Raw genomic sequence first — 56908 nt, 5'->3', positions numbered from 1 at the left:
GAGGCAAAGTTTTCTTGGATAAAAGATTGACCAGGGAGGGATGCCTCCCTGGTCCTTTCTTTGATGGATAATGGACTTCACCCTGCGGGATCGCGGCCGCGCCACGCCGGTCTGGTCTGATGGAGCATGGCGCGATGGAGACGGCCCGCGTCCGTCGACAGGTTTATGCGGGTTGGTTTTCAGGGGATGCTTGTTCGCTGGCATTTCCTTCTGTTCTTCTAAACGCGGATTCATTTCCGGCGCTGCATGCCGTCCAGTCTTCAAACCACGTCGTATCCCTGTTCCTCCACGGCTTCCTTCATTTGATCCACGCTCACCGTTTCCTCCTCATAGGTGACGGTGGCCGTCTTCGCTCCCAGATCCACCACGGCGCTTTTCACGCCGGGCAGTTTTTTCAGCGCTCCTTCCACCGTGCTTTTGCAATGGCCGCAGGACATACCTTCCACTTTGAGGGTTACCGTTGCCATTTCGATCATCCTCCCGTTGTTTTTTTCTTGGACGGAAAATTCGGCGCAATCGCTCTCGCCAAGTTCGGTTGTCGAGTGGCCGGAGGGGGTTGTGCCGCTCCGTTTCGTTGCAATGGCAAAGGCACTCGCGGCACAACCCCCTCAGCCATGTGCAGACGAATCGGAAGAGCCAGTTGTGATCCTTGTTCCGTCTAAGTTTTTTTCAGATTTTGGCGCGCTTCAGTCGCAGAGAATTGCTGACCACCGACACGGAACTGAAGGCCATGGCGGCGGCGGCCAGCCAAGGCGCCAAATAACCGGCCGCGGCGACGGGGATGCCGACGGCGTTGTAGAAGAAGGCCCAGAAGAGGTTTTGCTTGATGTTGCGCATGGTCAGGCGGCTCAGGCGGATCGCCGCGGGGATGGCCCGCAGGTCTCCGCGCATCAGGGTGACATCGGCGGTTTCGATGGCCACGTCCGTGCCGGTGCCGATGGCCATTCCGATGTCGGCGACGGCCAGGGCGGGGGCATCGTTGATTCCGTCCCCCACCATCGCCACCCTTCGTCCTTCCGCCTGGAGGCGCTTCACTTCCTCCGCCTTGTCTCCGGGCATCACCTCCGCCCGGATGTGCTCGATGCCCGCTTGGCGGGCGATCGCCCGGGCCGTCCGTTCGTTGTCTCCGGTCAGCATCCAGACCTGAAGGCCCATCTGCTTCAGCTCGCGGATCGCTTCCGCCGAGGTGGGTTTGACGGTGTCGGCGACGGCGATCCACCCCGCCGGCTTGCCGTCCGCGGCGACCAGCATCACCGTCTTGCCCTGCTCCTCGAAGGTTTCCATCACCGCCTCGGCGGGGGCGGTGTCCACGCCGTTTTCCTCCATCCACTTCCGGGTTCCGATGAGCACCTTCCGTCCGTCCACGGACGCCTCGATCCCCTTGCCGGGAACCGCCTGAAAACCTTCGGCGGCCGACGGTTCGATGCCCCGCGCCCGGGCGCCCCGGACGATCGCCTGGGCCAGGGGATGCTCCGACGGTTTTTCCGCCGATGCGGCCAGGCGCAAAAGCTCCTCTTCCGTCCGATCCCCGAAGGGGCGGACGTCGGTCACTTCCGGTTCACCCTTGGTGATCGTTCCGGTTTTGTCCAGGACGACGGTGTCGATCCGGTGCGCATTTTCCACGTACTGACCGCCCTTGAACAGGATCCCGCCCTCAGCCCCCTTGCCGGTTCCCACCATGATCGAAGTGGGGGTGGCAAGCCCCAGGGCACAGGGGCAGGCGATGACCAGGACGGCGGTCAGGTTGAGGATCGCCCGTTCGATGTTGCCCGGGTCCAGGGCAAGATACCACAGGAGGAAGGTTCCGATCGCGATCAGCACCACCACCGGAACAAACACTCCGGAGATGCGGTCGGCCAACCGCTGGATCGGCGCCTTGGCTCCCTGCGCTTCCTCCACGACGCGGATGATCTGGGCCAGGGCCGTCTCCTTGCCCACCTTGGTCGCCCGGAAGGTGAGGGTGCCGTGTTTGTTGATCGTCGCTCCGATCACCTCGTCCCCGGGCTGTTTGTCCACGGGGATGCTTTCCCCCGTCAGCATCGATTCATCGACGGCGGAGCGGCCTTCCACCACCACTCCGTCGACGGGGATCTTTTCCCCGGGGCGGACGCGGATCAGGTCGCCCTTCTCCACCTCCTCCACCGGGATCTCCCTTTCGCGCCCGTTCCGGATCACCACGGCCGTCTTGGCGCGCAGCCCCATCAGCTTTTGAATCGCCTCGGACGTCCTCCCCTTGGCGACGGCTTCCAGGAGCTTGCCCAGCAGGATCAGGGTGATGATGATCGCCGAGGTTTCGAAGTAAAAGGCGTCTCCGCCGGTCAGGAGGAGGTACAGGCTGTAAAAGTAGGCGGCGGAGGTGCCCAGGGCCACCAGGACGTCCATATTGGCCGATCCGTTTTTCAGGTTCTTGTAGGCGCCGCGGTAGAAGGGCCACCCCGCGTAAAACTGGACCGGCGTCGCCAGCAGCCACTGGACGTAGCCGTTCATCAGGAGATCGGGGACCAGGACGGAGAGGGGGCCCCCCATGTGAAGCATGCTCCAGAGAAGGGGCGCCGACAGGAAGGCGGCGATGAGAAAGCGCCGCTTCTGGACGCGGATTTCCGCCTCCCGAAGGTTTGCCCGGTCTTTCCGGGGGGAGGCGTCATAGCCGAGATCCTTCACCTTTTTCACGATTTCCGCCACGTCCAAGGCCGCCGGGTAGTATTCCACCGTACCCCGCTCCGTCGCCAGGTTGACGTCGGCGCGGATCACCCCCTCCAGCCGGGCCAGGCCCTTTTCGATGCGGCGGGCGCAGGCGGCGCAGGTCATGCCGCGGATGTCCAGTTCCGCCTTTTCCGTCACCACGTCGTATCCCAGGTCGCGGATCTTGTCGGCCACCTCGACCGGCGACAACCGATCGTCGTCGTAGACCACCGACGCCCTCTCCCGCGCCAGATTGACCTGGGCATCCACCATGCCCGCCATCCGTCGGAGCCCCTTTTCAATCCGGCTCGCGCAGGCGGCGCAGGTCATCCCCTTGATCTCCATCGTCAATCGCTTGTCGGCCACCTCATGTCCCCCCTATTTGACGAAGGAACGCAAGACCTCCATCATCTCGTTGATCGCCTGTTCGCCGTCCCCTGAGCGGATCGCATTGCTGACACAGCGCTTGGTGTGACCCTCCAGGATCGCCAGGCCGATGTTGTGGGTCGCCGACTTGATCGCGGCCAGCTGAACGAGAATGTCCATGCAGTACCGGTCTTCTTCGATCATCTTTTGAACGCCCCGCACCTGACCTTCGATCTTCTTGAGGCGCCGCAGCAAATCGCTTTTGTTTACCTGCATCGTTCATCTCTCCAGGAACGGTTCTTGATTATAAAACTTCCAAACGAGAGGATTCATTATCCCCAAATACCATACCCCTGTACCGTATCATCAACATAACATAAAAAGGGTGGGAAAGCAACAGGTGGGTGAGCCCCGTTCTGTCTGACGGCTTGGTGATCCTCGGCCTTTTGGGACCTTATGAGGCATCTTCCCGTGCAGTCCCCCGCCATTGGGACAACAGAAATGCACCGCATGGGATCCATATCTTCAAGGGCGCAAAGGCGAGTACGTCCGGCGGAGGGTTACCGTCTGCCGATACCCATCCCTCATCAAAAGCAATTTATCCGTATGTGCGGGTTTGCAAGTGGGTGAGGGGCGCGTAATCGCCTTGGGATGGGGATTTCGGGAATTTCGTCAGCCGCTTTCCGGGGGCGGATGAGGAGCGAGCCTGCCGACGGCAATATGCCCGCGGTGATGGATACCAATTCCCGCGCATTAGGGTAGAAACATGGCGTGGCTGTCCACCCCGAGCGTCAAGAGGGAGAGGACGAAGTGCCGCGGGGCGAAAGCAAGTATTGTGCCATCTGATGAGGAGAAAGACACATTCTCCAGCCACCAGGCCGGGATACTGAGGGTGGCTCCCGTGACAAATTGGGCATGCATGGAAGGTGGAACGGTGAGACACCGATTGGCCGAAGACGATTTGCACACTTTGGCCGAAACCACTCCTGCAATATAGTCCTTGACCCGCTTTTAAAACCGGCCAATCCCCTCTCCACACAACATCAACTTGTAAAATTGCTGATGTTGGGCGGCATGCTCGAACAGGTGAATCAAATAGGGCGGGGGGATGCTCCGCCGAGAATGCGCAGGGCGGCATATGCTCCTCTTCAGCCACCAGGGTGTCAAATATCTGTCGAATCCCTTGCTCAAGCAGGTCGTATTTATCCTGATAATGTTTATAAAACGTGGTGCGAGGACATGGCCCGCTCACAGATGCCTTTGACGGTAATCTCCTCAAAGGATCGTTCGGAAAGCTCCGCCATAAACGCTTCCCACAGCAGCTTGCGGGTGCGACGAACCCGTAAATCTTCTTGGTCAAAGGATTTTTTCATCGACACTCTCCCACTTTCAGTCGCTTATCCTACAGGGCCGCCGCTTTTGCTTCTTGACCGGTGACGTTTGCTCTAGCATACTCAAAATAAGAACAGAAGCAAAGTTCAAAATAGTAACATAAAAAGAAGAGGAGCGGTGTAGACGATTGCGTCGGGAATGACGACGGGATGAAAGGAGCAAGATCGATGCATTCCCATCACCACCACAGCGAATCGGGCGAGGATTCGGCCAAAGAGACGCAAGGGCTGGTCCTCAACAACGGGTGGCTCTACGACTTGAGGGTCTGGTTTCGACACCTTCATTTTCCGTGGCAAGGTGCGGGAGATTCGGCAAAGAACCATCGACCTGGCCCACGTTCAACCCGGAGATAAGGTGCTGGATGTGGGCTGCGGTACTGGAACGCTGGCGATTGAAGTCCAACAGCGCGTCGGCGAGACGGGCCGTGCCTACGGCATCGATCCGGGTACACAGCAGATCGCCCGTGCCCGCTCTAAAGCGGCTCGGCACAACTTGCCCGCCGTTTTTCAGATCGGGGTGATCGAGCACCTCGATTTCCCCGATCAGACGTTCGATGTTGTGCTCACTGCCTTTATGATGCATCATTTGCCTGATAACCTGAAGCGACTGGGGCTTTCTGAAGTCGCCCGTGTGCTCAAACCGGGGGGACGCCTGGTAATTGCCGATTTCAAACGCCCGGAGCGCGAAAATTCTCCTGGGCGCGCCATGGAGATCGGCTTTCAAGATCTGCCTGCCCTCGTAAAGGAGTCCGGTTTCTCACAGGTTGAAACGGAGGAGATGCGTCTCCCACGAACAGAAATCGGTTTTATCCGAGCACTCAAAAGCTGATGGGAATATGCGGTCAAATCGAGGCGATGCCTGCCCCCGTACTGGCTCGGATCCAAGATCCGGCTGATAGCGTGTCCTTCTTCCGATCCAACCTGGGAAATGATTCGCTTTATTTTTTCAAGGAGGAATTTTGTATCTTCGTGTCGTATCAAGGATTTCGTAAGGAACAAGAATTTCCAATGTTCGGGGAGGGGGATGGATGCGTCGACAGCTCCGGTTGTTGGTCGTCCTTTGTTTGTCGGTATTTATTGTATTTTCAGGGATGGTGTCACCTGCGCTCGCCCGGGTGAATCCGGCGGATGCCCCGGAAAAGGGGGACAGCGGCGGAGAGGACTACTATTATGTACAGCTGGAATCTCCCCCCGTGGCCTCCTATGAGGGGGGAATCAAGGGCTTGGAAGCGACCCAGCCCGAGGAAGGGGAAAAGCTGAACGTTCAGTCAGCGGCCACCCGTTCCTATGCGGAACATCTGGCGGAGGAGCGTCAGGATTACAAGGAGTGGATGAAGAAAAACGCTCCGAAGGCCAAGGTGGTGACGGAGTACCAGCTGACGCTGAACGGCCTGGCCGTCAAGGCGGACAAGGCGACGGCCAAGAAGCTGGCCGAGGGGCCCGGCGTTAAAAAAGTGGTGAAGAGCATCTCCTACCGGCCGGCGATGAACACCAGCCACGGCATCATCAACGACGCCCCCGCGTGGAAGGCGGGTTACAACGGTTCCGGGGTCAAGGTGGCGGTGATCGACACCGGAATCGATCCCAAGCATCCCTTCCTGACGGATCCGTCGCTGCCGGTTCCGGAAGGTTACCCGGAGGGGGACGAGCGGTTCACCAGCAATAAGGTGATCGTCGCACGGGTGTATTCTCCGGATGTGAAGGGAACGCCCGATGATCCCACCCCCGAGGATCTGAACGGTCACGGAACCCACGTGGCGGGGACCATCGCCGGCGTATCGGGATATGCCGATCCCCAGGGCCGTGCGAAGAGCCCCTTGAGCGGCGTGGCTCCCAAAGCGTATCTCGGGAACTACAACGTCTTCCCCTGCGAGGACTGCTCCGCGGAAAGCATCTACATCGCCCAGGCCGTGGAGGATGCCGTCCGGGACGGGATGGATGTGGCCAACATGAGCCTGGGCGGCACGGCGGAACCCGGCTTCGACCTGTTGGCGGAAGTGGTGAATGCGGCCAGTGACGCCGGAATGACGATGGTGATCGCCGCCGGCAACGAAGGTCCCGGACCTCAGACGGTGGCTTCTCCCGGTACGGCGGATGAGGCCATCACGGTGGCGGCCGTTTCCAACGGGCATTTCTTCGGTTTCCCGATCACCGTCAACCTGGACGGCGAGGAAAAGGTTCTGCCTGCGGGAACTTCCGATCCGGGCGGTCAGGTCACATCGCGGGTGGAGGCTCCTTTGGCCGTGGTGCCGGACGATGACGGAAAGGCCTGCAGCGGCATCGCCGGCGATCTTACCGGGAAGATTGCCGTGATCCATCGGGGAGACTGCACCTTTACCGAAAAGGCTCTGGCCGCTCAGCAAAGGGGAGCCGTCGGGATGATCCTCATCAACAACAGCCCCGGAGATCCGACGGCGATGCTGGTGGAAGAGATCGTCACCATCCCCGTGGTGATGGTGTCGATGGAGGACGGACAGGCGATCCTGGAGGCGCAGAACGCCTCGGCGGTGTTTGAACCCCGGGATATGGAGGAGTTTGAGACGGACAACGACCGGCTCATCGCCGATTTCTCCTCCCGGGGGCCGACGGTGAACATGACCCTGAAGCCCGACGTGGCGGCGGTGGGTGTCAACGTATACTCCAGCGTGCCGGGCGGAGATCTCGCCTCCTTCAACGGGACGTCCATGGCGACTCCCCACGTGACCGGCGCGGCGGCGCTGCTGAAGCAGGCGCATCCCGACTGGACGCCGCGGGAGATCAAGGCCGCGCTGATGGGTACCGCCAAGGATCCCGCCAGCGATCCGCTGCCCCTGGAAGTGGGTGCCGGGATTATCGACGTGGGAGCCGCTCTGAAGCCGGTGGCCATGGCGGAACCCGCCAGCCTCAGCTTCAAGGAGGTCCCTCTGAATTCCGCGAAGGGTAAAGGCAAGGGGAAAGGAAAGGACGCGGAGGTCGCCCTCCAGGTGACTCTGAAAAACACGACCGGTTCCAACCAGGTTTACCGGATTGCGGCCGACGACAGCAAGAACGTGCAGGTGAGCAAGAAGACCTTGCCGGTCCAACGCGGAAAAACCGCTCAATTCACCGTCACCCCGCTGACGAAGGGGAAAAATGCGGGTCAGGACGTCCAGGGTTATATCGTGATCCAGGCCAAAGATGGAAAATCGATCCGGATTCCGTATTATTTCCGCGTGCAGTAAGCCCTTGACCGGTCCGTATGCCACATTAAAAAAGGCGACAGCCGTTCCTGCGGCGTCGCCTTTTTTCTTGGAAACTTTATTTGCTTTCCTGGAGCAGAGGGGTTGTCTTTGTCGGTGTCGGTGCCTCCCCTTTGAAGGTCTGGTCGATGATCCCGCCGCCCAGGCAGACCTCCCCGTCGTAAAAAACCACCGACTGTCCCGGCGTGACCGCCCACTGGGGCTTGGCAAAGCGGACCAGCCAGCGGCGATCCGCCGACGGGAAGACGGTCACCTCCTGGTCCTTCTGACGGTAGCGGAATTTGGCCGTGCAGGTAAAGGGGGATTCCGGCGGCCGCTTTCCGATCCAATGGACGTCGGTGGCGATCAACCCGTCGGAATAGAGGGCGGGGTGATCGCGCCCCTGTTCCACGTACAGGATGTTCCTTTCCAGATCTTTTCCCACCACGAACCAGGGTTCCCCGGTGCCGGACCCGCCGATGCCCAGGCCGCGCCGCTGCCCCAGGGTGTAGTACATCAGCCCGTCATGGCGCCCCTTGTACTCGCCGGAGAGGGTCCGCATCTCTCCGGGCTGGGCGGGAAGGTATTGGCTCAGGAACTCCTTGAAATTGCGTTCCCCGATGAAGCAGATGCCCGTGCTGTCCTTTTTCTTGGCCGTCGGAAGACCCGCCTTTTCGGCGATTTCCCGCACTTCCCGCTTGCGCAGGTGCCCGATGGGAAAGATCGCCTTGGACAGTTGCTCCTGATTCAGGGCGTAGAGGAAATAGCTCTGATCCTTGTCGGGATCGGCGCCGCGAAGCAGTCGGTATTCCCCGCCCTCCTCCGCCAGGCGGGCGTAGTGTCCGGTGGCGATGCGGTCGGCCCCCAACTGGAGAGCCTTGTTCAGGAATTCGCCGAATTTGATCTCCCGGTTGCAGAGGATGTCCGGATTGGGCGTCCGCCCTCGCCGGTATTCCTCAAGGAAGTGGGAAAAGACGCGTTCGGAGTACTCCTTTTCGAAGTTGACCGAGTAGTAGGGAATGCCGAGGTGGGATGCGACCCTCCGGACGTCCTCGAAATCCTCGGCGGCGGTGCAGTGGCCGGTCTCATCGGAGTCATCCCAGTTTTTCATGAAAAGGCCGATCACTTCATATCCCTGTTCCTTGAGGAGCAGGGCGGCAACGGAGGAGTCCACGCCGCCGGACATCCCGACGACCACCCGTTCCTTTTTGCGGCTCATAATGGCGAATCCTCCCGTTTAAAGCCCACGAAGGCCGATTTCTTGTAATTTCCGCTCAATCCATAGTATAATCACACATATCCCGAATCACTTGAAATTTAATGTAAAATCAGCGGGCGTCGCGCCCTGAGACGGGGAAATTCCTTCGTTCTTCTTGATCGGTTTACCAAATCAGTATATCACAGGAACCCGGAAATGAGAAAGGAACTGGACTGATGGATTCGGCAAAAACCCGGAGTTACAATCCGTCGCAGATCCTGGTGTTCGGTTCGGCCCTCACCATCCTGATCGGCGCCCTCCTGTTGATGACGCCCTACGCCACGGAAAGCGGCGAGCCCCTTCCTCCGGTCGACGCCCTGTTCACCGCCACTTCCGCCGTCTGCGTCACGGGGCTGGTGGTGAGGGATACCGCCACCACCTTCAGCACCTTCGGCGAACTGGTGATCCTGGTCTTGATCCAGATCGGCGGGTTGGGATTGATGACCTTCACCACCCTGATCGCCGTCCTGCTGGGCAAAAGGATCAGCGTGAAGGAACGGCTCATCCTGCGGGAGGCGATGGACCAGCTGAACCTGGAGGGGATCGTCCGGCTGGTCTTGTATGTGCTCATCATCACGGCGGTGATCGAAGGAATCGGAAGCTTCCTCCTCGCTCTGCGGTGGGTTCCGGAATGGGGGTGGGGAAAGGGAATCTATTACAGCGTTTTTCATGCGGTATCCGCCTTCAACAACGCGGGATTCGACCTGTTCGGGGATGAGCGGAAGTTCGGCAGCCTGACCCTGTATGCGGCGGACCCGGTGGTCAATCTCGTCGTCCTTTCCCTGGTGCTTCTCGGAAGCCTCGGGTTTGTCGTGCTCCTCGAATTGATGCAATACCGCCGCTCCCGGCGGCTCAGCCTTCATTCCAAACTGGTGCTGACGGTGACGGGACTGTTGGTTCTGATCGGAACGGCGCTGTTTCTGCTGATCGAATGGGAGAACCCGGACACCTTGGGCCCTTTTCCTGCTCCCGTCAAGGTGCTGGCCGGGCTGTTTCTGGCGGCGGCCTCGAGAACGTCGGGATTTCTCACGCTGGATGCGTCTTCCCTGCATCCCCCGACGCAATTTTTGATGATTCTGCTCATGTTTGTCGGAGGGGCGCCCAATTCGACGGCGGGGGGGATCAAGGTCACCACCTTCGCCGTCATTCTGCTGGCGGTGTGGGGCATGATCCGGGGACGGGACGATGTGGTGGTTTTCCGCCGGAGGATTCCCCACCGGCAGGTGTACAAGGCGCTGACGGTCACCGTGATGTCGCTGACGCTGGTGGTGGTCGTGACGGTTTTGCTTTTGGTTTCGGGATACCATCATGCCCATTTTCTGGGGCTTTTGTACGAGGCTTCTTCCGCCTTTGCCATCAACGGATCTTCCCTCGGCCTGACAAGCCGTCTGACGACCTTGGAAAAAACTTTGTTGATTTTGACCATGTTCGCGGGGCGGTTGGGTCCGGTCACCCTGGTTTATGCGATCAGCCGTCGCACGACGAAACCGCCCTTCCGCTATCCGGAGGAACAGCCGCTGATCGGCTGACGGGGAGGGAAAGCGGTGAATTTGTTTGTTTACGGGAGTTTGCGCGCCGGTCGAAAGTATCATCACTTTCTCGAAGGTGCGCCGCTCGTGGCGGAGCAGGCGTGGACCCGGGGCCTGCTCTATGATACGGGATGGGGTTACCCGGCCATGATTCCGGGAAGGGGGATCGTCCATGGAGAAATTTATCGCGTTGACCGGGAGCGGCTGAAGCGCATCGATCATTTGGAAGATTTTCACGGGCCGGGAGATCCGAGGAACACGTACGAGCGCGTTGTCCGGACCGTATGGACTCCCGTCGGCACCGTCTCCTGTTTCCTATATCTATACGTCGACAGCAACCGGCTGCGGGTGCGGGGAAGGAGAATACGGAGCGGGGTCTGGAGTGAGTGAATTATTTAGAAATCCGCTAAATTTTTTTCCTGACCCTATATCTCCGCTTTTGTTATAATGGAATTGAATAAGTGCTCATTCATATAGGAGGGAAATTCCATCCAGATTGATTGGGGGATGGGGGCGTGAAAAGGAAGGTTCCTTTGTTTGACAGTCTCGGGCGTCCCATCTGGTTTGACCGGGAAGAGTTTCGGGATCACGTGATTCCGGAAAACCTGAAAGCCGAATGGGACAACCCTCAGGAGCTTTACGATTTTGTGGTTCAAATTTTTCGGGATGGATTCATCGAAGAGGCGGAAAGGGGGGCGGACCGTCTGCTGGAACTGTATCAGCGCGACGAGGGGACTCTCGTGTTGAAGGCGGCGGTTCTCCTTCGCAAGGGGGATGACGTGGGAGCGGAAAAGCTGTTGCTGGAATGCATCGGCAAATACCCTGACCGGGGAGTCGCTCACACGTTCCTCGCCCGGGTGTACTCCCGCCGCGGCGACCGGGAGGGAGCCCTTTCCGCGCTGATGCAGGGACTGCGGCTGGAGCCCAATCAAGAGATGGCCCTGCGCTGGCTGGTGGAGCTTCATCAGGAAAAAAAGGAGGATCCTGTGGCCGCCCTGAAACCCTTTGCGGAAATAGCGGGGGCCTTTTGGCCGCAATTGGAGCTGGGACGGCTCCATTTGGAGGCGGACCGAATTTCGGAGGCCATCCGGTGGTTTGAAGCGGCGGTGGAAGTTACCCGCGGCTTGCGCCGGGAACAGGAACCGCCGAGTTATGACGAAGAAGTGGCGGTGATGACGTCCACCGCCAAACTGCTCCAGCGGGGACTGCGCGACGAAGTGATCGAGTTCTGCCGGAAATTTTGGCTGCCCACCTTCGCCACCCCCTTCGCCGGACTGGATTATGTGCAAGCGCTGGAAGAGGCGGGCCGGGTGCAGGAGGGAATCGGCGTGTTGAAGGAGATGCTTCCTTATCTCCTGCCGGAATACCGTTCCTTCGTCGATAAACGGCTGCATCATCTCGAAAGCAAATCCCTGGTCCGGGGACGCTGACTGCCTGGATTCCTCCGTTTGCCAATCGCGGCCTTTTCCCTTATCATCGTCTTAGAAAACGTGTATTCGGAGGAAAAGACATGGCAGATTCAACCTACGAATGGCGTTTCGATCCCCGGCTCAACATCCGCCGCCTGATCCTCCGCGTCGATCCCGATCGATTGACTCCCGGGGAAAGGGCGGAATTGGCCGTTCGCTATCAGGAGATGGCGGCCCAGATTCCGGCGCAGGTCAAGGCCTTTGAAAAGCGGTACATGGCCTGTTACGAGGAGCTGAAACAGGCGGAGGACGATGAGTCCTTCTACGCCTTGATCGACGAGATGAACGACTTGTCCAGCCGGATCAGCGATTTGAACATTCTCTACCTGGAAATCGAGGGACGGTACTTGGCTGGAAAAGTTCACGGTTGACCCTTGGTCCGTCTGTCTGGAAAGCGATTACAAACCGGGGCGGTGCATGGGAATGTTTGTGCATTGGAACAGGAGGGTGCTGATAACTCTCTTGTTTTCTTTTTTGGCGGCGTGTTCCTCTCCCGAGGACAAGGGGGCGCAGCCGGACCCGAGGGAGGAAAGGGGGGAAGGCGGGGCGCCTTCCGCAGAAATCGTGGTCGACGGATTGTCGGCCCCCTGGGAGGTCGAATTTGCGGGCGAGGACATCTACATCGCCGAGAGGGAAGGAAAGATCGTCAAGGTCCGCGGCGGAAAAAAGGAACGCCAGCCCCTCTCGCTCTCGCGCCCGGTGGTCCAGGAGGGGGAGAGCGGATTTCTGGGATTGGCGCTGGCCCCGGATTTCGAAAAGACCCGGCGGGCCTATGCCTATCACACCTATCGCGAAGGAGACCGCTTGCTCAACCGCGTCATCCTGCTTGAGGAGACCGACCGGGGATGGGTGGAAGTCCGCCCCCTCCTCGAAGGAATTCCCGGGGGCGTCATTCACGACGGCGGCCGCCTTCGGGTGGGGCCGGATGAGCGCCTCTACATCACCACGGGGGATGCGGGGGACGAGGAGAATGCCCAAAATCGGCGCAGCCTTGCGGGGAAAATCCTGCGGCTCAAGCTGGACGGGACTGTTCCCGCCGACAACCCGATTCCCGGTTCGCCGGTCTATTCCTGGGGGCATCGCAATCCCCAGGGGCTGGATTGGTCCGATGAGGGCGAACTGTACGCCTCCGAGCACGGTCCGTCGGGGATGCCCTCGGGGCACGATGAGATCAACCGGATCGAGCCGGGGAAAAATTACGGGTGGCCGGAGATCATCGGGAACGAGACGCGGAAGGGGATGGAGAGCCCCCTGTTCCACTCCGGATCCGATACCTGGGCTCCCTCCGGATTGGCCGTCTCGGGGGAAAAGGTTTATGTGGCATGCCTGCGGGGGGAACAGGTCCGGGTCTTCGATTTGAAGCGGCGGACATCGGAGGCCTTTTTGGAAGACCTGGGTCGGATTCGTGACGTGGCGATCCGGGACGGGTATCTGTATCTTCTGACCAACAACACCGACGGCCGCGGCGATCCGAGGCAGGGGGACGACAAACTGCTCCGGGTGAAGTTGGGAGAGCGTTGAATCCGCCTGCATACCTGAGGATGGCGGGGTGCATCGGTTTCAAGAACATTTCCGGCCTTCCCGTCGGTTACCCTGACATTCTAACACTCATTTGATTATTAGAGTAAAATCGAAGGATGCTCTCTTTATTCAAAGAGAGGCTTCATTGAGGAGCGCGATCATGTCTTCTTCGAAGCGGGACGAGGTGTGCGAAGTTTTTTGTCATGACCCGGAAAAAGTGCGGCGGATCAAAGAGCATCTTCCGGATACGGAGACTTTGGTTTCCGTGTTCAAGGCCCTGGCGGATCCGACGCGCCTGAAAATCGCCTTTGCCTTGATGGAGGAAGGGGAACTGTGCGTCTGCGATTTGGCCCATGTGCTGGAGTCCACCGTTGCCACCGCTTCCCATCACCTTCGCCTGATGAAAAACCTGGGTCTGGCCAAAAGCAGGAAGGAAGGGAAGCTGGTGTTTTATTCCCTGAAGGATGAACACGTCCGTCAAATTCTCGCCATTGCGATGGAGCACCATGCGGAAGACAGGGGGAGGTGACCGGGTTGTCGCAACAGGAGAGGTACATTTACAAGTTGAGCGGACTCACCTGAGCGGATTGCGCTGCTCAGTTTGAGCAGAAGGTGAAAAAAGTTCCCGGGGTGGTGGATGCGCGGGTCAATTTCGGCGCCTCCAAAATCACCATCGTCGGGAAAAGGCTCTCTCCCGCCGAGATCAACCGGCTGGGCGCCTTTGACGACATCCGGGTGGTTCGGGAAGACGAGGAGCGGAATGCCCATTTCTGGCTCGGAAACCGGCAGGTTCGGCTGACCGCCCTTTCTTTGGGATTTTTGCTGCTGGCCCTCCTGTCGCAAGGGCTTGACGCCCCGTCTCCCCTGACGATCGGGCTGTTCCTCCTGGCGACGGTGGTCGGCGGATGGGAGACGGCCCGAAAGGGGTTTCCCGGTCTTCTCAAGCTCCAGTTTGACATGAACGGCCTGATGACCGTCGCCGTCACCGGCGCCGTCGCCATCGGCTACTGGGAGGAAGCGGCGGTTGTCGCCTTTCTGTTCGGCGTCAGCGAATCCCTGCAGGCCTATACCGTTGCCCAAGCGCGCCGTTCGCTGAAATCCCTGACGGAATGGGCCCCCAGGGAAGCTGCGGTCCTTCGCGACGGAAAGGAACGGGTTCTGCCCGTCGAGGAGGTGGCGATCGGGGACATCATGCGGGTGAAACCCGGGGAAAAGCTGGCCATGGACGGGGTGGTGGTGGCGGGTCGATCCACCGTCAACCAGGCCGCGGTCACGGGGGAGTCCGTCCCTGTGACCGTGGAGCCGGACAGCGAAGTCTTTGCCGGTTCGATCAACGGGGAAGGAGCATTGGAGGTCCGGGTCACCAAACGGGCGGAGGACACCACCCTGGCCCGGATCATCGCGCTGGTGGAGGAGGCCCAGGAGCAGCGGGCCCCGACCCAGGCCTTCGTGGATCGGTTTGCCAAGTATTATACGCCGGCGATCATCCTGTTGGCCCTCGGCATGGCGCTGATCCCGCCGCTGGTTTTTCGCGCTCCCTGGTTTTCCTCCATCTATGACGCCTTGGCCCTACTGATCGTCGCCTGTCCCTGCGCCCTGGTGGTCTCCACGCCGGTGGCCGTTGTCTCCGCCATCGGAAATGCGGCCCACCGCGGGGTGCTGATCAAGGGAGGGCTGCACCTGGAAAACCTGGGGTCCCTGAAGGCCATCGCTTTCGACAAAACCGGGACCTTGACCCGGGGAGAGCCCGTTGTCACGGAGATCATCCCCTGCGGAGAGGTGTCCGAACGGGAGGTGTTGGCGATCGCCGCGGCGATGGAGGCCCGCTCCGAACACCCGCTGGCCCGGGCGATCGTGGGGCATGCCCGGGAGAAAAACGCCTTGTTCAAGGAAGCCCGGGATTTCGAAGCCAATCCGGGCCTCGGGGCCCGGGCCGTCGTGGAGGGGAAAGCCTATTGGATCGGCAGCCCGCGCCTGTTCGAAGAGATGGGGACGCCGATGGAAGGAGTCCGACGGGCTTTGGAAGATCTGCAGGAGAGGGGGAGGACTGTCGTCCTGCTGGGCGACTCAAGGGAAGTGATCGCCCTCTTCGCCCTGGCGGATGCCGTTCGGGATTCCGCCAAACGGGCGCTTTCCCAACTGAAGCGAATCGGCGTGGATAAAACGGTGATGTTGACCGGGGACCATGCGGTCACCGCCCGGGCGGTGGCCGAGGCTGTCGGCGTCGACGAATACCGGGCCGAACTCCTGCCGGAGGGCAAAGTGGAAGCGGTCAAAGAATTGAGGAACACATACCGCCGCATCGGGATGGTGGGTGACGGCATCAACGACGCTCCCGCCATGGCCGTGGCCACCACGGGGATCGCCATGGGCGGGGCTGGAACCGATGCCGCCCTGGAGACGGCCGACATCGTGCTGATGGCCGACGATCTCTCCAAATTGCCCTTCACGGTGCGCCTGAGCCGCGCCGCCCTTCGGATCATCAAACAGAACATCGCCTTTTCCCTCATCACCAAATTTGCGGCCGTTTACCTGGTGTTTCCGGGATGGCTGACCCTGTGGCTGGCGATCTTCGCCGACATGGGGGCGACGTTGTTGGTCACGCTGAACAGCCTGCGCTTGATCCGCATTCGCCCCTGATCGAGAGGTAACGTTCTCACATACACGTGATCGGCCGGTGGTCCGGATTGAACCGGGCCCGGCGCCGGTCTCTTTCCATTGCCGGTTTCCGAACCGTAGGACCGGGTTGGATATCCCCTTCGTGCCGGAGGACCTGGATGTGACGGGCGTGGATCCGTCTCCGGCGATGTTGGAGCAGGCGAGGCTTGAAGCGAAAAACCTCCCTTCGATTCGCCTGCTTCGAATGAATGAAGACCTGGCACTTCCGGCAGGGATCTTTGTTGCGGTGTTTCTCCACCTCTTTCTCAGTGTGGTCGAACTCCCCCGCCAGGCCCTCGCCGAAGCGGGCCGGTGCCTCATCCTCGACAAATTTTCACCCGTCCATCGGCGGCCTTCGGGGGTTCGCCGGCTTTTGAACCGTGTGGCGACCCGGCTGGGAACCGATATTGAACAGGCCTGGGAACCGTGGGCGGAGGATCTTCCCGTGGTAAGGAGCGAAAGGGGCGGCTCTGCTCGGGGAGAGTTGCCGGATCATCTTGCCGAAAATGGAGTTAAGGAGAAAAGGCGAAAGCGGCCATGGCGGCCGCTTTCGCCTATTTACCCTCAGTCCCCTTTGATGACCCGGTCGATGATGCCGTATTCTTTGGCTTCCGCCGCGGAGAGGAAGAAGTCCCGGTCGGTGTCCCGCAGGACTTTTTCCAAGGGTTGCCCGGTCCTTTCGGAGATGATCCGGGTGATGCGCTCCCGGTCCTTGAGGATGCGGTCGGCCTGGATCTTGATGTCCGAAGCCTGCCCCTTGGCACCGCCCCAGGGCTGATGGAGCATCACTTCCGCGTTGGGAAGGGCGTACCGTTTCCCGGGGGCTCCGGCGAGCAGCAGAAAGGCGCCCATCGAAGCGGCCAGGCCGAGGCAGATGGTGGAGACGTCCGGCTTGATGTATTGCATGGTGTCGTAGATGGCCATGCCGGCGGTGATGGATCCTCCCGGGGAGTTGATGTAGAGGTGGATGTCCTTTTGACTGTCCTCGGCGGCCAGGAAAAGGAGCTGGGCGACGACGGTGTTGGCCACGGCGTCGTCGATGGCTGAGCCGATGAAGACGATCCGGTCCTTCAACAACCGCGAATAGATGTCGTAGGAGCGTTCGACGCGCCCGGACTGTTCGACGACGATCGGGGTGTGGTTCATGGAAACCATCCTTTCTTCCTTCAATTGACGAAAGCCTTTCACGCCGCCATGCAACGGTTTTGGGGATTCCTGCCCGCCGGGATGCCGAAACCCGAGGAGATGATGGTGATCTTGGCATCCTGCCCTTGCCGGGCGGGAATCATCCATTCCGTCACCGCCGCCTCCTCCCGTACGGAGCGGGGTCCGGAAAAAGAAACCACTTTCGGTGCGGGCTCGCCGTTCCGGGAGGAGTTCCCGCGGGGGGCGGGAAGGCTCCAGATGACGACCGGGCGGTTTTCCGGCGCCCGCCTTTGGGAGCGGTTTTTCCTTGTGCTCATTCCGGGCTTCCTCCTTTGGGGATCTCAGGGTAGATGACCGCCGTTACCATGAAGGCGTTTTCATCGCCGGCTTCGGCGGATCCGTATCGGTTGATCAATTCCTCCAGCATGGCGGCGTAGTCCCGAAGAAACGCGTGGCGCCGCTCTTCGGAATCCAGGTGCACTTTCATCTGCAGGGTGGCGCTGGGGATTTGCTGTTTTTTTTCTTCCGATCGTTCCATCAGGAGAAGCGCGTCCCGCCGGATCCGATCCGACAGGGTAATCAGGTGGGCGAGGGCCCCTTGTTCCTTGATCCGTTCGGAAGTTTCGGGATTCAGCCCGACGGCCTCCGACAGGAGAAAGGATCTGGCGATCGCCTGGTACAGGACTTCCACCAGGTTGCGCACCTGCCGCGTCCCCACGCGGCGGACGAGGCCGACCTTTTCCAGCGACTTCAGGTGATAGTTGATGCGCTGGGGCGTATCGCCGATCTTTCGCGCCACTTCTGCGGCGGAGGCGGGTTCCCTTACGATGGCCAATATTTCGGCGCGGAGAGGATTCAAGAGGGCGGCGGCCTGTTCCGGGGATCGTACAACATGGGTTTCCGGAAGTTCGTGATTCACCCGGGTCCACCTCCATGACAATCAGGATCATCGTAAAAACATTTTATTACGTTATACACTTTTTGTCAAATGGCTTCTCTGTCGATTGCCGGGGCGAACCATCTGGTATAATCGTCGGAGAAAGCATCCGGTGAGCGGATGGGAAAGAGCGGGAGGGGAAGGGTCGAGTGGTGAACGACAAGTGGACGGAGGATACCGTCGAGTCCTTGGAGGAGGAGCTGAGGCGCATAGAGGAATGGGAAGAGGACCAGCGGGATCTCTGGTTTTGGGAGAAGCTGGGCAGGCTTCCCTTTGCGCTGTTGGACCGGATGATGCCGAAGGTCGTTCATGACTGGATCGGCAAAGTGTTGGACGAGTTGGGGAACTACATACAGACCGGCGGACAGTACCTGATCGATGAGACGCCGGTGATGCAGCGATTGGCGGAAACGGCGGGGCGTCCGGGGGCGTTTCTGACCCCGGAAAAGGCCGCCGATCTTCCCCTGGCCTGCTTGAACCGGGCGTCGGAGGAGATCAAGGCTTCCCATGTGCGCTTCGCCCGGTACCAGGGGGCGGCCACCGGCCTTGGTGGGCTGTTTACCCTGGCGGCGGACATTCCGCTGCTGCTCGGCACCAGTCTCAAGGTGATCCAGGAGATGGCCCTGGTCTACGGTTATGATCCGCGCATCCCGTCGGAACGCGCCTTCGTCGTCCATTGCCTGCAGTTCGCTTCGTCGGACATCGTCGGAAAGCGGGCGATCCTGAATCGCCTCTCCTCCTGGGAGTCGGAGGAGGGGACGCAGGAGTCGGTCTCCCGGTTGGAGGGCTGGCGGGAAGTGATCATCAACTACGGGGATCAATGGGGCTGGAAGAAGCTGTTCCAACTGGTTCCCGTGGCAGGGGCGATTTTCGGCGCCTGGATCAATCAGTCCACGGTGGAGGAAGTGGCGGAGGCGGCCCAGATGCTGTACCGGAAGCGAAGGGTGCTGGCCAAACTGGAGAAAATGGAAGAGACTCGGACGGACGCACAATGAAAGGGGGCCGATTCGCTCGGCTCCCGAGTTTTTGGCCGGTTCTTCCACCGGCGGGCATCCAGTGGAGTGCCGCAGGATGCCCCCGGCAAGGGGCGATCGCGGCACTCTTTTGTTTCCGGCGCGGCCGCGGCTGATCGGTCCGGATCAGGGGCGGTCGGCTTCCCTCGGTTGAATCAGAAGATGGGATCCGCCGCCCGGTTGACCAGGGCCAGGTCGCAGTCCTTGCCGGTGTCGTAGGAGATGTTGCCGATCGCCCGGCGGAGCGTTTCGGGAAAATCTTCTTCGGGAGACGACCAATATTCGCGGGTCTGCCGCACGATGTCGGTGGCTTCCTCCAGGGCCCGTTCCCACAGGGTCCAGAAACTCTCCCGGTGCGTTTCCTCCGGGACGGCGGGATGGCGCCATTCGCTCTCCGATTCGTTCAGGTAGTCCCGGTGCGGAAAATAGGGGGTGTGGCGGAACGGGTCGATTTTCCCGAGGGTGAGCGCCCGCTTGATTCCCGAGGGATCGTAAAAGATCCGCAGGGCCTTGAGCATGTCCCGGTAGGCTTCGTTCAGCTCTTCCCGACGGATATGTTCGGTTTCCTCCGGGTAGTGTTTCCGCGCAAGGCGGTCAAGGGTGTCCGTCCACGGCTCCGGCAGGGTCGGTCCCACATCGATCCGGGGAGCCAGGGGAGTCCGCCAGGTTTCGATCCCGGCGAGCCGCCGGGCGACCAAGGTGTCGATGGTCACTTCCATCCGCTGATGGTTGTATCCCTCATATCCCGCCCGGTAGTGGATGTAGGGGTGGGTGGTTCGATCGAGGACGTGGTGGGTGATGAAACCGGTGACCGCGTCGCGGATCGACGCTTCCCCCTTCGCCGCCTCGATCAGATCCCGCAGAAACGGTCCGCATCGGCGCAGGTGCATGGCGCTGCCGAGGCGATTGACCCGATCATCCTTCACCCAGGGCCAGAATCGGTGGAAAAAGAGAAAATCAGGCCCCTGACAGCCGAGGTGAAAGATTTTCTCGTCACCGGGCGGGGGAAATCCCCCTTGTTCAAGGACGGTGTCGCCGAAGATCATGTGGGTCCATGCGTAGGGCAAGGGATGTTCCCTCCGTTTCAAACTTGCTTTCTTCCTCTTTCATTTCGCCCCGGCGGGTTCCATCCCCTTCCATGGGAAAACCGTTTCTTCACCAAATTGTCGTAGGTGGGAGCGCGCGGGACGATTTTTCTTTTTGATTTCTTTTCCGTATGATAGAAGATGAATTCAGCGAGGATGGATAGGAAAGAAGAAGGAGGGTTTCTGTTGTCCATCGAAACAGCGATCGAAGCGGCGAAGGAAGCGGGGCGGTTGATCCGGGAGCGGGTGGAGACGGCCAAACGGGTGGAGACCAAGTATTCGGACCACGATCTGGTCACCGAAGTGGATCGTCAGGCGGAGGAGATCGTCCGTCAGGTCCTGCTCAAGGCCCACCCGGACCATGCCATCCTCGGGGAAGAGGGGGTGGCGCCGGGGCCGGAAGCCTCCCGGGAGGCCCTGGAAGCGCATCGGGATTACGAAAACCTGTGGATTGTCGACCCGATTGACGGCACGACCAATTTCGTCCACGGCTTTCCCTATTTTTGCGTTTCCATCGCTTTGGCCCGGCGAGGAACGGTGGAGCTCGGCCTGATCTATGATCCGATGCGCGACGAGTGTTTCACCGCCGTGCGGGGGGAAGGGGCCCGGCTAAACGGGGAGCCGATCCGCGTCTCAGAGGAGGATACTCTGGGAATGAGCCTGGTGGCCACCGGCTTTCCCGCCGATTACAAGGGGGCTCGAAAGGCCAACACGGCGGGGCTGATTCGGCTGTCCTCCCGGTGCCGCAACATCCGCACGGCCGGTTCGGCGGCCCTGCACATGGCGTATGTGGCGGCGGGAAGGCTCACCGCGTTCTGGGAGCTGGAGCTGAACGCCTGGGACCTGGCGGCGGGTTCCCTGCTGGTGGAGGAAGCTGGCGGCCGCGTCACCGATACCCGGGGAACTCCTTACCACATCGGCGTTCGCCACGTATTGGCCACCAACGGCCGGATCCATGAGGCGATGCTGGAGGAGTTGAAGGCGGCGGAGGCTACGGGGTTTGAAAAGAGGGAGTGACGGGGGAGAGCAGAAGAGATCGGCCCTTCGAGGATATGAAGAGATTCGCTCTCGCAGGTGGCGTTTGGCTACGCTCTGCCCTTTTCCGACGGCAGTTGTGCTGCCGTAAGCCGGGGGAATCCGTGATGGGGAAGATGTGCAGCGAGGTGGCCAGCGCAGCCTCCGTTTCCTGGAAATGGAACAGGGGCGGCGGCAATATGGGAGCGCGGGGAGATTGCGTGAGGGAAACAGGGAGACGCAAGCGGTTGACGAAGTGTCAGGCGGCAGCCGTGCGGGTGACGGTGAACGAAAGGGAGCGGATGCTCGACATGGAGGTTGGGTGGCAGTTAAAGGGAAGGTGAAGGGGCCGAGACGACAGCACCGGCACGGGAGGTGGTCGAGGTGCAACCGGCCGAAAGGCGGCTTCACGCTTTGGTGGTTGGGGGCACGGGCATGCTGCGGGGGCTGAGCTTGGCGCTGGCGGAAGAAGGCCGCATGGTGTCCGTCGTTGCCCGGACGCCGTCGCGCCTACAGTCGTTGACCGACGCGGCCAAAGATTTCTCTGGGGGTATCAACCCTCTGCCGCTGGACTATCGGGACGGCGCCCGGCTTCAAAACGCTCTGCGACGCGCCGTCGAGCGGTTCGGCCCCTTTGGGTTGGCCGTCTGCTGGATTCACTCAACGGCTCCCGAAGCGCTGCGGCAAGTCGTCGAGGTCATTGCCGACACTTCGGAGTCGTGCCGCCTTTTTCACGTCCGAGGCAGCGCGGCGGCCAATCCGGTCACCGGGTCCCGGCGACCGCCCGAGTGGCTGGCGTTGTATTCGAACATACAGTATCGTCAAGTGATCTTGGGCTTCGTCATCGAGGACGGAGGTTCTCGCTGGCTAACCCACGCCGAGATCAGCGGCGGCGTGCTGGATGCGGTGCGGAAAGACAGGCCGTTCTCCATCGTGGGCACCGTGGAACCGTGGTCGTTTCGGCCGTAGGCTGGAAGCCAAATGCCAAGTGTGATAAGGCTGAAGAGCTCAGCATACCAAAGCGTGCCTTTTTCCTTCGGGTACGGTGCAACCTGCGACGTACCCGCGAAGGTTGCCGAGGCGCTTGAGGTTGGTGTGAACCATGCGGTATCGGTGCGGCCACATGCCGTGAGGATGCGCATGTCCGGAGCCCCTACGGCAAAGGGGTGGCGGAAGCGCTGGAATACCTGCCGGATCTCCCGGGCGAGCCCGGTGTGTCCCGTGACACCGGGCCTTCGTCTATGAATCGATGTAGATTACAGTCCCTCCAGGTATTCTTTTAAATACCAAGGCCCACTCATGTGGATTTTTTCTAGGGGCAATCTCTTCTCCAGGCGTTCCAAAAAACCTTTTAGTATAGGGCTGTTGATTTGGGCTGTTTTCTTGCTTCGATTTGTTTTCTCTATCAGGGGAGCGTAAATATCCGTGTCCAGATTAAGGGATAACCATAGTGGATCATTTACTGACTGATCAGATGAAGATTTCAACCTCCTCGTTTCATCCAACTCAATAAATAGATAGAGTGCTCCTCCTGGTTGAAACAAAATCTCCTGTGGTTTTTGATCTTTCTCGACTTCGTAGCAATGAAGAGTCAAAAGAAAGTTTATCTCGGTCACGTCATCAACGTTTTTTAGATACCGGACGAGTTTTTCTTGGTAATTTTCATCACTACCACTGATTACAAAAGCATCTTCTCCGTCACTTAGAGTTCCAACTTCAACTTCATATATGGTTGCAAAGGGTTGGAGGATGTCCAAAATCGTCAGAGCTACTTTTATAATCCAACGCCGTCGGTTTTCAGGTTGATTAAGCAAATTTATGTTATATCCTATGAACCGATAAATCCACGAGGATTCAGTATAACGCCATACCTTTGATTGGCTCATGAGTTTCACCTCTCGGGGATTGTACGAATAATTTTGTTGTCCGGTGTGCGGATCAATTCTAAAATTAATCGATGTTCTTTATAAACCGCAACTCTGTTCAAACTTCTTGAACGAAATTCGTGAAATTGTTCTCGTATAGCTTTTTCCAATTCGTGCAAGGACATATTTTCATAGGAATTTGCTCCGTCATGAATAAGTTGAATTTCAGCAGCTCCGACTTTCCGGATATTCTCCCAGCTCGATTGTTTTATTTGTCGATTGGCCTCTTTTATTTGGTTTTGAATTGTTTTTTTATCGTTAGATATTTCTACAGTGGTTTTAACTTCAGTTAATTCATTGTCAACCAGGTAGTCGGGGTTTTTTTTGTTTTTTAATGTTTGTTCTGATAACATTTCAACATATTTTTCTTCCTGGAAAACCTTTCTTTCAATGAATTCCAATTCACCATTGTATCCGCCACTTCCCAATGAAGATCGTTGTTCTTTCAATACATCTTCTTTCAACTTGGACAGTCGCTCCGGATCCGCCTTAAACCGTCCGGATTCGAGCAAACGGTCGATCCGTTCCTCAACGGGCAAAAGCCGCTGTTTGACCCAATCGATCCTTCCGGATTCGGTTCGAGGCGGATAGGAGTCATCAGGCTTTTGATCCGGTGACTTTTTGTCTTGGGGATCCTTTTGTTGGGAACCGTCCGAAGAACGCGCGGTTTTCCCGGTTCCTTTCTGTGAACTCCCGGGAGAATCTCCCGTTGAGTGCCGCAGGGAATCATCCGATGCAAAATCCATCCGCCGTCCGCCGGGGGTTTCGATGGCGTCCCGCCTCCATAGCTTTTTCGCGATGCGCTGGGCGGTGTCCTTCAGGCCGTCGGCAAGCCGGTTCAGCACCTTGACGGCGGGGATGCGCTCGATCACCTGTTCCGCGAGGAGCGCTGTCACTGCCACGGCGGCCTCCTGAGGAGGCCGTTTGCGAAGCTCCCGCCACCAGGAGCGGATGAAGCCGATCGGATTCCGCAGGAAGGAGGTGACGGGTCGGGGATTGGACAACACTTCCTGCAGGGTGAGGGCGGCGCTCAGCCCGGTGAAACCTGCGGCGATCCATCCGCCGCCGGTGGCCACGGTGAGCAGCGCTCCGGCCAGCAGGACGGTGAGCAGTACCGCCGCCTTTTCGTACCAGGCGAGCCCATCCCACCACTCTGCCAGATCATCGATCAGGCCGGCGAAGTAAGCGTTATCGGAGGAGAGGGCGTGGGCGTTCAAGAGGGCACCGATCGCCACAAGCAACAGGCAGCCGAGGGCGGCGAGAACGGCCCGGCGGCGGGCCAGGGTATCCAGCGGTTCCTTCGATGATATGGCTTCGTCCCCGTGAAGGAGCGAAAAGGCCATCTGCCGCCGCTCCCGCAGAAACAACAGAGCGTGTCCCCACTCTTGCCGCCCTTTGAGGAAAGCGCGGCACAGGGTGAGGAATTCGGTGACGGGTTCGATTAGCTCCTCCTTCGGCAGCCGGGGCAGGCGGTCACTTACTCGGTTAATCTCCCGGAAGTCCCAGAGGACAGCAACGATCAGCGGCTCCGGCCATATAAAAAGGGTGTAGATTTTTTATCAAAAAAACGTTTTCCGTTGGACAGAAATCTCAAGTATACTGACAATGTCTTCTGTCTAAGAACAGGCAGTTGTGCCGCCATCTTTTCCATGTGAAAAAGTCTTTTGACAGATTTCCCGTCGGCGTTTAACATCAACCTCAAAGGGATTGCGGATTGCAGGCGCATCGGCGGATCCGTTTTCTCGGAGCCGGCGCGGGTTTCTTTTTCTGAGTGGACCGATGCTTCCCGGTTCCGTGTTTCAGGTAACACTACATAGGCGAGAGAGCGAAAGCGAGGAGTGACGATGATGAGCATCGATTGGGAACGGGAGATGGAAAAGCGACGAGAGGAGCTGCTTGAGCGGACGAAGGAGTTTCTCGCCATCGAGAGCGTGCTGGACGAATCCACGGCCGGCTCCGGGGCCCCTTTCGGCAAAGGGGTGGCGGAGGCGCTGGAATATGTGCTGGATTTGGCCCGGCGGGACGGCTTTGTGACGAAAAATCTGGACGGGTACGCGGGTCACGTGGAATACGGCGAAGGAGAGGAATTGATCGGCATCCTCGGCCACGTGGATGTGGTCCCTCCCGGCGACGGATGGACGACGCCCCCCTTTTCCCCGGACATCCGCGACGGCAAATTGTACGCCCGGGGTGCCATTGACGACAAGGGGCCGACCATGGCCGCCTATTTCGCCCTCCGGCTGATCAAGGAGCTGGGGCTTCCCCTGTCCAAGCGGGTGCGCCTCATTCTGGGCACCGACGAGGAAAACCTGTGGCGGGACATGGCCTACTATTTTGAGCGGGAGGAAATGCCGACCATGGGCTTTGCTCCGGACGCCGATTTTCCCATCATTTACGCGGAGAAGGGGCTCCTCGACATCACCCTCGTCGGCGACGCCTCCGACTCGGAGGAGGAAGCCGATGAGGAGGTCTGGACGCTGGCCCGCTGGGAAGCGGGTCACCGGTTCAACATGGTTCCGGATCGATCCCGGGCGGTTCTGGAGGGGAGCGGCGATGTCTTCTCCCTGAAGGAGAAGTATCAGGATTTTCTGCTGAAAAACCGCATCCGGGGGTACGCTCAGGAGGCGGACGATCATCTGCTGCTGGTGCTGGAAGGGCGTTCCCATCACGGTTCCGAGCCGGACAAGGGGTTGAACGCCGGGCTGGAGATGGCCCGCTTCTTGAACACGATCACGCTGGACCCGGAAGGAAGCCGTTTCATCCGGATGATCCACGATGTTCTTGTGGACGACTTTTTCGGAAAAAGGCTGGGCATCGCCCAGGAAGATGACACGGTCGGTCCCCTGACCGTCAATGCCGGCGTTTTCCGGTATCGGAGAGGGGGAGAGCGGAAGCTGGGGCTGAATGTCCGCTATCCGATCCGTGGGAATGGCGAGGACATCGTGAAGGCGGTCGCCGAACGGGTACGTCCCTACGGCCTCAAGATCGGGGAAACGGACCACAAACCGCCGCACCATATCGATCCGAATCATCCGCTGGTCCGCACCCTGTCCCGGGTGTATGAGGAGCGGACGGGAGAAAAGGCGTCGCTCTTGGCCATCGGGGGAGGCACCTATGCCCGGGCCCTCAAAAACGGCGTCGCCTTCGGTCCTCTCTTTCCGGGCAAGGAGGAGACGGCCCACCAGACGGACGAAAACATCGAGGTGGAGGATCTCCTCAAAGCGGCGGCCATCTACGCCCAGGCGATTTACGAGTTGGCCCGGTGAAGCGGGGAAGAAGGGGGCTCGTGGGCAAAAGCCGCGGCGCCCCCCCTTCGCCACCCCGACAAGGGTGTTTTCACCGGCTTTTGAAGGAGGGAGGCGTTTTTCATGGCGCTGAAGATTCGCGTTTACTCGGACTACGTGTGACCCTTCTGTTTCATCGCGGAGGTTCCGCTGAAGGAAGCTGTCCGGGGAAAAGATGTGAACGTGGAGTGGATGCCCTTCGAACTGCGACCTGAGCCACAGCCGACGCTGCGGCCGGAGGGGGAATACCTGCAAAACGCCTGGAAAAAATCGGTCTACCCCCTTGCTGAACGCTTCGGCGTAAAAATGGTCCTTCCCCGGGTGTCACCCCAACCGCACACCCGTCTCGCCTTTGAGGGATTTCAATACGCCAAGGCGCACGGGAGGGGAGAGGCTTACAATCACCGGATGTTCACCGCCTTTTTCCAGGAGGAAAAGGATATCGGCGACATCAATGTCCTGACGGAGCTGGCAGAGGAGTTGGGTTTGGACGGGGAGGATTTCCGCAAAGCCTTGGAAACGGGGAGATATCGTGAAGAACATCGGAAAGCCCTCCGCCACGCCTACGAAGAATTGAAGATCCGGGCCGTGCCCACCTTCGTCATCGGCGACCGGGTGCTGACGGGCCTGTATGATGCGGACGTCCTGGAACGGGTGATCGAGGAGGAGCTGAGCAGGAGAAGCGGGGAAACTCTCGGAGGCTTCGCCTGTGATATGGACGGATGTGACTGAAACCCCTCAAACGAGGGGTTTTTTCTTTTCGTTTTTCTTTCACGGTGGAAAGACATGATGATGACGGGTTCCTCCACCCTGGAAGAGTTATGAGGGAGCCATTGTCGGGGCGGCCGGGGGGATGGACCGGGGGGCTTTGCATTCGCGCCCCTCCACCGACGTCATTTTTTGACCTGATATTCGGGACTGTTTGGTTGGTTTTGAAGTGAAGTGCGAATAGTGTTAATCTCGAATCAAATAGGGCGAATGACAGGAGGAAATTCGACCATGCAAAAACCGGCCTGCAACACTGTTTATGTCGACACCTTTACCAACGGTGTTCTCGACCCGGAACAGCCGATGCTGGGTCCGGTGCGCGACGGAGGAGTTATCGTGGCCAACACGACCCCGGGATGTTGGGGACCGATGATCACCCCCAGCCTTCGCGGTGGACACGAAGTGACACAACCCGTATACGTGGAAAACGCCGAACCGGGGGATGCCATTGCCATCCGTATCCGGTCCATTCGGGTGACGTCTGTCGCCACCGCTTCCGGTAACGACCAGACGGTCGAAGGGCGCTTTTTGGGGGATCCCTACGTGGCCGCCCGATGCCCGGAATGCGGGACCGATCGTCCGGAGACGCGAATCGAAGGGATTGGAATGACGGCGATCCGCTGCGTCAACTGCGGAGCCGATGTAACCCCGTTCACCTTCACCAACGGCTACACCATCGCTTTTGACGAAAACCGGGAGTTGGGCGTCACCCTTCACAGGGAAGCCGCCGAAGCAATCGCGCGGGACGGGCTGAAATACATGGCCATCCCGGAGAATTCCGTCCAAAATCCCATTGTCACCTTCGCCCCCCACGATATCGTCGGAGCCGTCGCCAGAATTCGGCCTTTTCTGGGCCAATTGGGGACAACACCCTCCCGTCCGTTTCCCGACTCCCACAACGCCGGCGACTTCGGTTCCTTTCTGATCGGGGCGCCCCACGAGTATGCCTTGACGAAGGAAGAGCTGGAGGAGCGGACCGACGGCCACATGGATATTAACCGGGTCCGGGAAAACGCCGTGGTCATTTGCCCGGTCAAGGTGCCCGGCGGCGGGGTGTACCTGGGGGACATGCACGCCATGCAGGGAGACGGGGAAATTGCCGGACACACGACCGATGTTTCCGGAATCGTCACCCTGCAGGTTCACGTCCTGAAAGGCCTGACTTTGGAAGGCCCCATCCTTCTTCCCGTGGAGGAAGATCTTCCTCACCTGGCTCGCCCCCTCACCCGGGAAGAAAAAGCAAAAGCCCTTCGGACGGCCTGCCGTTTCGGCCTTCACAGGCTGGAGGAAACGGCTCCTGTCTCCTTCGTGGGCACGGGATCCAACCTGAACGAAGCCACGGACAACGGTTTGAAGAGGGCCGCCAATTTGTTGGGGATGACCGTCCCCGAGGTGATGAACCGGGCGACCATTACCGGGTCGATTGAGATTGGTCGTCATCCGGGAGTGGTGACGGTCACCTTCTTGGCTCCTCTCGAACGGTTGGAGCGGATCGGCATCGCTGACTTGGTGAGGGAGCAATACCGCCTTGAGGAATAAAAAGGTTGCTTTTAACCGGGCGGAATGATCTGTCCGGATCAGACGAAAGACTTTGAATTCCAACCGTCGGATGCCCATGTTGCGGACACACCTTGCCAAAATAAGACCCGGGTTGGAAGGGAAAATCATCCCTGTGCCGGATCTGGAAATGGATTCCTCCCGATATGATCAAAATCAACCTCCCCGGAGTTGATAGGGGAGAACCAACGGATAAAGGGCGGGAGAGATCCATGAAAAAATCGGTACATGAAGTGTTGCTGTGGTTGTTTGTCATCAACCTGGGCATCGCGTTCGGAGCGGGGATTTACGAAGCGCGGATCGTGATTCCCGGATTTGCGGACGCCCCGCCGCACACATGGCCGAATACCGGGCTGCTGTTCTGGGTCTACGTCACCACGGGTCCCCTCACCCTGTTGACCCTGGCCAACACCTATGTGGCATTAAAATCCCGGGGGCCGCAGCGAAAGTGGCATTTGGCGGCCGTCGGCATTTTGATCGTCGAACGGTTGGCGACCTTCTCCTACTTTATTCCGACCATGGCCGGGCTGATGGGGGCCGAAGGGCTCAGTCAAGGGGAGATTGCCGCCGCGTTGTCCGAATGGCAACTGTACAACCACGGGCGCCATTTGCTCACCCTGTCCGGGTGGCTGGCCGCGTTGAAGGCCCTCACCCTCGCAAGCCGGCAGGGGGAGACAAAGGATTCATGAACGCATCGCGGGTGGAGCTGCACCGCTTCGGCGCAGCTCCTTTTATTTGTTTTCAAAGTTTTCTACAGGCGGATTTCCTCGCGGAAAGTCTCAAAGCCTTGGAGGAGCTTTCCGGTTTTGTGCGGTTGACCGCCGGAAGGGATACGTCGGAGAATGGAAGAGTCAGGCACAGTTTCGGACAAGGAGCGATTTACATGTCAGCGCCCTACATTCTCATTGTGGAAGATGACCGGGAAATCAGCCGGTTGATCGACACCTACCTGCGCAAGGAGGGGTATCGGACGGACCGGGCGGCGGACGGCCGTGATGCCTGCATGCGACTGGCCGCCCGCAGCTATCATTTAGTCATCCTGGATCTGATGATCCCCGAGATCGACGGTTGGGAGGTGCTCCGCCGCATCCGGGAAAAGGGGGCCGTGCCGGTGATCATTTTGTCGGCGAAGGGGGAAGAGGCGGACAAGGTGTTGGGATTGGGACTGGGAGCGGATGATTACCTGACCAAGCCCTTCTCCATGGCCGAGCTGATCGCCCGGGTGAAGGCGCAATTGCGCCGTTATCTCTACCTGAACGATTCGGCCGCCCAGGGACCGTCCGTCCTGGAGCACGGGGATCTGACGCTGGATCTGAACACCTCGAGGCCCGGGTGGGCAAGCGGCGGGTGACGCTGACGGCGAAGGAGTTTGAGATTCTCAAATTGTTTCTTTCCCACCCGGGCCGGGTCTTTACCAAGGCCCAAATCTTCGAGTCGGTCTGGGGGGAAACCTTTGCCGCCGACGAAAATACGGTGATGGTGCACATTCGGCGCCTGCGCACCAAGATCGAGCCGGATCCCTCCAACCCGGCATACATACGGACCGTGTGGGGCATCGGTTACCGGCTGGGGGGCGAGGATGGATGACGGTCGCGATGATGGGCGTCCTGTTCGGGCTGGTCCTTCTCCTTTTGCTGGTGCATCTCCGGCGGAGCCGCCAGATTCGCCGGATGGCCGACACGCTGGAGGCGTTCGCCGAAAACAACCGCAACCTCCGGATCCGCCTGTTTACGAAGGATCCGTCCCTGACCCGCCTGGCCCTGATGATCAACCGGCTGGCAGAGCAGTTTCAAGGGATGGAAGAGCGGACCGCCTATCTGGAGGCGGAGCGGAAGCGCCTTTTGACCCACGTTTCCCACGACCTGCGCACTCCTCTCACCTCCCTCCTCGGATATGCGGAGGCCCTTCGGCGGGATGCCGATTTGACGGACCGGGAAAGGGAGGAATATCTCGAGGTGATCGAGGAGAAGGCCCGGAGATTGACTGTTCTGATCAACGATTTCTTCGATCTGGCCAAGCTGGAGGCCGGGGATGCCGAGATTCGCCTGCGGCCGATGGATGTGTGCGAGCGGGTCCGCGGGTCGGTTCTCACCTTTTATCGGGAGATCACGGAGGCGGGGTTGACGCCGGAGATCCGGATTCCCGACCGGGAGATCCGCGTCCAGGGAGATCCTTATGCCACGGAGCGGATTTTGAACAACCTGATCGGCAACGCCCTGCGGTACGGCCGGGAGGGAGGCGTGATCGGCGTGGGCGTCCGCGAGGAGGAGAAATGCGTCTGGGTGGAGGTGTGGGACAGGGGACCCGGGATTCCCGAGGAGGAATTGCCCCGGATCTTTGACCGCCTCCACACCGGTGACCGATCGCGCAATCCCCATTTGCGCGGAAGCGGCCTCGGCTTGACCATCGTCAAGCAGTTGGTGGAAAAGCAGAAGGGAGAGATCCGGGTGGCAAGCGATCCCCATCGCAAGACGGTGTTTTCCTTCTCCCTGATGAGAGCGGAGGGGGGCAAGGGCGTTCCGGACGATTCGCCCCCTTTGTAAGGGTTTTTTAAGAGTTGTTTTCAAAAGATGTAAGATTGGCCCGATATACTCCGGAATGAAAGGAGGCAAGCGGAGTGGACATCGTGCTGAGGACCCATCAACTCACCAAGCGATACGGGAAAAAGACCGCCGTGGACGGCGTGAACATGACGGTGAAAAGGGGAGAGATCTACGGTTTTCTCGGGCAGAACGGAGCGGGGAAAACCACCACCCTGCGCATGATCACCGGCATGGTGAAACCGACCGCCGGCAAGATCGAGCTGTTCGGCAGGGCGGAGGAAAAGGGGAGGCATCAGATGTTCCGGCGGATGGGAACGATCATCGAGACGCCGGGAGCCTACCGCAACCTGACGGCCTGGGAGAACCTGGACATGCATCGACGGCTGATGGGCGTGCCGGAGAAGGAACGGGTGGAGGAGATTCTGGAACTGGTCGGTCTGACGGAGGCCTGCAACGTGAAATACAAGAAGTTTTCCCTGGGGATGAAACAGCGCCTGGGCATCGGCCGGGCCCTGTTGCACCAGCCGGAGTTTCTGGTGCTGGATGAACCCACCAATGGGCTGGATCCCCAGGGGATCAAGGAGATTCGCCAACTCCTCCGGGATTTGGCCGAAAAGCGGCGGATCACCATCCTCATCTCCAGCCACATCCTGAGCGAAATCCAGCAGCTGGCCACTAAGATCGGCATCATTCACCAGGGGAAATTGCTGGAGGAGATCGATTACGAGACGCTGCAGCGAAAGAACCGCCATTATCTCCAGCTCAGGGTGAGCGACGACCGCCGTGCTTCCTTTTTGCTGGAGAATCGGTTGCAAATTGCCGATTACCAGATAGCGGAACCGGGGGTCCTCCGGGTCTACGAGCGGCTCAATGAGTCGGCTCGGATCAATCGCCTGCTGATCGAAAACGGGGTGGACATCGCGGAAGCGGTGCTGATGCGGGACACCCTGGAGGATTACTTTATCCGGCTGACGGGGGTGAGGGTGAATGGGACGCATTCTGAGCGCCGAGGCGCGTAAGTTTAAACGGTCCGCCATCCTGTGGGTGATCGCCGCGGTGGTTCTGTTCCCCGTCGCGGTGAGCCTGTTGATGGCGATGGGGATGGAGGCGAACGGGCGCAAAGTTCCTTTTTTCATATTTTTTAGCAACCATTTTCTGTTCGTCCATTTGCTCATCGGGGCTCCCCTGTTTACGCTGATCGCCGGCTATGTCTTTTCCCGGGAGCACCAGGAGCGGACGATCAACCACCTGCTCACCTACCCGTATTCCCGCTGGCAGTGGTATGTGGGAAAGCTGCTGATCGTGGCTCCCATCGTGGCCCTTGTGCTGGCGGTCCAGTTTCTTCTGCAATGGGGGGCCGGCGCCCTGTATACCGGTGAATTCCTGCCGAAGGATGCGTTTATGGATGTGCCGGCAAGTGAGATGTTGATGCGGATCATCAAGGCGGCCCTGCTGGGCATTTTGTTCCAGATCCTGCTCATCCCGGCAGGAGCGGCGGCGGGGATCCTCGGGAAAAACGTGATCGCTCCCGTCGTTTTGGGCGTCTGCGCCGCCGGGATAAACGGGGTGATCCTGATCGCCGGGATCTCCATGAAGCATGCCGCCTTCAATCCCTGGTTCATTCCCATCCTCCATTCGGGGATGATGGCCGAGACGCCCTCCGATGACGTTTTTCTCCGGGCATACGTGTCCCTGGCCGCCGTCTGCATCGTCTCGCTGGCGTTGGGCCTGCACCGCTTTGTGAAGGCGGATGTTCACAGCGGTTCGTGAGTCGATCGCCGATCTTCGCAAAGGCGCAGTCCGCGGAAAAAGGATCTTCGCGCCGGCGAAGGGCCGAGGCGGGCGCGTCGAAAGCCGCCGCGGCCCTTCATCCGGCGCCCGTTGGTCTGCGGCTTTCCTTCCCAATTTGCGCGACAGGATCCGAAAAAAAGCCGTCACCCGATGGAGGGTGGACGGCTTTGCCATTATTCGCCCTGCGGCGATGCGGTTTGGATCCCGCGACCGGTGGTCGAGAAGGAGGGATTTATTAAAGAAATAACCATTACCGTTTAACAGCTACCGATTTGTGGACGTAGGCGGTTTTCCCGCTGGAAAGGCGGATTCGGTACCAGTCCTTGCTCTCGCCGGTCAAGTTCAGCTTTTTCCCCTTGGCCAGCCGCTGGAGGACGGAGGCCTTCAGGGACGGAGCGGACCGGACATTGGCCAGCCAGACATTGATGGTCACCTTGCCGGATGCCTTGCGGAACTGGCCCGAGTTCTTTTTGTCCTTCGATCCACTGGATACGAGGGTTACCACGGAATCGTGGACGTAGGCCTTTTTCCCGTTGGAAAGGCGGATTTGATGCCAATCGTTGATATCTCCGGTGCGGGTCAGCACCGTTCCCCGTTTTGCCTGCTTGATGACGGAGGCGCTGAGGGAGGGTCCGCTCCGGATGTTGGCCACGTTGACCGTCACCTTCAGCTTTCCGGAAGCGGGCTTCACTTTCGGGGAGGAGGTGCTTCCCTTTTTCCCGCTGTGGATGTGGACGAGTGTGCCCTTGGGAACCAGATTGTACAGTTCGATGACGTCCTTGTTGTACATGCGGATGCAGCCGTTGGAGGCATAAGTTCCGATGCTTTTGGGCTGATTGGTGCCGTGAATGCCGTAGGTTCTCCCGTTGTCCCCCTTGACGCTGATGCCCAGCCAGCGCTCCCCCAGGGGATTGTTCGGATGTCCTCCGGGGATGCCCTTCCAGCCGGGTTTGACGAACTTCACCACGATGGGAAATGTCCCTTCCGGTGTAAGGGACGGGGTGCGCCCGGTGGCCACGGGATACTGTTTGTATACCCGGCCGTTTTTGTACAGGGTCAGCTTGTTGGTCGACTTGTTCACTTCAATCTTGTAGGCAGAAGCGGCATCCGCGTCGGCGGTTCCCAGCCCGAAGATCACCGCGAAGATGAACAGAGCGGCAAGACTCCATTTCCAGACCTTTCTCGTGATCGATCCCTCCCGATTTCTCCTCTCCTCTCTCTGCCGGTGCGGGATGCGGACAGGGTCCGCCATGTGCTTCTATTTCAACTATATCGGAATTTATTGTAAACGGGAAGCCCCAATTATCGGGAAAAACTCGGAAAAAAACTGTTTTCAATTTAATATGATCATGATATCATATTGATTGTAGATGGTCGGGGGAGCACCTGTCACCGGTGCGGCCCCGAGGGAGTGGCGACCGCGGGGGAAAAAGGCGGGTATTCGGCAGACACGGCGAACGACGGAAAGAGGGTGCCGCCGATGAAGAAACATCTGCGCCTGATTCTGTTTTTGACGGCGATGGGCTTTATCGGGGGAGTGACGGTCCTCCCATACCAGATGAGCGTGGTGAGTGAGGCGCCTCCGCTTCCCCTTCCGCTACTGTATGTCGCATCGGGCGTCCAAACCGCCCTTCTGGCCTTTCTCTTCGGTTCCCTGGGGTTCATCATGGCCGAAAAGGTGAATCTCGGCATGCCCGTTTTGCGAAGCTGGCTGTATCCACAACCCCGGCGTTCCTTGGATTCAAAGGGGCTCATCTTGGCCGTCGCCGGTGGCGTGTTGCTTTCCGCGGCGGTGGTTTGGCTGGATCAATGGGTGTTTTCCCGCCATATCCCCGGGCTGAACCAAGGGCCGGCCGTGGAATGGTGGAAGGGACTTTTGACGGTGTTTTACGGCGGGGTGGTTGAGGAGATCCTCATGCGATTGTTCTTCATGACCCTCCTGGTGTGGCTTTTGGCAAAGCTTTTCGCCAAGGAAAAAGTTCCCGACACCCTTTATTGGATCGGGATCCTGCTCTCCGCTTTCCTGTTTGGAATCGGCCATCTTCCCCTGGCCGGTGAGGTCTTTGGCGTGCTCACGCCCCCGGTCATCCTTCGCACGTTGCTCGCAAACGGTCTGCTCGCGGTCCTGTTCGGATATTTGTATTGGAAGAAGGGGCTGGAGTACGCCATGATCTCCCACATGACGGCGGATGTGATGCTGCATGTCGTGTTGGTCCGCCTGGTCTAGGGAAAATTGCGGGATGAAAACCTAGGAAGAAGGATTTATACTTAAAGGGAATCCAAAGATGGGAGGAATTTCATGAAAACGGAGTCTTCATCCAATTTGTCGTCCAACAAGGGACCCACCCTGTGGGGGATACTGTTTGCTCCCACCGAGCAGTTTGAGCGAATGATCGATCGCCCCCGCTTCGGGTGGGCTTTGGCGGCGATGATGCTGGTCGGAGCGATCGCGGCGGCGCTGGTGGCCTATTCGGTGGCCCTGGAGACGCCCGCCCCGGAAGAGGCGCAGATGTTTGATTCCGCCCAACTAGCAATGGTCTACGCCTCTTTGGGCTTTGTCGGTGCTCTGATCGGCATACCCGTCTCGTTGCTGCTGATCTCCCTGATTCAGAAACTGCTGTTGATGTTGTTCCAGGGAGAGGCGACTTATCGCCAGCTCTTCTGTCTCAACACCCACCTGTACCTGTTTACTCTCTTGGCCAGTTTGATCATGGCCGTCATGATGCTCCTTCTCGGCCCCTCGGAGAACCCGGAAATTTATCCCACCAGCCTGGCGGCGTTGGTGCCGGCGGAGGGAGCGGTCCTCAGGGGGGTTCTGAACGGGATCGAGCTGTTCGCCCTCTGGAAGCTGTTCCTCGCGGCCAAGGGACTGTCCGTCATCGCCCGACTGTCTTCGGGGAAAGCCTGGACGATCGCCCTGATCCTGTTTGCGGGGGGACTTTTGTTTGCCGCGCTGAGCGGCTGGTTCTCCGAGTTGGCGGAGAGCTTCCAACCTCCCCAGGGCTGATGCGTTGAAAGGCGGTGGCGGGGGAGTGTAACACTTGACCGCCGGGGTGCATCAAGTGGGGATTTTTCGCCGGAAAAGACCAACGCGGAAGGTCGAGGCGGGAGATCCCTCTTCCCCCTCTTTTTCAGCACTTTTATGGGATTATTGAAAAGACGGAGGCGGATGAATGAAATACCGCAAAATTTGGATCGGCTCTGGTCTGGTCCTTCTGATCGCCGCGATGATCACGGTTTATGTGATCCGAAACACCCAGGCGCAGGAGGAAGTCAAAACGGTGAAACCAACCCGGGAGGAGATCAGCGAAGAGATCGTCACCTCCGGCGTGTTGGAAGCCGGCGGGAAGCAGGAAGTGTATCTCGATCCGGAGCGCGGACAGCTGTCGGAGATTCCCGTGAAACCGGGCAAGAAGGTGAAAAAGGGAACGACCCTCGTCCGCTATCGCAACGACCTTCTTGACTCCGAAAGGCAGCAGGCGGAAATGCAGATCGAGGCGGCCCGGGTGAAGCGCTCCGGACTCCTGCGGCAGCTGAACGAGGTGAAAAAGGCCGGTCAATCCACCCCGGGCGTCCCCGGCGGCGGAGCGATGTCCGAAGAACAGATCCGGCAGGAGATCCGCCTGGCCGAATTGGAGTTGAAACAGGCCCAGAAGCAGTTGGAAACGGTTTTGAAACGGTTGGAGCGGCTGAACGTGAAAAGCACTCTGTCCGGAACGGTGGTCCAGGTGAATCCGGCCGGGGGAAGGGGAGCCTCGGCGGAACCCCTCGTGATCGTGGCCGATTTGGACGACCTGAAGGTGAGGGCGGATGTGTCCGAACTGGATGTGATGAAGGTGAAAAAGGGGCAATCGGTTACCGTTCGCTCCGACGCCCTTCCGGACGAGGAGTGGAGGGGCGAGGTGATCCGGGTGGGGGAACTTCCCAAAGCGGATGAGAAGATGGCGGCCGCACCCGGCGGGGGTTCCGGCCAGGTCGTCTATCCCGTGGAAGTGAGGCTGAAGACACCGATTCCCCTCAAGCTGGGATCCAACCTGATCGTGGAGATCGCCACGGAGAAAAGGAAAGCCCTCACCCTTCCCCAGGAGGCGGTGAGGGAGGAGCAGGGCAAATCCTATGTATTCGCCGTGGAGAAGGGGAAGGCGGTCCGCCGGGAAGTGAAGGTGGGCGTCAGCTCCGGAGACCGGGTGGAAATCCTGTCGGGGGTGAAGCCCGGTGAATCGGTGGTCCTCGACCCGCCGGAGGATCTGAGAAGCGGCACGGAAGTGAAGGCCCGATGATCCGGCTGGAGCAAGTGGAGAAGAGTTACCGAACGGGTTCCATGTCGGTCCCCGTCTTGAAGGGGTTGGACCTCACCGTCGAGGAAGGGGAGTTTGTGGCCATCATGGGGCCGTCCGGGTCGGGCAAATCCACCCTGATGCACATCATCGGTTGCCTGGATCGCCCGACAAAGGGGCGCTATGTGTTGAACGGGCGGGATGTGTCGAAGGCGGATGAGGAGGAGCTCGCCCACATCCGGAACCGGTGGATCGGTTTCGTCTTTCAGCAGTTTCACCTGCTGCCGCGCATGACCGCCAAGCGAAACGTGGAGCTCCCTTTGATTTATGCGGGCGTTCCAAAAAAGGAGCGGGAACGTCGGGCGGAATATGCGCTGCGCCGAGTGGGCCTGGGGGACCGGATGGACCATCGCCCCAGTGAGTTGTCCGGCGGACAGCAACAGCGGGTGGCGATTGCCCGGGCGCTGGTGAACCAGCCGGTTCTCCTGTTGGCGGACGAACCGACCGGAGCCCTGGATACCGCCTCGGGTGGGCTCATCATGGATCTGTTCGCCGAGCTGCACCGGGAAGGGCGAACCGTCGTCCTCATCACCCACGATCCGGATGTGGCCGCCCGGGCGGAGCGCCGGGTGCTGCTGCGGGACGGCCTCATCGTCGGCGAAGCCCGCGGGGGAGGGGGAGCGGCGGGATGAGCGTATGGGAAAGCGTCAAAATGGCCTTTGACTCCATCTTCGCCCACAAATTGCGCTCCTTTCTCACCATGTTGGGGATCGTCATCGGCGTGGCATCGGTGATCATCATCGTCTCCATCGGCCAGGGGGGAGAGGCCCAGCTGACCGAAGCCTTCGCCGGAACGGGCAATACCATCACGGTGATGCCCAGCTCGGAGATGCAGTTGAACGAAGGGGGAGCGCTTCCTCCCGACCTGTTTACCGAAGAGGATATCCGGGCCCTGGAGGGGTTGCCGGAGGTGAAGCGGGTCTTGGCGCTCAGTTACAGCACCGCCGATATCCGCTATCGGGGTGAGCAGTTGGAGGGAGCGATCGTCTTCGGCATCAACAACAACGGAATCCTGGAGATGGATCAGCGGAAGCTGAGCGAGGGGAGCGGTTTTCGCACCTCCGACTTCCTGAGCGGGAGCGCCGGAGCGCTCGTCAGCGCCGACATCCGGGACGAGTTGTTCGACGGGAAGAATCCGGTGGGAAGCATTATCCGGATCGGCGACCGGCCGGTGGTGGTGAAGGGCGTGCTGGAACCGGTGGAGGGGCTGTTTTCCGGCTTCCAGCAGACGGAAATCTATCTGCCGTACCGGACCTGGCAAAGGGTGTTCGGCCAGGGAAGGATCAGCCAGCTGACCCTTCAGGCGGAAAGCCCCGATCAAATCCAGGCGGCCGGCGAGAAGGCGGTCGACCTTCTCAATCGGCGGCATAACACGGACGACGGATACCAGGTGCTCAATCTGGAGCAGATCACCGAGGGGATTTCCCGCGTCGCCCGGATCATGACCATCGTGATCGGCAGCATCGGCGGCATCTCCCTGCTGGTGGGAGGAATCGGCGTGATGAATATCATGCTGGTTTCCGTGACCGAGCGGACGAGGGAGATCGGAATCCGCATGGCCGTGGGGGCCACGCGCACCCAGATCCTCCTGCAATTTCTGATCGAGTCGATCACCCTCTCCGTCATCGGCGGAGCGATCGGCATCCTGATCGGTTATGGCGTCTCTGCGCTGATCTCCCTCCTCTCCCCGTGGCCGGCGACGGTATCCCTGCCCGTCGCGCTGGGAGGGCTCCTCTTCTCCGTCCTCTTCGGCGTCGTCTTCGGCCTCCTTCCGGCCAACAAGGCGGCCCGTCTCCATCCCATCGAGTGTCTGCGGTACGAGTGAGAAGCGCCGCGAACGGGACTCGCGCGGCGCCGCATCCGCCCGCCAGCTGGAGAAAATTTCTCATCTCCGGAGGAAAAGAATGTAAATCCGGCGAATCCCGAGTGAGACAGAACCTTTTCGCGAAACTACCTGTTGAAAGAGGTGCCGAAACATGCTGGTGCGAGTCCTTCGCGGTTGTTTGGTGGTGGCGTTGCTGGGGATGCTGTCGGTCCTCGGGGCCGAGGCGGGAGATGCCGCCCCGGCCAAGGAGCGCGTGGTCAAGGTTCTCACCTATAACATCGCCCACGGCGTCGGGCACGACGGCCGGCTGGACCTGGACCGCGTCGCCGGGGTGATCCGCATGAGCGGCGCGGATGTGGTCGCCCTCCAGGAGGTGGACAAACACTGGGATACCCGAAGCGACTTCGTCGACCAGGCGGCGGCTTTGGGGAAAAAGCTGAACATGCGGGTGAGGTTTGCCCCCATCTATTCGCTGGACCCTCCGGAGCCCGGCAAGCCGCGACGGGAATACGGGTTGGCGATATTGAGCCGATATCCGATCACCCACTTCAAGAACCACGAACTCTTCCGCATCAGTTCCCTGGAGCCGGAAAAGGGCGTGCAAAAAATGCCCGGTTTTCCGGAGGCGGTGATCAACCTTCACGGCCGGAAGATCCATCTCTTTAACACCCACCTGTCCTGGCTGGAACCGGAGGTGCGGCTGCTGGAGGCGGAGGAAATGCTGGAGATCATGGGTCCGGCCCGTCATCCCGTCGTCCTGGCCGGGGACATGAATGCCCTGCCTGACGCCCCCGAGATCGATCGGTTGAGGGAGGTCCTGACGGATACCTTCGAGGCGGCGGGAACGGGGGATGGGTACACCTTCCCCGCTCCCGATCCGGTTCGGCGGATCGACTACATCTTCGCTTCGCCGGACATTCGCGTACTGGACAGTCGGGTCATCGAAAGGGAGGGCTCGGACCACTACGGTGTGCTTTCCACCTTGTGGGTTAAATGATTGCCGGGGAACAGGAAGCCCGTCATCCCGGCCTGGCCCGGCGTGAAGCCTTTGGACGGACTGCGGAACGCTTCTAGGGTCGCTCAAGTCCCATGCAGTCATTTCGCCTTAACAAAAACGGGGAGCGATGCAGCATGCGACCGGGTTTGAAACGGGCGCTTGGGATCGCCTTCAAGGCGTTGATCGTTTTGGTGCTCCTGCTCGTTGTCGCCTTCGGCACCTATGTGTTCAACAATTTGACCTATCACGACCGGGCCATGGCCGGAGTGAAACGGGCCGGGTTTGTCGAGAAGGATGTGACCGTAGGCGGTTCCCGCATCCATTACGCCGAAGGGCCCGATAACGGTCCGGCGCTGTTGTTGATCCACGGCCAGCTCATGGACTGGACCGGTTATGCGCGGGTATTGCCGGACCTGGCGGAGGAGTACCACGTGTTCGTGGTCGACTGCTACGGCCACGGGAAATCGGAGAAGGATCCGCAAAAGTACAGCGCAAAGGCCATGGGCCGGGATTTGGTCCAATTTATCCGGCAGGTGATCGGAGAACCGGTCGTGGTTTCCGGCCACTCCTCCGGCGGGCTCCTTGCGGTATGGCTCACGGCCCACTCCCCCGAATGGGTCCGGGGGGCGGTGTTTGAAGACCCGCCCCTCTTCACCACCCTTTTTCCCCGGGCCGAGAAAACCTTCAATTATGTGGATCTGAGCACCATCTGCCACCGCTTTGTCCAACAGAGGGAGGAGAGCGACTTTACCCTCTACTACGTGAGAAACAGCTACCTTCTGAAGTTTTTTCAGGACGCTCGGCCGGGAATGATCCGGTATGCCGAAAACTACCGGAAAAAGCACAGGGACCGACCCCTTCGGTACTGGTTTATGCCACCGGTGATGAACGAGGGATTCCGGACCCTGCCCGAGTACGATCCCCGCTTCGGGGTCACCTTCTACGACGGTTCCTGGAATGAGGGCTTTGATCACGCCGCGGCGCTGAAAAAGATCGAGAAGCCCACCGTCCTCATCCTGGCCAACTGGTCCTACGACGAGAACGGCATCCTGCTGGCCGCCATGGATGAAAAGGACGCCCGAAGGGCCCACACTCTTCTCAAGAACAACCGGCTCATCAAGGTGGATTCCGGCCACAATTTCCACTTTGAAAAGCCGCGGGAATTTGTGAGGATTTTGCTCGACTTCAAAAAGCGGATCGGTTAGGTCCGGGACCCGGATCGCCCTTCTCGGGGAAAGGGTTCTTTCGCATACAAGCCGGCCCCCAAAAGAGGCGGCTTTGGGGTAATGACAAAGTGCTGGGAGGGACCGATTTTTCGCGGGTGCCTTCAGCTGCATTGGAGCGGAGGCGAAAAATCGAGCCCCTATCTTTTTGAAGGGTTGTGAACCATCACCCTCAGCTGCCGATGGGGGTGTACCGCTTCGTTTCGTTGCGATAGCAAAGGCACTCAGCGGTACACCCCCATCTCCCGACATCATTTTTACAGAGCCCTTAGCGGGGAATTTGTCTGTCGCGGCTCAAGCCGGCCCCAAAAGAGGCGGCTTTGGGGTAATGACAAAGTGCTGGGAGGGACCGATTTTTCGCGGGCGCCTTCAGCTGCATTGGAGCGGAGGCGAAAAATCGCGCCCCTATCTTTTTGAAGGGTTGTGAACCATCACCATCAACTGCCGAAGGGGGTGTACCGCTTCGTTTCGTTGCGATAGCAAAGGCACTCAGCGGTACACCCCCATCTCCCGACATCATTTTTACAGAGCCCTTAGCGGGGAGTTTGTCTGTCGCGGCTCAAGCCGGCCCCAAAAGGAGCCGGCTTGTTCTTTTGGAAGGGGAGGGGCTCTCCCGCTCCGTTTTCATCCGAACAGTGCGGTGGCGATGAGGAGCATGACCAGCGCAACCAGCCAGGCGAGGGTGGTCGGCACCGACCAGGTGAGAATCTGCTCCTTGGTGTTGCGAATCCCCAACATCCGGTTGGCGACCCAGAACATGCTGTCGTTGAAGTAGGAGAAGACCATGGAGCCGATCGTCGCCCCCTGTGCCGCCAGCACCATGTTGACATCCAGGCCGCTCAGGATCGGGGCGGAAATGGAGGCGGCGGTGATCATCGCCACCGTGCCGCTTCCCTGGATCAGTCGAACCAGGCTGGCGATGACGAAGGGAAGCAGGACGGCCGGCAGGGAGGTATCGGCGATCCACTTGGCGATCGCCTCGCCGGTCCCGCTTTCCCGCAGGACGTTTCCCAGGGCTCCGCCGGCGCCGGTGACGAGCAGGATGATCCCGGCGGAACGGATTCCCTCTTCCATCCGGTCCAGGGCTTCCGAACGGCGGAGGTGGTGGACCAAACCGTAAATGGCGATCAGGAGCCCCAGGCCGACGGCGATGACGGGGGATCCGACGAACATCAGGTAATCGTAGATGCCGCCCTTAAGTTCCAAGGCGCTGATGGTCGTATTGACGAAGATCAGCAAGATCGGAACCACGATGGGGGCCAGCGAACGGGTCAGGGACGGAAGGTCCTTTTTCTCTTCCAATTCGATCAATTCCTGATAGGTTTTCGGCTGGTCGGGGCGCACCCATCCGAGCCCCGTTTCATCGGGCAATTGATAAATTCTTTTTCCGAGCCATTTCGAATAGTAGATGCCGGTGATGAAGACGGGAATCCCGAAGAGCAAGCCGGTTAAAATCATCACGCCGATGTCCACGCCGAAGATTCCCGCCACTCCCAGGGGGCCTGGGGTGGGAGGAACCAGGTGATGGGTCGCCGTCAAGCCGATCCCCAGGGCGACTCCCAAGCCGACGACCGATTTCCCCGTCTTGGTTGAGAGCGCTTTCGCCAGCGGGGTTAAAATGACGAAGGCGGAATCCACAAAGATCGGTATGGAGACGACGTAACCGGTCAGGGCCAGTGCCCATTCCTCTTTCCGCTTCCCCAGCCATTTGAGAAAGCTGTAGGCCATCCGCTCCGAGGCGCCGGACACCTCCAGAATACGTCCCATCATCACACCGAAACCGATGACCAGTCCGATGGAGCCGAGGGTGTTTCCGAAACCGGCCGTGATCGCATCCACCACGTCGGGAGGCGTCATGCCTCCGATGAGCCCCGTCAAGGAGGCCGCGATGATCAGTGCCGGAAAGGCGTGGACCTTGGTGCGGAGGACCAGAAAGATTAACGCGAACATTCCGACAAGAAGCCCGAGAATCATTTGACCTCCGGTTGCTTCCATTTGTGATCCCTCCCTGAAAAAACGGTTTTGCATCCGGAAAATCTGTGACCTCCTGCCCGGTTCCTCACCTCCTTTTCCGGAACCGCTTCCATCCCGAGGTGAAGATGGGGGACCCCCGGAAAGCTCCATCAGGGTCCCGGTTTTTTGGACGAATAGGTGATGGCCGCCCGAATCGCCTCCATCATGGATACCGGGGAAGCGATTCCCTTCCCGGCGATGTCGAAGGCGGTGCCGTGATCGACGCTGGTCCGGAGAAACGGCAGTCCCAGGGTGATGGAGACGGTTTTCTCGAAGTCGATCATCTTCGCCGCGATGTGCCCCTGGTCGTGGTACAGGGAAAGGACGGCGTCATAGGCTCCCTTGCGGGCAAAGTGGAACACCGAGTCGGCGGGAACGGGGCCCACGACGTCCATGCCCTCCTGCTGTGCCCGCTTAACTGCCGGGAGGATTCCTTCGATCTCCTCCGTTCCCAGAAGCCCCCCTTCACCGGCGTGGGGATTGAGGGCGGCCACCGCCAGGGTCGGCATTTTCCCCGTGAGGGATGAGAGGGCCGAATAAGCGCGACGGATTCCGCCGTAGACGAAGTCGGCATCCCTCATTTTGCGGCAGGCTTCCACCAGGGGGAGATGCCGGGTGAGGAAAAAGATCTTCACGTTTTGGATCTGAAACATGGTCATCTCTTCCCGGCTTCCCGCCATGGCGGCCAGCATTTCCGTGTGTCCGATGTAGGGAACGCCGGCGGCCTTCAGCGATTCCTTGTTGATCGGGGCGGTGACGATGGCGTCGATGGCGCCCTCCTTGGCCCATTCGGCCGCCCGCTGGATGTATTCGAAGGCGGCTCGGCCGCAATTTTCCTGCACGACACCCATCCGAAGGGAAGGGACGTCGATGTTGTCCATATCGAGGACGTCCACCGTTCCAGCGGTGTACCGTCCCTCGGAGGGTTCTTTAACGCGGTGAATCTCCAGGGAAAGCCCGAGCTGCTCCCGGGTGCGCTCGAGCACCCGGGCGGAACCGATGGCGAGGGGGCGGGATGTCCGGTAAAATTCCTCCTCCTTCAGCGCCTTCAAAGTGATCTCGGGACCGATGCCCGCCGGGTCGCCGATGGTGATGCCCAACAGGGGTCTGTTTGTTGTCATCTCCACTCCTCCTGTACGGGATATTTGTTGTTTCGCGGGGGATGGGGGGCTTCCAACAGGGAACGGACACAGGCGACGATGGCCTCCCGGCCTCCCGCCGCTCCCCCTTTGGTGGCGATGTTCATGCCTTCGAAGGGACCGCCGACGATCCGGGACATTACCGCCAGAGGAAGGATTTCCTCCAGCAGTTCCACGGCTTCCGCACCCAATTCCCTCAAGACGGCGGCAGCCACTTCACCGCCGGATAAAAACAGTCCGTCAAAGGGACGGGAGGCGATCCATCTTCGAACGGCCCGGGCGAGGGCGAAGGAGGGATTCGGGCCGGAGTAGGGGATGCGGTCCGTCCGCAGCAAGAGAAGGAAATGATCCCGCAGCAGACGGTCCATCCGGGTGCCGATTTCATCGACGGTCCGGCGGAAATTCCCCTCCTGCACCAGCCGGTTCAAGTCCACATCGATGATGCCCGGGGAAAAGGTGCTTTGGACCACCTCCAATTGTTCGCGGGTGGTGGGCGCCGGGGTGCCTGCGATCAGCAGCAGGCGTTTTTTCATCGAGGCTTTGGCGGTGGCGTATGCCGCCGTAAAGGGTCCCGGATCGACGGGAAGAAGGGGGATGTCCAGGGCGGCCCAGGCCTCGGCGAGGGCCTCAATGTCCCGTTCCGACTCGGCGTCGCAGACCACGATTTTGGCTCCCTGCGCCACTGCTTTGGACAGAGCTTCCGTTAGGTGAGGGGCTTTTCCCGTTTCCACCCATTCCACCGGCAGGGAGGTCTGGGACCGGATCAATTCGACGACATCGGAGGTGCGAACCGGGGAGTAGAGGTCCCTCCCGACCTCCGTCTGGTGGACGGGGACGCCGTGGACGAACAGCGTCTTCCCCCTTGTGATCCTCCCGGAAGCCGGGAAAGAGGGCACGACCGCCGCCACCGCATCCCCGGGGCAAGCCTGCAGAATCGCTTCGGTTTCGGCGCCGATGGCTCCCCGCAGGGTGCTGTCGATCCGCTTGGCCAGTTGCAGGGTCTCGCCGGAGGGCAAATCCCGGAGCCGGCGGGCCATCCCTCGGACCCGCTTTCCCGCTTCCCCGGCGGGGAGAAGGCGGGAGTTGGCGTTCCACACGATGCCGTCCCAGGAGGACAGGTGTTCAGGGGATGCGCGGTGGTCCAACAGCGCCGCCACCCTCCATCCCTTTTTGCGGAGGAGGACGCCGGTCGCGTTGGCACCGGTGATGTCGTCGGCGATCACCGCCAGCCGGGTCATGTTTCGCTTTCCTCCTTCGAAGCGATGATCACTTCGATGCCCGCCTTTTGGCAGGCTTCGGCGCTCTCCGGGGGGATGCCGTCATCGGTGATGATGGTGTGGAAATCGGTCAGATCCGCAAAGGAGAGGAGCGCCCGCTGTTCGAATTTGCTGGAATCGGCCAGCAGTACCCTTCGCTTGGCGCTTTTCATCATCGCCTGTTTCATGGAGATCTTGGTCATGCTGTTGGTCATGGCGCCGCGTTCCAGATCGAAGGCATCGCAACCGATGAACGCCGTGTCCACGTTGAATCCGGACAGCATCGCCACGCCGTGGTGCCCCTCGAGGCTGTACACCTTGGGTTTCAGCTGCCCTCCGGTCAACACCACGTGAAGGCCCTCGATGTCGCCCAATTCCAAGGCGATTTTCAGATCGTTCGTGATCAGCATGATGTCTTGGAGGGAGGCCGTCTGCCGCGCCAGCCGCAAGTTGGTCGAACCGGCATCGAGGATGACGCTCTGCCCCGATCCGATCAGAGCGACGGCCCGGCGGGCGATCGCTTCCTTGGCCGGCTGGTTCCTCTCATCTTTCCACCGGTGGGGAAACTCGCGGCGGGGATCCTCCCGCAGCATGGCCCCACCGCGGGTACGGACGATTCTTCGTTCCGCCTCCAACACATCCAGATCCCGGCGGATGGTCATCGCGGACACGCCGAACCGTTCGGCCAATTGATTGATCTGGGCGGAACCCTCCGTCTCAATCTGTTTCAGGATCAATCGTCTGCGCTCGGCGGGCAACATGGACCGGTTTCGCTCCTTTGATTACAAACAGAAATGAACAAAAGATGTGTTATATATTGTTTTAAAATGATTGTATTTGTGATATTTACTATATCCCTTTGAAAAAATTTCGTCAACGGTTTTTATGCAACCATTTTTTGGGGAGTTGGGGGTGCGCACCTGCCGGCCCTCTATGATTTTCCCCGCCGATCTGGTAAAGTATAAGAAATGTTCAGGGAAAGGTTGAGCTTTGACGGGGGGAACGGCACTTGTACAGGATGATCTTGTTTGACGTGGACGGGGTGTTTCTCAGCGAGGAGCGCTGTTTTGACGCATCGGCCCTGACCGTGTGGGAGATGTTGCACCACCCGGAATATTTGGGATTGTCCGGGGAAGACTTTACACCGGAACCCGATGAGGAGACCATCCGCCGGATTCGACGGGAGGTGTTCGTCCAGGACCGGGTGCTGGACTGGCTGAAGGCCCGCGGCATCAACTCCAACTGGGACATGGTGTTTCTCACCTTTTCCTGCCAGCTTTTATCCCTTCTCCGCCGGCTGGAGGAGATCCGGCCAGGCTGGAGCCGGAATTGGCTCGAGGAGCCGATCGACGCCGAACGGTTGAAGGGACTGGGCCGGGCGGCACGGGATGCCGGGATCGATTTCCGACCTTCCTACGATGCCTTTATTCCCGCTTTTTCCACGTCCCGGGCGGAAAAGCACGAACTTCTCCTCCATCTCAACCGGCTCGCGGAGGATTGGCTGGACGTTCAAAAGCCGGCTTTTTCCCGAAACAGCGCCCTGTGGGAACTGGGGAGATCGGCGTTTCAGGAGTGGTATCTCGGCGAGGATTTGTATCGGAGGGTCGAGGGAAGTAAGCCCCGGACGCCGGGAAAGCCGGGGTTTCTTCACCAGGAGATTCCCCTGGCCCCGAAGGAGGCGATCCAAAGGACATTGCGCCGCCTGCGCGACCGGGGCATCGTCCTGGGGATCGGGACGGGACGCCCCCGCCTGGAGACGGAGGTGCCCCTCCGGTCGCTGGGTTTGCTGGATGCCTTCGAACCGGAACGGATCGTCACCGCCAGCGAGGTGGTTCGGGCGGAGGAGTCCCATCCCGACCGCGCCCCGCTGGGCAAGCCGCATCCCTTCACCTATGTGAAGGGCTATTTGGGCCTGAAGGCGCCGGATGAAGCGTGTCTTGACGCCGATTTTCCGCTTCCGGGGGCCGAAGAGGTGCTGATCGTCGGCGATTCCGTCGCCGATCTGTTGGCGGCGCGCCGGATGGGGTGCCGTTTCGCCGCCACCTTGACGGGGTTGACCGGGGAAAAGGCGCGGGCGAAATTTGAGGAATTGGGTGCCGATTACATTGTGGAGGATGTGACCGGACTGCCGGAAGCGATCTTCTGAAACTTTTCGCGAAAAAAAATTGACCATATCCGGGATTTTGGGTCATAATAATAGGGGAAGCCGATGATGGGCTGATGATTGGGCATGCTAAGCAGGCCATCCTGTTCAAACAAAACTTACATATGGAGGGATCACGTGTATGGCGAAGTTTGAATTGCCCGCGCTGCCTTATCCCGCCAACGCGCTGGAACCGCACATCGATGCGCAGACGATGGAGATTCACCACGGTCGTCACCACGCCACCTACGTGAACAACCTGAACGCTGCGTTGGAAGGCCATGCCGCCCTGGCCGAAAAATCGCTGGAAGATCTGATCCGCAATATTAACGAGGTGCCCGAGTCGATCCGCACCGCGGTTCGCAACAACGGGGGCGGTCACTACAACCATACCCTCTTCTGGGAAAGCATGAGCCCCAACGGCGGCGGCCAACCGACCGGGGAGCTGGCCGACGCGATCAACCAAACCTTCGGCAGCTTTGAAAAGTTCCAGGAGGAATTCACCAAGGCGGCCCTCACCCGTTTCGGCAGCGGATGGGCCTGGCTGGTTGTGAAATCCGACGGGAAACTGGCCGTAACCAGCACCCCGAACCAGGACAATCCCCTGATGGACGGCGACAAACCGCTCCTGGGCATCGACGTTTGGGAGCATGCCTATTACCTGAAATACCAAAACAAGCGTCCGGATTATGTGAAGGCCTGGTGGAATGTGGTGAACTGGGAAGAAGTGAACAAACGCTATCTGAACGCCCGCGGATGAGGAAAATTTCCCGGGCTATCCCTCCGGTTTCGACCGGAGGGTTTTTTGTGTCGGTGCAAGAGAGACGGGCGGCTGGACACACTAAGACCAGGGGGTGGAAGAGATGGCGCGCAGGCGTCGCCGCAACCGGCTGCTGGTGCCCCAGGCCCGCGGAGAAATGGATCGGCTGAAGGCACAGGTGATGAGCCGGGAGTTGGGAACGGGCCCGATGAATCCCGGAGAGGTCAAGTTCGAAGTGGCCCGCCGTTTGGGCGTTCCGCTGAAGCCGGAGGACAACGGCGATCTGAAAGCCGCCGAGGCGGGAAAGATCGGCGGTGCCATCGGCGGCCACATGGTGAAGGAAATGGTGAGAAGGGCGGAAGAAGCGCTGGCCCGCCAGATGCGCCCCTGAGGTGAAACGGCCCGGCGACCGGGCCGTTTTCATGTGCAATCTCCGAGCCGAGGAGGCGGAACCGTTCAAATAGAAAAAATCGTTTTGGACAAAAAAAAGATTTGACAAAGGGGGTCCGCTGTAAGATAATAAGGACTAATTAAATTGCATAGCTTGACCCGACTCGTTATCCAGAGAGGTGGAGGGACTGGCCCGATGAAGCCCGGCAACCTTGCCTTGGCACCCACGGGGTGCTTTCCAGGGGCAAAGGTGCCAATTCCTGCAGTGCCGGGGGCGCTGAGAGATAAGGAGCGGGGTATGGATGTTGCGTTTACATACCCTCTTCTTATTCGAAGAGGGTTTTCATTTTATCCAATGCACAGGGAGGGAAGCGGAGTGGACCGGATCGATGTGGCCCTGTTGGGGCTGGGGACCGTGGGAACCGGCGTGTACAAAATGCTCCAAAGCAATCAGGATGTGATCGCACGCCGAACCGGACTCCTGTTCGAAGTCAAGCACATCCTGGTGCGCGATCCGAACAAGAAGCGGAAAGTGGACGGAGTGAAAAACCTGCTCACTACCCGGTTCGAGGAGATCATGGCGACAGGGGTCGATGTGGTCATGGAAGCGATGGGCGGGGTGGAGCCTGCCCGAACTTACATCGAACGGGCCATCCGCTCCCGATGCCACGTGGTGACGGCCAACAAGGAACTGATCGCCAAACATGGAGCGGAATTGGAAAAGCTGGCCCAGGAGCACGGGGTTCAGCTCCTGTATGAAGCCAGTGTCGGCGGCGGGATTCCGGTGCTGGGCACCCTGCAGCATTTCCTGAAGGCGAACCGGATTCTGCGCGTTTCCGGGATCTTGAACGGCACCACCAATTTCATTTTGACGCAGATGGGGGAACATCAGCGCTCCTTTGAGGAAGTGCTGGCAGAGGCCCAGCGGCTGGGTTACGCGGAGGCCGATCCCACCGCCGATGTGGAGGGATTTGATGCCGCCCACAAGCTGACGATTCTCAGCCGTCTCGCCTTCGGAGCCGTGGTGCCCGTCGACGAGATCGCACGGCGGGGCATCACCGATATTTCGCCCGCGGAGCTGGAATTGGCCCACCGGTTGGGGTATAGGATCAAACTGCTGGCCAAGGCGGAGCAGTTCGGGGAGGAAGGTCCCGTTGCCCTGCAGGTGGGGCCCACCCTGGTTCCCCTTTCCCATCCCCTGTCCGGCATCAACGGTGTCTACAACGCCATCCATATCGAAGCGGACACGGTTCAGGACGTGACGCTGGTCGGCCAGGGAGCGGGGGAACAGCCCACCGCCAGCGCCATGGTGGAGGACCTTTGCAACCTTTTCCGTCTCCCCCTTCCCCGGCCGCTGTCCTACCGGCGTCCGCTGGTTCTCCCCGTCTGGGAAGAGGGGGGAGCGCGCTTCGCCTTCATCGAGACGAAGGATCGCCTCGGCTCCGATATCTCCCAACAAGTGAAGGAGCGATTGAAACGGTTCGGAACTTCGGCCGTGGATGTCGCCTGGTTGCCGGGGGACGAGCGAAGCGCGCTGGCGTTGATTTTGCGCCGCTGGGATCCGTCCCTTCAGGAGAAATTGACGGAGGAACTGGAGCTGGAGGCGGAGAGGGTCGTCTTTCGCCCCCTGCTGGGTACGCCGGAGCCCGTCGGCGCCGAACGGGAGGCGAAGATCAGTTCGGCTCAGTGAAGTGGGAAAAGGGACTGCCTGTGTGGTATGATGGCCGCACAGGCATTTTTCTTTTCGCCGGCAACCGGCAGGGAAAGGAACGGAAAAAGATGAACAAAACCGAACAATCTGTGCGCCTAGCCGAAGGGCAGGTGATCCGGCTTCCGGTACGCCGGATGGGGATCAATGGAGAAGGGATCGGATACTTTCGAAAAAAGGTGGTGTTCGTCGAGCGGGCGATTCCCGGGGAGACGGTGTTGGCCAGGGTGTTTGAGGAGGGGCGGGGGTTTGTCCGGGCTCGCCTCCTTCGCGTCCTCAAACCCTCAACGCACCGGAGAGAACCTCCGTGCCCCGTCTACGAGGAATGCGGCGGTTGTCAACTGCAGCACATTGATTACCCCTTTCAGCTCCGCTTGAAAAGGGAGCTTCTGAAGGAGGCCTTTTCCCGTTACACAGGCCTGAAGAATTTGCCCATCGCCCCCGCGGTGGGAATGGACGATCCCTGGCGATACCGGAACAAGGCGCAATTGCCGCTGAAGCGGATCGGCGGGCGCGTGAAAATGGGAATGTATTCCGTCAGGTCCCACCGGCTGATCGAAATGGGGGATTGCGCCGTACAGCATCCGGAAGTGAATCGGACCCTGGAGGAGGCCCGCAGGGTGGTGGAGGAGCTGGAAATTCCGATATATGATGAGCGTAAGCACACCGGTTCCCTCCGCCATCTCGTGGCGCGGATCGGCCTTCAAACGGGGGAGGTTCAGTTGGTGCTGATCAGTCGCACTCCCGATCTTCCCCGGGAGAAGAGCCTGGTGAAGCGGCTGAGGGAATGCCTGCCCCGGCTGGCCAGCATCGTTCTTAATGTCAATCCCCGGCGAACCTCCGCGGTGTGGGGGGAACGAAGCCGGGTGCTGTGGGGGGCGGATGCGATCCGCGAAGTGCTGGACGAACGGATTTACGCCCTTTCCGCTCCCTCCTTTTTTCAGCTGAATCCGGTACAGACGGTCAAACTGTACGACGAGGTGAGACGGGCGGCATCCCTCACCGGGCGGGAGACCGTGGTGGATGCCTACTGCGGGGTGGGAACGATCGGTCTGTGGCTGGCTCCGGAGGCGGGCCGGGTGATCGGGATGGACACGGTCCCCGAAGCCGTCCGGGACGCCCGGGAAAACGCCCGCCGAAACGGGATCAACAACGCGGAATACCACGTGGGGCGCGCCGAAGAATGGCTTCCCCGACGGGTGTCGGAGGGATTTCGGCCCGACGTGGTGATCGTCGATCCGCCCCGGACCGGACTGGGAGGGGAACTGATCGACGCCCTGATCCGGGTAAAGGTGCCACGGCTGATATACGTTTCCTGCAACCCCTCCACCCTGGCCAAGGATTCCGCACGTCTTCTGGAGGGGGGATACCGGATCGGCCGGATCGTCCCGGTGGACATGTTTCCGCAGACCTCCCATGTGGAGGCGGTTTGCACGCTGGAATGGGATGGGGAAAAAGCCTGACCGGATGCAGAAAGGAGAGGGGATGCCGATGGAGAAGGTGCTGTTGACGGGCGGACGGATCTTCACGTTGGATGCGGAAAGGCCGGAGGCGGAAGCCCTGTATGTGGAAAAGGGTCGCATCGTCGCCCTCGGGGACCGCGAAGAGGTGGAGCTGCAGCACGGACGCGCAGGTGTCCGCCGGATCGATCTGCAGGGGGGCTTTGCCGTGCCCGGCCTGGTGGACAGCCACCTCCACCTGGCCATGTTCGGGAGGAAGTTCCTGTTGATCGACTTTTCCCGAACCCGTTCCAAAGAGGAGATGCTTCGGCTGCTCCGGGAGCGGGTGGCGAAGACCCCTCCGGGGGAATGGGTCCTGGGGTCCAATTGGGATGAGAACCGGTTTCGGGAAGGGGAAATTCCCACCCGGGAGGAGCTGGATGACGTCGCTCCCGGCCATCCGGTCCTGCTGACCCGGGTTTGTCACCATGTCCGTCTGGCCAATTCGGCGGCCTTTCGGGCTGCGAAAGTGGCCGAGGATGCTCCTGATCCGCCGCGGGGAGCCTACGGCCGCGACGCCTCGGGGAGGCTGAACGGCTTGATCTATGAGGAGGCTTCCCGGCCCTTCCTCGACGCGCAGCCCCGTCCCACTTTTGGCCAGTGGAAGGAGATGGTCCGACAGGCCGTAAAATACGCCCTTTCCCGCGGGTTGACGGGGGCCCATACCGACGATCTGCGCGAGTTGGGAAGCATCTCCGACACCCTCCGGATTTATCGCGAGCTGGTGAAGGAAGGGAACCCCTTTCGCACCCACCACCTGATCTACCATCCTCATCTGGGAGAGGCGGAGGAACTGGGCATCCGTGCGGGGGACGGCGACGAATGGGTCACCGTCGGAGGAGTCAAGATCTTCGCCGACGGCTCCTTGGGCGGACGCACCGCTCTCCTCAGCAGGCCCTACCGCGATGACCCGGAACGTACGGGCATGGCCGTCCACTCCCGGGAGGAAATGTCGGAACTGGCGGGAAGAGCCCGCAGGATGGGGTATCCCATCGCCGTTCACGCGATCGGGGATCTGGCGGCGGAGCGGGTCATCCGGGTGTTGGAGGCGATTCCCGGTGAGGGAAGAAGGCGCCTGCCCGACCGGCTGATCCACGCCTCGGTGCTGAGGCGGGACCTCATCGCACGGCTGAAAAGGCTGCCGGTGGTGCTGGATATCCAGCCCCGGTTCGTCGCCGGAGACTTTCCCTGGGTGATGGATCGATTGGGGCCGGAGCTTTCTCCCTTCGCCTACGCCTTCAAGACGATGCTTCGGGAGGGATTGGTCTGTGCCGGGGGAAGCGATGCTCCCATCGAACCGATGGACCCCCTGTTGGGGATTCATGCGGCCATCACCCGACGCCCGCCCGGAGGGGAGGGGCCCCCGGAAGGTTATTCTCCAGGAGAACGGCTCACCCCGAAGGAAGCGCTGGCCCTCTTCACCCGGGGAAGCGCCTTCGCCGCCGGGGAGGAAAAGGAGCGGGGCACCCTTTCCGCCGGCAAATGGGCCGACGTGACCGTTTTCGATCGAAATCCGTTGGAGGTCGATCCGGAGGAGCTGCCGGAGGCCCGGGTGATGATGACCCTGGTCAACGGGCGGATCGGTTACGAGGGATAATCAAGAAAGCCGCCTCCTTGGATGGCGGCTTGAGACTGCCGACAAACCTCGGAGCCGGAAATCGGGATGCGTTTTTTCGCCTCGGCTCCGGGAAGTGGCGAGTCGCTCGATGAAAAATCGCTTTCCTCTTGATACGTTGTCAATCGCCGGAAGCCGCTCCGTTTCGGGGCGGCCTTTTGTGTTGGTGCTTCAGGTGCGGGCACTGTCCCCGGGGCAAGCGGTGCAAGGGAATGGCGGGGCGATTCGCTTCCTGTTCAATTTTCACCGAACCGACAGGGTGACGCTGTCTTCGATTTTCTTTCCCCGGTGCGTCAGGGGGCGATGATCGTTGCTGTTCAACTCCACCCGCAGGGTGTGGGTTCCCGAAGGGAGCGAATCCAGGTGGAACCAGGGGGCGTACAGGCGGGCGACTTTCCGACCGTCCACGTATAGATGGGCGTGCCCTTCTCCCGGGCGGGGATCCCCGTTGACCCGTTCCGGAGCGAACCGGAAGTGGGAAGTGGACACGTGGATGTTCCATCCCCCCTTCGCATCCGGCTCCACCTTCATTTCAACCTCGGGCGCCGGCAATCCCCCGGGAACCTCCAGCGGAGCGTGATGGTGGGACATGGAGTGGGAGGCGGATTCGATAGAAGGTGAGGCCGTGTGGTGCGTGTGGGGATGGGCATCCGCCGGGGCGAGAAGCTCGCTTCCCCATCCCAAAAGCCCGTACAGCAAAATGCCGGACAGGAGCCACCCCATGCCGCCCCAGCCGCGCCTTCGGTTGACCGCCGGCCACAATTCAGTCCCCGCGATATAAAGCAGAATGCCCGAGGAAAACAAAAGCGGAATGCCCGCCGCCGAAATTTCCGCCACGGCGAGCGCCGTTCCGGTTCCCAGGGCGGTGCTGGCGGCCAGGATTCCGACGGCCGCCATCGCTTTTTTTCTCTTTCCGTCGGCCACCGCGAGGGAGGCGATCGCCACTCCCTCCGGGAACTTGTGCAACACCAAAGCGGACAACACCGCCAGCCCCAGGCGGGCGTCGGTGTGAAACCCGACTCCCAGGGCCACCCCTTCGAAAAAGGAGTGGATTCCCATTCCGGTCAAGGCTCCCCACATCGCTCCCGGAGAATGAATCTTCTTTTTCTCCCTTCTTCCGAGCCATCGCTGCAACCCGCAGGCGGCAAGCAGCCCTGCGAGAACCCAGGGGATTCCGTTTGGCGATTCGGCCAATCCGTGGGGAAGCATGCCCAGAATGGCCACCGCCAGCAACACTCCGGTGCTGACGGCCAAGAGCGCCTGAAGACCCTGCTGTGACCAGTGTTTTTTCCACCAGATCGCACATCCGCCGAGGAGGTATCCCAGGGCGGAGACCGCCACCCATCCCCAAACCGCCATCGCTTTTCCTCCTTTTGATCGCCACAATCTGCAGGGAGCGGCCCCTCCGGCATCCTGCAGAGGCGGATTGCAAAATAAAGGGTTTGTTTTAGGATGTATGAGACGACTCCGGCGGTTATCACCGGTTTTCCGTTTTGTCGGATTCGATGGGTTCCCCTGGGCGGCGGGCGGAGCACACTCAGCCGACTCCCGCGAGCACAGCGAAACAAGCATGTGTGAAGCGGAGCACGATAACGGTTTGGACCGACCCGACGGCTTTCGTCAATCAACGGACCCTTGGCAGGTCCTATCAAAAATAAAAAGGCAGCCCATGCTGCCTTATCCCTGAAAAAATGAAATGATCGCTTACGGCCTGTGGGTAAACAAGCAGAGGCTTTGAACGGTATGAAATTTACGCGTTCAAAGCGGGGAGGCGCCGAATACACGAATCTTACCTCCTACAAAGCGTAAGCCCCGATTATAACAAACTTGTTAATAAAGATCGCCCTCATTTAACCAACCACTGAGGTTTCCTTGAGTACAAGCGATTCAAAAAACATGGTTTGTCAAAGGAAAACAACGAATCATTCCGACGTTTGGAAAACATCAAGGGCTGAAGCTGATTGGCACGTTGAACTACGAAACAGGGGAAGTGTTTTGCATCGAAGAAGAACGCTATGACGCGGAAACATTTCTTCGATTTCTTCAACTTGTGTTAGAACGCTATCCCACAGGCAAAATAGTGATGATTTTAGATAACGCTCGAATTCACCATGCCAAACTCATTCAGCCATTTTTAAAAGAACACGAAGATCGGTTAGAGCTCGTCTTTTTGCCACCATACAGTCCGCAATTGAACTTGATTGAAGGGCTATGGAAATGGCTGAAATCAGACGTGATTTACAACGTGTTCTATTCGAGTGTGCAAGAAATTAGAAAGAATGTCCAAGCCTTTATTCAGCGAATCAACCAGAAACCAGAACAAACGATCGATCGTTTGTGTGTTCAGTTGTAAATCTTTAATTCAACTTATATACGTTAAGTACCGAAAAGAAGTTTTTTAGTTTTGACATTAACTATTTGATGAGAAAGGATTGAATAATTTGTTGGATTGTGAATCCTTTCATCATCAGTAGTTAATGATAGATACCAAGAGGGAAAGGGGGAGTGAAGGATGGCTAAGTTTGATGATTTTGATTTGGACATTGTTGTCAAAAAGCAAGACAACATTGTACAACCTAATTTAGCTTAAGGAAAATCGATTATTTAGAGAAAATATTTCTAGGGAGAGGAGATCGAATCATGAAGGAAAAAATTAAAATGGTTACTACTTTGATTGCTTTTATCTCATTAATTGTGGTAGGGGGAGTTAGCGCAGCGTCCTATGTTACCTACAAGCTATTTCAAAAACATGATCTGCCAATGTAAAATGGAAGTATGAGTACGAGACATGAGCTGACAGACGAACAATGGGCTGTGATTGAGCCCCTGCTCCCCAAACCGAAACCAGGCCCCGGGCGTCCGCCCGCCG

Annotated in this window: 53 protein-coding genes, 2 pseudogenes and 1 riboswitch (1 of these 56 cut by a window edge); of the genes and pseudogenes, 38 read left to right on the top strand and 17 right to left on the bottom strand. The window is 59.6% G+C overall.

The genetic code is table 11. From position 1 onward, the window contains the following. On the top strand, positions 1–30 hold the 3' end of the coding sequence (locus tag CLV97_RS08465; protein ID WP_106345092.1) for a hypothetical protein. Its footprint begins 600 nt before the window's first position; only the last 30 of its 630 coding nucleotides appear in the window; its start codon lies off the left edge, out of view; it ends in the stop codon at positions 28–30. A 230-nt stretch (positions 31–260) separates the two neighbouring features. Here the strand turns inward: CLV97_RS08465 and copZ are convergent, their stop codons facing one another. The 4 genes from copZ to CLV97_RS18095 all read right to left on the bottom strand — a co-directional run bounded on the left by copZ (position 261) and on the right by CLV97_RS18095 (position 4421). Next, positions 261–467 carry a copper chaperone CopZ gene (copZ, locus tag CLV97_RS08460; RefSeq protein ID WP_106345091.1) on the bottom strand — a complete coding sequence of 69 codons (207 nt, stop codon included), beginning with the start codon at positions 465–467 and terminating at the stop codon, positions 261–263. Positions 468–669: 202 nt separating this feature from the next. Beyond that, positions 670–3027 (bottom strand): heavy metal translocating P-type ATPase, encoded by a 2358-nt coding sequence (locus tag CLV97_RS08455; protein ID WP_106345138.1) that lies wholly within the window; start codon positions 3025–3027, stop codon positions 670–672. A gap of 33 nt (positions 3028–3060) precedes the next feature. Further along, positions 3061–3324 (bottom strand): metal-sensitive transcriptional regulator, encoded by a 264-nt coding sequence (locus tag CLV97_RS08450; protein WP_106345090.1) that lies wholly within the window; start codon positions 3322–3324, stop codon positions 3061–3063. Positions 3325–4265: 941 nt separating this feature from the next. Beyond that, positions 4266–4421, bottom strand: coding sequence for a hypothetical protein (locus CLV97_RS18095; protein WP_170070418.1), 156 nt, complete (start codon positions 4419–4421; stop codon positions 4266–4268). A 316-nt stretch (positions 4422–4737) separates the two neighbouring features. Between CLV97_RS18095 and CLV97_RS08445 the strand changes: the two genes are divergently transcribed. Both CLV97_RS08445 and CLV97_RS08440 read left to right on the top strand, forming a co-directional pair. After that, positions 4738–5268 carry a class I SAM-dependent methyltransferase gene (locus CLV97_RS08445; RefSeq protein WP_170070417.1) on the top strand — a complete coding sequence of 177 codons (531 nt, stop codon included), beginning with the start codon at positions 4738–4740 and terminating at the stop codon, positions 5266–5268. Between the two features lie 199 nt (positions 5269–5467). After that, a complete protein-coding gene (locus tag CLV97_RS08440) occupies positions 5468–7639 on the top strand; it encodes a S8 family serine peptidase (RefSeq protein ID WP_106345088.1) in 2172 nt (723 codons plus the stop codon). A gap of 76 nt (positions 7640–7715) precedes the next feature. Here CLV97_RS08440 and mnmA read toward each other — a convergent pair whose 3' ends face one another. Continuing rightward, a complete protein-coding gene (gene mnmA, locus CLV97_RS08435) occupies positions 7716–8855 on the bottom strand; it encodes a tRNA 2-thiouridine(34) synthase MnmA (RefSeq protein ID WP_106345087.1) in 1140 nt (379 codons plus the stop codon). A gap of 215 nt (positions 8856–9070) precedes the next feature. Between mnmA and CLV97_RS08430 the strand changes: the two genes are divergently transcribed. The 8 genes and pseudogenes from CLV97_RS08430 to CLV97_RS18935 form a co-directional block, all read left to right on the top strand. Next, positions 9071–10423: a TrkH family potassium uptake protein gene (locus CLV97_RS08430; RefSeq protein WP_106345086.1), complete on the top strand. Its 1353-nt coding sequence runs from the start codon at positions 9071–9073 to the stop codon at positions 10421–10423. Between the two features lie 15 nt (positions 10424–10438). Beyond that, positions 10439–10813, top strand: a complete 375-nt coding sequence (locus CLV97_RS08425) for a gamma-glutamylcyclotransferase family protein (protein WP_106345085.1) — start codon at positions 10439–10441, stop codon at positions 10811–10813. Positions 10814–10938: 125 nt separating this feature from the next. Further along, positions 10939–11853, top strand: coding sequence for a tetratricopeptide repeat protein (locus CLV97_RS08420; protein WP_146130447.1), 915 nt, complete (start codon positions 10939–10941; stop codon positions 11851–11853). A gap of 80 nt (positions 11854–11933) precedes the next feature. Further along, positions 11934–12263 carry a hypothetical protein gene (locus tag CLV97_RS08415; protein WP_106345083.1) on the top strand — a complete coding sequence of 110 codons (330 nt, stop codon included), beginning with the start codon at positions 11934–11936 and terminating at the stop codon, positions 12261–12263. A gap of 76 nt (positions 12264–12339) precedes the next feature. After that, a complete protein-coding gene (locus CLV97_RS08410; protein WP_245891438.1) occupies positions 12340–13413 on the top strand; it encodes a PQQ-dependent sugar dehydrogenase in 1074 nt (357 codons plus the stop codon). A 160-nt stretch (positions 13414–13573) separates the two neighbouring features. Then, positions 13574–13942, top strand: a complete 369-nt coding sequence (locus CLV97_RS08405; RefSeq protein WP_106345137.1) for an ArsR/SmtB family transcription factor — start codon at positions 13574–13576, stop codon at positions 13940–13942. A 5-nt stretch (positions 13943–13947) separates the two neighbouring features. After that, entirely contained in the window at positions 13948–16053 is a 2106-nt protein-coding gene (locus CLV97_RS08400) for a heavy metal translocating P-type ATPase (RefSeq protein ID WP_106345081.1), read from the top strand. 37 nt (positions 16054–16090) lie between these two features. Further along, positions 16091–16378, top strand: a pseudogene (locus CLV97_RS18935) (methyltransferase domain-containing protein); the annotation flags it as partial. A 257-nt stretch (positions 16379–16635) separates the two neighbouring features. On the opposite strand, the gene clpP reads toward CLV97_RS18935, so the two are convergent. The 3 genes from clpP to CLV97_RS08380 are packed head-to-tail and all read right to left on the bottom strand — an operon-like array spanning position 16636 to position 18136. Next, positions 16636–17217: an ATP-dependent Clp endopeptidase proteolytic subunit ClpP gene (gene clpP / locus CLV97_RS08390; RefSeq protein ID WP_106345136.1), complete on the bottom strand. Its 582-nt coding sequence runs from the start codon at positions 17215–17217 to the stop codon at positions 16636–16638. Between the two features lie 38 nt (positions 17218–17255). After that, positions 17256–17534, bottom strand: coding sequence for a hypothetical protein (locus tag CLV97_RS08385; protein WP_106345079.1), 279 nt, complete (start codon positions 17532–17534; stop codon positions 17256–17258). After that, positions 17531–18136 carry a helix-turn-helix domain-containing protein gene (locus tag CLV97_RS08380; RefSeq protein WP_106345078.1) on the bottom strand — a complete coding sequence of 202 codons (606 nt, stop codon included), beginning with the start codon at positions 18134–18136 and terminating at the stop codon, positions 17531–17533. The genes CLV97_RS08385 and CLV97_RS08380 overlap by 4 nt, the downstream gene beginning before the upstream one ends. Before the next feature lie 170 nt (positions 18137–18306). Between CLV97_RS08380 and CLV97_RS08375 the strand changes: the two genes are divergently transcribed. Further along, entirely contained in the window at positions 18307–19149 is an 843-nt protein-coding gene (locus CLV97_RS08375; RefSeq protein ID WP_106345135.1) for an EcsC family protein, read from the top strand. A 173-nt stretch (positions 19150–19322) separates the two neighbouring features. Here CLV97_RS08375 and CLV97_RS08370 read toward each other — a convergent pair whose 3' ends face one another. Continuing rightward, positions 19323–20234, bottom strand: a complete 912-nt coding sequence (locus CLV97_RS08370) for a hypothetical protein (protein WP_170070416.1) — start codon at positions 20232–20234, stop codon at positions 19323–19325. Between the two features lie 174 nt (positions 20235–20408). Here CLV97_RS08370 and CLV97_RS08365 point away from each other — a divergent pair, with 174 nt between their 5' ends. The 3 genes from CLV97_RS08365 to CLV97_RS08355 all read left to right on the top strand — a co-directional run bounded on the left by CLV97_RS08365 (position 20409) and on the right by CLV97_RS08355 (position 22235). Continuing rightward, positions 20409–21269: an inositol monophosphatase family protein gene (locus tag CLV97_RS08365; RefSeq protein ID WP_106345076.1), complete on the top strand. Its 861-nt coding sequence runs from the start codon at positions 20409–20411 to the stop codon at positions 21267–21269. Between the two features lie 125 nt (positions 21270–21394). Continuing rightward, entirely contained in the window at positions 21395–21610 is a 216-nt protein-coding gene (locus tag CLV97_RS17875) for a hypothetical protein (protein WP_146130445.1), read from the top strand. A gap of 31 nt (positions 21611–21641) precedes the next feature. After that, positions 21642–22235 (top strand): short-chain dehydrogenase, encoded by a 594-nt coding sequence (locus CLV97_RS08355; protein WP_342749786.1) that lies wholly within the window; start codon positions 21642–21644, stop codon positions 22233–22235. 287 nt (positions 22236–22522) lie between these two features. On the opposite strand, the gene CLV97_RS08350 is transcribed toward CLV97_RS08355, so the two are convergent. Both CLV97_RS08350 and CLV97_RS08345 read right to left on the bottom strand, forming a co-directional pair. Further along, positions 22523–23152 (bottom strand): hypothetical protein, encoded by a 630-nt coding sequence (locus CLV97_RS08350; RefSeq protein WP_106345073.1) that lies wholly within the window; start codon positions 23150–23152, stop codon positions 22523–22525. Positions 23153–23157: 5 nt separating this feature from the next. Beyond that, positions 23158–24426 (bottom strand): hypothetical protein, encoded by a 1269-nt coding sequence (locus tag CLV97_RS08345; protein WP_146130443.1) that lies wholly within the window; start codon positions 24424–24426, stop codon positions 23158–23160. A 609-nt stretch (positions 24427–25035) separates the two neighbouring features. On the opposite strand from CLV97_RS08345, the gene pepV reads away from it, so the two are divergent. From pepV to CLV97_RS08305, 9 genes are all read left to right on the top strand, one after another. Next, positions 25036–26457: a dipeptidase PepV gene (gene pepV / locus CLV97_RS08340; RefSeq protein WP_106345071.1), complete on the top strand. Its 1422-nt coding sequence runs from the start codon at positions 25036–25038 to the stop codon at positions 26455–26457. Positions 26458–26559: 102 nt separating this feature from the next. Continuing rightward, complete coding sequence (locus tag CLV97_RS08335; RefSeq protein ID WP_106345070.1) at positions 26560–27207, top strand: DsbA family oxidoreductase; 648 nt, start codon at positions 26560–26562, stop codon at positions 27205–27207. A gap of 267 nt (positions 27208–27474) precedes the next feature. Next, positions 27475–28782, top strand: a complete 1308-nt coding sequence (locus CLV97_RS08330; protein ID WP_106345069.1) for an acetamidase/formamidase family protein — start codon at positions 27475–27477, stop codon at positions 28780–28782. A 230-nt stretch (positions 28783–29012) separates the two neighbouring features. Continuing rightward, positions 29013–29489: a DUF1772 domain-containing protein gene (locus CLV97_RS08325; protein WP_106345068.1), complete on the top strand. Its 477-nt coding sequence runs from the start codon at positions 29013–29015 to the stop codon at positions 29487–29489. Positions 29490–29683: 194 nt separating this feature from the next. Beyond that, the gene (locus CLV97_RS08320; protein ID WP_342749785.1) at positions 29684–30151 is read left to right on the top strand and encodes a response regulator transcription factor; all 468 of its coding nucleotides are present in this window, start codon (positions 29684–29686) and stop codon (positions 30149–30151) included. After that, on the top strand, positions 30133–30387 hold the full coding sequence (locus CLV97_RS18860) for a winged helix-turn-helix domain-containing protein (protein WP_342749784.1): 255 nt from the start codon (positions 30133–30135) through the stop codon (positions 30385–30387). Before CLV97_RS08320 ends, CLV97_RS18860 begins: the two co-directional genes overlap by 19 nt. Further along, positions 30384–31343, top strand: a complete 960-nt coding sequence (locus tag CLV97_RS08315) for a sensor histidine kinase (RefSeq protein WP_106345067.1) — start codon at positions 30384–30386, stop codon at positions 31341–31343. The genes CLV97_RS18860 and CLV97_RS08315 overlap by 4 nt, the downstream gene beginning before the upstream one ends. Positions 31344–31417: 74 nt before the next feature. Further along, positions 31418–32362, top strand: a complete 945-nt coding sequence (locus CLV97_RS08310; protein ID WP_106345066.1) for an ATP-binding cassette domain-containing protein — start codon at positions 31418–31420, stop codon at positions 32360–32362. Continuing rightward, complete coding sequence (locus tag CLV97_RS08305) at positions 32331–33113, top strand: ABC transporter permease (RefSeq protein ID WP_106345065.1); 783 nt, start codon at positions 32331–32333, stop codon at positions 33111–33113. Before CLV97_RS08310 ends, CLV97_RS08305 begins: the two co-directional genes overlap by 32 nt. Positions 33114–33384: 271 nt before the next feature. Here the strand turns inward: CLV97_RS08305 and CLV97_RS08300 are convergent, their stop codons facing one another. Then, entirely contained in the window at positions 33385–34386 is a 1002-nt protein-coding gene (locus tag CLV97_RS08300) for a L,D-transpeptidase family protein (RefSeq protein ID WP_106345064.1), read from the bottom strand. A gap of 228 nt (positions 34387–34614) precedes the next feature. Here CLV97_RS08300 and CLV97_RS08295 point away from each other — a divergent pair, with 228 nt between their 5' ends. From CLV97_RS08295 to CLV97_RS08265, 7 genes are all read left to right on the top strand, one after another. Next, a complete protein-coding gene (locus CLV97_RS08295) occupies positions 34615–35361 on the top strand; it encodes a CPBP family intramembrane glutamic endopeptidase (RefSeq protein ID WP_106345063.1) in 747 nt (248 codons plus the stop codon). A gap of 72 nt (positions 35362–35433) precedes the next feature. Then, positions 35434–36141 carry a YknW family membrane protein gene (yknW, locus tag CLV97_RS08290; RefSeq protein WP_106345062.1) on the top strand — a complete coding sequence of 236 codons (708 nt, stop codon included), beginning with the start codon at positions 35434–35436 and terminating at the stop codon, positions 36139–36141. Between the two features lie 166 nt (positions 36142–36307). Further along, entirely contained in the window at positions 36308–37414 is a 1107-nt protein-coding gene (locus tag CLV97_RS08285) for an efflux RND transporter periplasmic adaptor subunit (protein ID WP_106345061.1), read from the top strand. After that, entirely contained in the window at positions 37411–38103 is a 693-nt protein-coding gene (locus CLV97_RS08280) for an ABC transporter ATP-binding protein (protein ID WP_106345060.1), read from the top strand. Before CLV97_RS08285 ends, CLV97_RS08280 begins: the two co-directional genes overlap by 4 nt. After that, the gene (locus tag CLV97_RS08275; protein ID WP_106345059.1) at positions 38100–39296 is read left to right on the top strand and encodes an ABC transporter permease; all 1197 of its coding nucleotides are present in this window, start codon (positions 38100–38102) and stop codon (positions 39294–39296) included. Before CLV97_RS08280 ends, CLV97_RS08275 begins: the two co-directional genes overlap by 4 nt. A 151-nt stretch (positions 39297–39447) precedes the next feature. Further along, complete coding sequence (locus CLV97_RS08270; RefSeq protein ID WP_106345058.1) at positions 39448–40293, top strand: endonuclease/exonuclease/phosphatase family protein; 846 nt, start codon at positions 39448–39450, stop codon at positions 40291–40293. A gap of 134 nt (positions 40294–40427) precedes the next feature. Beyond that, on the top strand, positions 40428–41498 hold the full coding sequence (locus tag CLV97_RS08265) for an alpha/beta fold hydrolase (RefSeq protein WP_170070415.1): 1071 nt from the start codon (positions 40428–40430) through the stop codon (positions 41496–41498). Between the two features lie 642 nt (positions 41499–42140). On the opposite strand, the gene CLV97_RS08260 is transcribed toward CLV97_RS08265, so the two are convergent. The 4 genes from CLV97_RS08260 to CLV97_RS08245 all read right to left on the bottom strand — a co-directional run bounded on the left by CLV97_RS08260 (position 42141) and on the right by CLV97_RS08245 (position 46685). Next, the gene (locus CLV97_RS08260) at positions 42141–43511 is read right to left on the bottom strand and encodes a GntP family permease (protein ID WP_106345056.1); all 1371 of its coding nucleotides are present in this window, start codon (positions 43509–43511) and stop codon (positions 42141–42143) included. Between the two features lie 128 nt (positions 43512–43639). Beyond that, entirely contained in the window at positions 43640–44650 is a 1011-nt protein-coding gene (gene pdxA / locus CLV97_RS08255) for a 4-hydroxythreonine-4-phosphate dehydrogenase PdxA (protein ID WP_106345055.1), read from the bottom strand. Then, the gene (locus tag CLV97_RS08250; RefSeq protein ID WP_106345054.1) at positions 44647–45906 is read right to left on the bottom strand and encodes a four-carbon acid sugar kinase family protein; all 1260 of its coding nucleotides are present in this window, start codon (positions 45904–45906) and stop codon (positions 44647–44649) included. Before CLV97_RS08250 ends, pdxA begins: the two co-directional genes overlap by 4 nt. Next, a complete protein-coding gene (locus CLV97_RS08245) occupies positions 45903–46685 on the bottom strand; it encodes a DeoR/GlpR family DNA-binding transcription regulator (protein WP_106345053.1) in 783 nt (260 codons plus the stop codon). The genes CLV97_RS08250 and CLV97_RS08245 overlap by 4 nt, the downstream gene beginning before the upstream one ends. Before the next feature lie 257 nt (positions 46686–46942). Here CLV97_RS08245 and CLV97_RS08240 point away from each other — a divergent pair, with 257 nt between their 5' ends. The 6 genes from CLV97_RS08240 to CLV97_RS08215 all read left to right on the top strand — a co-directional run bounded on the left by CLV97_RS08240 (position 46943) and on the right by CLV97_RS08215 (position 54021). Beyond that, positions 46943–48070 carry an HAD family hydrolase gene (locus CLV97_RS08240; RefSeq protein WP_245891441.1) on the top strand — a complete coding sequence of 376 codons (1128 nt, stop codon included), beginning with the start codon at positions 46943–46945 and terminating at the stop codon, positions 48068–48070. 139 nt (positions 48071–48209) lie between these two features. Then, the gene (locus CLV97_RS08235) at positions 48210–48827 is read left to right on the top strand and encodes a superoxide dismutase (protein WP_106345051.1); all 618 of its coding nucleotides are present in this window, start codon (positions 48210–48212) and stop codon (positions 48825–48827) included. A 103-nt stretch (positions 48828–48930) separates the two neighbouring features. Further along, positions 48931–49218, top strand: coding sequence for a small, acid-soluble spore protein, alpha/beta type (locus CLV97_RS08230; RefSeq protein WP_106345050.1), 288 nt, complete (start codon positions 48931–48933; stop codon positions 49216–49218). 163 nt (positions 49219–49381) lie between these two features. Further along, positions 49382–49508, top strand: a riboswitch (SAM riboswitch). A gap of 85 nt (positions 49509–49593) precedes the next feature. Next, complete coding sequence (locus CLV97_RS08225; RefSeq protein WP_170070414.1) at positions 49594–50907, top strand: homoserine dehydrogenase; 1314 nt, start codon at positions 49594–49596, stop codon at positions 50905–50907. Positions 50908–50996: 89 nt separating this feature from the next. Beyond that, positions 50997–52388, top strand: a complete 1392-nt coding sequence (gene rlmD, locus CLV97_RS08220; protein ID WP_106345134.1) for a 23S rRNA (uracil(1939)-C(5))-methyltransferase RlmD — start codon at positions 50997–50999, stop codon at positions 52386–52388. A gap of 28 nt (positions 52389–52416) precedes the next feature. Further along, positions 52417–54021 carry an amidohydrolase gene (locus CLV97_RS08215; protein WP_106345133.1) on the top strand — a complete coding sequence of 535 codons (1605 nt, stop codon included), beginning with the start codon at positions 52417–52419 and terminating at the stop codon, positions 54019–54021. Between the two features lie 261 nt (positions 54022–54282). Here CLV97_RS08215 and CLV97_RS08210 read toward each other — a convergent pair whose 3' ends face one another. After that, positions 54283–55398 carry a ZIP family metal transporter gene (locus CLV97_RS08210; protein ID WP_170070413.1) on the bottom strand — a complete coding sequence of 372 codons (1116 nt, stop codon included), beginning with the start codon at positions 55396–55398 and terminating at the stop codon, positions 54283–54285. A gap of 520 nt (positions 55399–55918) precedes the next feature. Between CLV97_RS08210 and CLV97_RS08205 the strand changes: the two are divergent. Continuing rightward, positions 55919–56392, top strand: a pseudogene (locus tag CLV97_RS08205) (IS630-like element ISBs2 family transposase); the annotation flags it as partial. Positions 56393–56908 lie beyond the last annotated feature (516 nt).

Source organism: Planifilum fimeticola, from assembly GCF_003001905.1.
In the GTDB taxonomy this organism is placed as follows: domain Bacteria; phylum Bacillota; class Bacilli; order Thermoactinomycetales; family DSM-44946; genus Planifilum; species Planifilum fimeticola.
Note: the sequence above shows the minus strand (reverse complement) of the source record. Positions and strands in the feature narration are given on the sequence as shown.

Excerpts from the sequence above, each read along its gene's own strand:
- CLV97_RS08235 (WP_106345051.1), top strand. The coding sequence starts at position 48,210 with ATGGCGAAGTTTGAATTGCCCGCGCTGCCTTATCCCGCCAACGCGCTG.
- CLV97_RS08440 (WP_106345088.1), top strand. The coding sequence starts at position 5,468 with ATGCGTCGACAGCTCCGGTTGTTGGTCGTCCTTTGTTTGTCGGTATTT.
- CLV97_RS08405 (WP_106345137.1), top strand. The coding sequence starts at position 13,574 with ATGTCTTCTTCGAAGCGGGACGAGGTGTGCGAAGTTTTTTGTCATGAC.
- CLV97_RS08210 (WP_170070413.1), bottom strand. The coding sequence starts at position 55,398 with ATGGCGGTTTGGGGATGGGTGGCGGTCTCCGCCCTGGGATACCTCCTC.
- CLV97_RS08350 (WP_106345073.1), bottom strand. The coding sequence starts at position 23,152 with ATGAGCCAATCAAAGGTATGGCGTTATACTGAATCCTCGTGGATTTAT.
- CLV97_RS17875 (WP_146130445.1), top strand. The coding sequence starts at position 21,395 with ATGGGGAAGATGTGCAGCGAGGTGGCCAGCGCAGCCTCCGTTTCCTGG.
- CLV97_RS08285 (WP_106345061.1), top strand. The coding sequence starts at position 36,308 with ATGAAATACCGCAAAATTTGGATCGGCTCTGGTCTGGTCCTTCTGATC.
- CLV97_RS08385 (WP_106345079.1), bottom strand. The coding sequence starts at position 17,534 with ATGAGCACAAGGAAAAACCGCTCCCAAAGGCGGGCGCCGGAAAACCGC.
- clpP (WP_106345136.1), bottom strand. The coding sequence starts at position 17,217 with ATGAACCACACCCCGATCGTCGTCGAACAGTCCGGGCGCGTCGAACGC.
- CLV97_RS08430 (WP_106345086.1), top strand. The coding sequence starts at position 9,071 with ATGGATTCGGCAAAAACCCGGAGTTACAATCCGTCGCAGATCCTGGTG.
- CLV97_RS08265 (WP_170070415.1), top strand. The coding sequence starts at position 40,428 with ATGCGACCGGGTTTGAAACGGGCGCTTGGGATCGCCTTCAAGGCGTTG.
- CLV97_RS08240 (WP_245891441.1), top strand. The coding sequence starts at position 46,943 with ATGATCTTGTTTGACGTGGACGGGGTGTTTCTCAGCGAGGAGCGCTGT.
- CLV97_RS08250 (WP_106345054.1), bottom strand. The coding sequence starts at position 45,906 with ATGACCCGGCTGGCGGTGATCGCCGACGACATCACCGGTGCCAACGCG.
- CLV97_RS08365 (WP_106345076.1), top strand. The coding sequence starts at position 20,409 with ATGGATAGGAAAGAAGAAGGAGGGTTTCTGTTGTCCATCGAAACAGCG.
- CLV97_RS08280 (WP_106345060.1), top strand. The coding sequence starts at position 37,411 with ATGATCCGGCTGGAGCAAGTGGAGAAGAGTTACCGAACGGGTTCCATG.
- CLV97_RS08245 (WP_106345053.1), bottom strand. The coding sequence starts at position 46,685 with ATGTTGCCCGCCGAGCGCAGACGATTGATCCTGAAACAGATTGAGACG.
- CLV97_RS08295 (WP_106345063.1), top strand. The coding sequence starts at position 34,615 with ATGAAGAAACATCTGCGCCTGATTCTGTTTTTGACGGCGATGGGCTTT.
- copZ (WP_106345091.1), bottom strand. The coding sequence starts at position 467 with ATGGCAACGGTAACCCTCAAAGTGGAAGGTATGTCCTGCGGCCATTGC.
- mnmA (WP_106345087.1), bottom strand. The coding sequence starts at position 8,855 with ATGAGCCGCAAAAAGGAACGGGTGGTCGTCGGGATGTCCGGCGGCGTG.
- pepV (WP_106345071.1), top strand. The coding sequence starts at position 25,036 with ATGATGAGCATCGATTGGGAACGGGAGATGGAAAAGCGACGAGAGGAG.
- pdxA (WP_106345055.1), bottom strand. The coding sequence starts at position 44,650 with ATGACAACAAACAGACCCCTGTTGGGCATCACCATCGGCGACCCGGCG.
- CLV97_RS08315 (WP_106345067.1), top strand. The coding sequence starts at position 30,384 with ATGACGGTCGCGATGATGGGCGTCCTGTTCGGGCTGGTCCTTCTCCTT.
- CLV97_RS08330 (WP_106345069.1), top strand. The coding sequence starts at position 27,475 with ATGCAAAAACCGGCCTGCAACACTGTTTATGTCGACACCTTTACCAAC.
- CLV97_RS08260 (WP_106345056.1), bottom strand. The coding sequence starts at position 43,511 with ATGGAAGCAACCGGAGGTCAAATGATTCTCGGGCTTCTTGTCGGAATG.
- CLV97_RS08450 (WP_106345090.1), bottom strand. The coding sequence starts at position 3,324 with ATGCAGGTAAACAAAAGCGATTTGCTGCGGCGCCTCAAGAAGATCGAA.
- CLV97_RS08215 (WP_106345133.1), top strand. The coding sequence starts at position 52,417 with ATGGAGAAGGTGCTGTTGACGGGCGGACGGATCTTCACGTTGGATGCG.
- CLV97_RS08270 (WP_106345058.1), top strand. The coding sequence starts at position 39,448 with ATGCTGGTGCGAGTCCTTCGCGGTTGTTTGGTGGTGGCGTTGCTGGGG.
- CLV97_RS08230 (WP_106345050.1), top strand. The coding sequence starts at position 48,931 with ATGGCGCGCAGGCGTCGCCGCAACCGGCTGCTGGTGCCCCAGGCCCGC.
- CLV97_RS08455 (WP_106345138.1), bottom strand. The coding sequence starts at position 3,027 with ATGGAGATCAAGGGGATGACCTGCGCCGCCTGCGCGAGCCGGATTGAA.
- CLV97_RS08300 (WP_106345064.1), bottom strand. The coding sequence starts at position 34,386 with ATGGCGGACCCTGTCCGCATCCCGCACCGGCAGAGAGAGGAGAGGAGA.
- CLV97_RS08415 (WP_106345083.1), top strand. The coding sequence starts at position 11,934 with ATGGCAGATTCAACCTACGAATGGCGTTTCGATCCCCGGCTCAACATC.
- rlmD (WP_106345134.1), top strand. The coding sequence starts at position 50,997 with ATGAACAAAACCGAACAATCTGTGCGCCTAGCCGAAGGGCAGGTGATC.
- CLV97_RS08305 (WP_106345065.1), top strand. The coding sequence starts at position 32,331 with ATGGGACGCATTCTGAGCGCCGAGGCGCGTAAGTTTAAACGGTCCGCC.
- CLV97_RS08275 (WP_106345059.1), top strand. The coding sequence starts at position 38,100 with ATGAGCGTATGGGAAAGCGTCAAAATGGCCTTTGACTCCATCTTCGCC.
- CLV97_RS08320 (WP_342749785.1), top strand. The coding sequence starts at position 29,684 with ATGTCAGCGCCCTACATTCTCATTGTGGAAGATGACCGGGAAATCAGC.
- yknW (WP_106345062.1), top strand. The coding sequence starts at position 35,434 with ATGAAAACGGAGTCTTCATCCAATTTGTCGTCCAACAAGGGACCCACC.
- CLV97_RS08325 (WP_106345068.1), top strand. The coding sequence starts at position 29,013 with ATGAAAAAATCGGTACATGAAGTGTTGCTGTGGTTGTTTGTCATCAAC.
- CLV97_RS18095 (WP_170070418.1), bottom strand. The coding sequence starts at position 4,421 with ATGAAAAAATCCTTTGACCAAGAAGATTTACGGGTTCGTCGCACCCGC.